This window comes from Paenibacillus sp. 2KB_22, from assembly GCF_052115745.1.
In the GTDB taxonomy this organism is placed as follows: Bacteria; Bacillota; Bacilli; order Paenibacillales; family Paenibacillaceae; genus Paenibacillus.
Window position 1 is genome coordinate 1,614,801 of the sequence record NZ_JBFRHG010000001.1, and the last position, 57,671, is coordinate 1,672,471.

Consider the following 57,671-nt stretch of genomic DNA (forward strand, 5'->3'; position numbering starts at 1 on the left):
AAAATAAGTCGTGACATTATCCACCACATGGTCGTTCCCTGTAACATCCCACGCTGCCCGCCGACCAGCCTGTGTCATCACATTCAACAGAACACCTTCGGAGATCGTACCCAGATCGGTTGCCATCTGAGGAATGATGAATCCGTGAAATAACAGTTCATTCTGATCACCGCGCTCCTCGGCAAACCCGTTCCAGATCAGATGATCAAACGTCTCTCCCAGTTGTGGCTGCTTCTGTGCATCCCGCATGGCCTGCAGCACTTCCTTGCGTGTGACGGACGCAATCAGTTTGCGATTGCGATCCACGATTGGCAGAAAATCGATTCCCTCCCAGGTCATAATTTGCGCAGCGGAAGCAAGAGAGGTTTGCAGCGAAGCCGTGATCGGGCGGCGGACGACACATTTCTCAATACTCTGATCCGCCGTCAGCTCACTGACATCCTTCAGACTGACAATGCCAATGACCCGGTTCCATTCATCCACGACTGGAAAGCGATGTTCACCCGTCTCCGACACCAGCATATGAAAATCTGCGGCTGAACTGGTGACCTTTAATACCTGCAAGCGAGGTTTCTGACCAATGATATCCTCAACAAGCATAATTTTTTTCTTAATCAGCCGGTCGAAGATCGCACGGTTAATCATGGAAGCCACCGTGAATGTATCATGTCTGGATGATATAATCGGTAGCCCAAGCTCGTCAGCCATAATTCTTACTTCACGGCTCGTCCCAAAACCACCCGTAATCAACACGCCCGCTCCCTGTTCGAGGGCAAGCGAGTGAGCATCCTCACGGTTACCCACAATCAATAGACTCCCAGCGTCAATATAACGGGCCATCGCCTGTTCTTTCATCGCACCAATCACATACTTGTGCAGCGGTTTGGCGAGACCTTCGTTACCACCCAGCACATGGCCCTCTACAATGGTCACAACATCAGCAAAGGTCAACTGTTCCGACATGCCCCGAGGTCTCTTCTCAATCCGTACCGTTCCAATTCGTTCCTTGGTCACGACGAGTCCAAAGTTCTCCGCCTCTTTTACGGCACGGTAAGCTGTCCCTTCACTTACACCGAGTTCCCGCGCAAGTCCACGCACCGATATTTTACTGCCAACCTTCAGTTGTTCAATATGTTGAAGTAACTGTTCATGCTTCGTTACGTTCTCTTCCTGTCCGTCCAACTGTACCACCCCCGAAGATGCATCTGTACTATTCTGTACCTATTATAACACGCCTTCAGGAAAATAACCCCACCCCATACCATTCTCATAGGCAAGGTTCGCCATCTGAATTTAATCGCTCAATTATCCTCTAATCCTGTATGTAGCAAAAAAGACCGGACCCCTTGCGTCAAGGGATTCCGGTCTCTCATGTTAGATCTCATACCGTACCTTATACAGACTCGCTCCGCTCCTGCTTGTCCAGCAGTTTCATCTCCCACTGCCGCAGCTTCGCCCGGCGAACGGCTTCCAGTGCACGTTTCTTCTCTTCATCCACACCGAGAATAAAATGTAGATGTGCACCAACGATTAATAAGGAGAATAGCACCCATACGATGCCAAAAATATTAACCCAGTCCATTCCTCCAGCAAAGGAAATCCGCGGCAGTGCAATGACCAGCATCGACAACGCAATAAGCAGATAGATTACATGTTTTGCTTTTTTCAACCTCTTCACCATTCACAGCTCCTTCGTTCTTGATCGACTCTATATTCTAGTCTATGAACGGTAAGGAGCTAATATGAAAGGTTCAGGTAAAAAAACAAGACAACCTTTTGGTACGTGTTCATCCTTCGTAATCAAAAGTGGACTTTTTGAACTACCTTTTTACGCTTCAGCTCCACCGTACAGATGACCCAGGCTGTCTGCAATAATTTTGTTCACGTCTTCAATGATGACACTGAGGCGACGCTCCGCATCAAACAAACGACGGATGTTCAGATTCAAACTCAGTACTTCAAACAGTTTCTCCATTTTCTCCATCTCATCCGGAGCTGGCATATCCCCGCTCATCATACGTTGTTGCAATTCCATTTGTTGATCACGGAAGTTATCCAGCATTGCTTTTGCATCCGGATCCGCTTCAATCAGCTTCATCGCGGAAGTAATCTCTTCCACCTCGCTGCTTTCTCTCAGTGCTTTGGCCAAATCATTGGCTTTGTCATAAATGTTCACTATTATTCCTCCTCAGATTGGTTTGTTCTTCCGTGTTAATACACGCTTTTCTCCGCTGTCAAACAAAGGCGATCTGAAACAGGCCATCAATAATCTGCCTCAAATCAAATGCATTTAATCCATATGGGTCAATCACCAAGGGTTATATGTCCTCATATGATGAAGCACATGCCATGTTCAGATGCCGTTCAACTTCGAGATCAGACATCAAGTTGCCGCCCGGAAGGAGATCCGTGATGTCCACTAAAAAAGTAACGATTCAGGTTACCGGCTCGGGCATCCTGCAGGACGACGTCATCATGCTGGGCGAAGGGGTGCTCAAGGCGCTTAAAATCCCTTCAGGAAGGCCGCTTCAGCTGCAATTTGGCTCTTTCCGCCGAGAAGTCACTGTCATTCCGGTTCCAAGGTATGACGGGCTGCGCATCAATCAGACCGTTGCCAGCAAGACCGGTCTCGTTCCACGTTCGGTCCTGAAGGTATCCTATCGTTCAGCCAGCCGTACGCTTCGCCTTGGACCCTACATCAGTGTACTGGTTAGCCAGGATTATCCCGATCAGCCCGATCGGCCCTTTGGCTCCATCACGATGTTCTGTCAAGAACTGGTGAACGCCTGCCGTAAGCAAGGCGCCTATGTATCCTTTTTCACACCGGAGGATATTGGAGCGGTAACGGGTTATATGAAAGGCTGGGTGTATGATGACGGCTGGAAAAAGACTGTTCTGCCTGTAGCAGACGTCGTCAATAACCGGCTAACGTCCCGCAAGCTTGAGAACAAACCTAGCGTACAGCATTTTATGAAAGAAGTAAAATCGCTCTACGGCACGCTAACCTTCAATGAAAAGTTTCTGGACAAAAACGAAGTATTTGACGCACTCAAGTCCATTTCAACGCTTAAACGAGTTCTTCCCGAGTCCCATTTGCTCAAGACATCCACCATGCTCAAGACGATGTGTAACCGGCACCCGGTTGTATTTCTGAAGCCCGTACGCGGTTCTTTGGGCAAAGGAATCATCCGGGTCTCACGTCAGATGGACGGAAGCTTCTTGACTCTGGCGACTGGCGTCGGGGGTACCCGGAAACAAACGTATGCTTCTCTGGATAAACTGTATGCCAGTATGTCTGGGAAAATGAAAACAACGCGTTATCAGATCCAACAAGGGCTGACTCTCATTGACAACAGTGGCAGACCCGTGGATTTCCGTGCGCTCGTGCAAAAGAACCGTACAGGTAAATGGAGTGTAACCTCCATCGTCGCACGGATTGCGGGTGGGAGTCACTACGTATCCAATCTGGCACGGGGTGGAAGTCTCAGCACCGTCAAGGATGCTGTTGCCAAAACACAGTTGTCTGGATCGGCCAAAGCTTCCGCATATGCAGGATTGCACACCGCAGCACTGGATATTGCAAAAGGGATCGAGAGTGCCATTCCTGCTCATTTTGGTGAACTCGGTATTGATCTGGCCCTGGACACGACTGGGCGCGTATGGCTGCTCGAAGTTAACTCCAAACCATCCAAGAATGATAATACACCACTGAGTGAGAGCAAGATCCGCCCTTCCGTCAAAGCCATGCTCGAATATTCTACGTACCTGGCGGGTTTTTGAAAAGTCATTCCCTATTGGAAACAAATCTGATAGAGGAGAGGTGCAGCGAAATGTTTCCATCATCTCAGATCAAAACAATGGCCATTCTGGTACGTGCAACCGAAGGCTCACCTCCCTTCACGGATGAACTTTTCTGCCGTCGTCTCAGTTTGGGGAGTATGCAATACGCGCTTCAGATTATTGTGATTCCGATATCGATTGATGTAGCCCATCTCCCTCTTCAATGGGGATATGCCTATCACCAAGGGAAGTGGAACTCAGTACCTGTTCCTGCAGTTGACCTCATTATGGATCGTTGTCTTCGCCCTCTCCCAAGGAACGTCAGACAACAGCTTAAGGAACGGATACGAACCAACGGCACAGATCAACACCGTTATTGGTCTGCTTCCCTTCCAGGAAAATGGGAGGTACATCGTGTGTTGTCCCGAAATCCTGAATTGCGGTCACAACTTGCCCCCACAACCCGGATCGGATCGCATATTCCTTGGGAAACCTGGCTGGACCGTTGGCCCAGAGGACTGTTCTTCAAACCGATATCCGGTACTCATGGCAAAAGTACCTTTCGCCTGTCTCGGGGAGCGACTCCATCAACATGGATCGTGGAGGGGCGTAACGAGGACAATGAACCCTTTTACCTTGCATTTAACCATACCCAGGCTGTATCTTCCTGGCTGGCATTACATCAGGCTGAGCGTAAGATGATCGTGCAGCCCTATCTGGAGCTTAGCCATCAGGGAAGAGCGTTCGACATACGGGCTCTTATGCAAAAGAACGGGCAAGGTCGCTGGACACTTACCGGATGTATGGTACGTGAAGGACCCGAAGGTTCACTTACGTCCAATCTTCACGGTGGGGGTAAAGCATATCCTGCCCACGCATATCTGCTCCAGCGATATGGAACGGTCCGTACAGAATCTCTGCTGAAGAACATCCGGCAGACTGCTACTCTTATCCCCACCCTGCTGGAGAGCCGTTTCGGCAGGCTAGCCGAATTGGGGCTTGATTTCGGAGCAGATGCAGAGGGCCAACTCTGGCTAATTGAAGTCAACTCCAAACCAGGCCGCACCTCATTCGCAGAAGCGGGCGACCGACGCATGCATATCCTGACTTATACCCGTCCGCTTGCCTATGCCCGTTATCTGTTGCAACAACATGTTCTCACGGACGTCTTTCGTCCAATGAAATTGCCGAATACATCCAGCAAAGCTGGCCTGAAACCCATCCCGATTCACGGCGGCTGAGGCCCGCAGCGCCCGCTTGCCATGGAGCCCAAGGATCTTTTCAGGATAGGAGGATAAATCATGAGTTTGACCTTTTGCAACCTGCATTTCACCAAGCAACCGGATAAAGTGGTTTATGTATCCAACGCTTTAATGAAGAGCCTCAACCTATCCGGCAAAAAAACGGTGCACCTTCGCTTCGGGCGTGACCGGGTACCTGCAACGATCAAACCAATCAAAAAAGCAGGTAAACATCTGTATCTCGCTTCAGGTATCCGTAATTTAATGAACGTTCCCAAACGTGGCAGTATTTATCTTCGAAACTTGCAAAATGATGAGGTGCAGTTAGGTCCACTGATCGGTGTACTCTCTGATGGGCCTGCGACGAGCACTAATCCATTCGGTTCCCGTACTGGTTTTATCAAACAGTTACTCCGTGAAGGCAGCCGGAAATCCTATATTTATGCCTTTACTCCCCGGGATATCAATTGGCAGAATGAGACGGTATCCGGTTTTTTTCTGAATGAAAACGGAAGCTTTACCCGTAAAACGGTACCTCTGCCCGATGTTGTTTACAACCGGTTACCGAGCCGCCGTTCCGATTTCTCACCAGCCATCAACCAACTGCGGGAACGATTTATTCGTCGGAAAATTCCGTTCTTCAACTGGAGCTTTTTCAACAAATCAGATATCTATACATTGCTGGAGAATGAACCGGTAGCAGGACGGTATATCCCTGAATCCATTACCAATCCATCCGTTGAACAGATGAAGGAAATGTTGGAACGCCATCAGTTCGTCTACTATAAACCTACTGCAGGAAGTCTGGGGAACGGGATCTACCGCCTAACTTATTCGCCCAAACGTGGATATTTCGCACGTTATCGCAAAAAAGGAGGTAATGCACTCCTGCGGTTTGGCTCCTTCAACAGTCTGATGCGCATGCTTCAGGGAAGACATGGCAAACAACTTCGCGGATATGTTGTTCAGCAGGGAATACGTCTAATTGAGATTGATGAATGTCCAATTGATTTCCGTTTTCATATGCACAAAAATGGTAACAATCAATGGGTTGTTGTCGGGATTGGAGCCAAAAAGGCAGGACGTGGCAGCGTCACAACACACATCAAAAATGGCGGCTCCCTAATGACTCCTGAGCAGGCGCTCAGTCGCAACTTCGGCGATCGTTCGGGAGAAGTTCTTCAGCATGCCAAATCCGTCGCTATTACACTGGCCCAGGCGATTGAAACCCAGCACCAGCATCTGATTGGTGAGATTGGCTTTGATCTGGGCATTGATCAGGAGGAACATGTATGGATGTTCGAAGCGAACGCCAAACCCGGGCGCTCCATTTTCCGTCACCCTTCACTCCGGGTGGAGGGAAAATCGTCAGTGGAGCACATCTTGGAACACTGCCTGTATTTGAGCAAGTTCCGGAAGAAGGAAGAAGTTTGATGAGCCTTCATGATGATTTCAAACCTGTCATTGCTGTTTTGACCATGCATGATAATCAGCGCATGTTCAGGGGAAATCATCAAAATTTTCAAGATATCCTACAGACAGGCGAGAGCATGGGATACGTGGTGTACATTGTAACTGTGCGGGATCTGAACGTGAGTGGTCCCACCGTGAAAGGATATACGTACAACAAGGGGAGTGGAAAGTGGGTTTCACAACCCTTCCCTCTTCCCCATGTTCTGTACAATCGTATTCCCAACCGCGAAGACGAAGGAAAACCTTCCGTTCAGCGCAAAATTGACGAATGCATGCAATCAGGAATCGAACTGTATAACCCGTTCTTCTTCAACAAATGGGATCTGTTCGAATGGCTTAAGAAGTCCAAATCAACTCAGCAATTGATCCCTTATACTCGGCGGATGCGAAGTGCTTCTTCTCTGGGTGCCGTTCTACGGAGCTATCCCTATCTGTACCTTAAACCTGAGAGCGGCAAAGCTGGTAAAGGAATCATGATGCTTAAATTTCAGGAAAAAGAACGTCTTCCCTATCGACTCAAAATACAAACCACACGTAAAAGCACGACCTATAAAGCAGCTACACTCGCCAAGTTATGGGCACGGATTCGCAAAGAAACCGGACATACGCCCTATATCATGCAACAAGGCATTGAACTGGCCTCCTCTCGTAAACGCCCCTTCGATTTGCGTGTTCTGGTACAAAAGAACAGCAAGGGTCAATGGAGTGTAACGGGTGTAGGTGCGAGACTTGCTGGCTCTCGCAGCATTACAACACATGTGCCACGCGGCGGGACCGTAGAAGACCCTGAGAAGCTGCTGACCGAGCTTTTTGGGGAAGAAATGGCAACAGCCCTGATGAAACGTGTGAAATCCACTTCATTAATGATCGCAAGACAGGTAGAACGTGGATCGGGTTTCACACTCGGAGAAATGTCCATGGATCTGGGCATTGATGAACTGGGGGAACTCTGGTTCTTTGAAGCCAATGCCAAACCCATGAAGTTCGATGAACCACAGATCAGACGGAGGTCATTGGAACGTATATTTCACTACAGCGCTTATCTTGCCCATCAGTCCAAACGATGATAGACAGGAATACTGCAAAAAGAAGGTGATTGCTTGTGTCCTCACCTGTTCTGGGCATTATGACGTTGTACTTAAATGAACATCGCGCTCTTGAAGAACGAAGCATCTATCGCAGAATGATTCTTGAAGGGCGCAAGCGGGGACTTGATATCTATGTATTCACACCAGCCGACGTACATCCCGGCGGCAAAAAAATTGAAGCCATGGTTTATCACGAGGGAAAAGGCTGGTCCAGGGAATGGAGATCATTCCCGGACCTGATCTTTGATCGCTGCCGGATTCAGCGTAACCGCAGGTTTCAGCAATTGCTTGCTTTTCGCGAGAAATATGGCCATCTGCTCTTTCTGAACAGACCTCTGCGCAATAAATGGACCATCCACCAAACCCTTTTGCAAAAAGCCAACTTTCGTGAGCACCTGCCGGAAACCACTCTGTTTCAGGATATGTCCGATGTAAATCGGATGCTCAAAGTTTCTTCTCTGGTCTATCTCAAACCCATTAATGGAACAGGCGGACGTGGTATTCTGCGCATTGAACGCGGCAGTAGCGAGGCGAATACGGTGCTTGTTCAGGGGCGAGATCAGAAACGTCGTATCATCACTCCACGTAAAGTTCATTTATCACGACTAGGCTCGTTGCTCCAGCACTGGAACATGAAAGACAAGTATCTTGTACAAAAGGGCATTCAACTTCAGCTTCCGAACGGACGTGTGCATGATTACCGCATGCTCGTTCAGAAGAACGGTGAAGGACAATGGGAGCTTACCGGATGTGCCGGACGCATGGGTGCAGAAAAAAGCGTAACCTCCAATCTGCATGGCGGCGGTCAGGCCATAGCGATGAACCGACTCATGAAGCAATGGATTGATGATGACGACCTCCGAGCAGAGATTAACACAACTGCAGAGAAGTTTGGCATTGATGTTGCTTCATTTCTGGAAGATACGTATGGGAACCTATGTGAGCTGGCACTGGATTTGGCGATTGACAGAAGCGGACGTATCTACCTGCTTGAAGTCAACCCCAAACCTGCACGTGAGGTATTCGCTCGCATCGGTGAGCGGGACATCTATTATAAAGCCATCACTCAACCGCTGGAGTACGCCTTATGGGTATATCGCAATCAGGAAAGTCACCCTGTCAAACCAATAAGAACCACCCGGCTTGCAAGCAACAGACCATCTGCATTGAAGAAAGCACGCAAAAAGAGATGATCTGTTGATCACAAATAAAAGAGCGCCCCCCCGTTGATAACATCTCGGGTGGGGCGCTCTCGTATGATGACTGACATTTTCAATTGAGGATTAGCTTATTCCGCTTCATCATACAGGCGCAGCAGCTCTGTAAAATCAGAGATGAGCACATCTGAGCCCGCAAGCTCCTCATCACGGCCAAAACCGGCATAGGCACAGCCGATGACCGCCTGACCATTCATTTTACCAGCTTCCACATCAGAAGAGCGATCCCCTACCATCCATGCGTCCTGAATGCGATGTTTCTCAAGCAGGATCTGCACCAGATTAATCTTGGATGGAGTCTTGTACTGGCCTGCACTGTATACCCCTTCAAAGAAAGGCATAATCTCGTGTGCAAACGCCACACCCTTCACATAGTCCTCCAGCCCATTACTTGCGACAAAAAGACGCACGCCTTGTTGTTTTAAGGCTTGCAGCGTTTCTTTCACACCCGGATACAATTGAGAACTTCCTTGATCAAGCCCCTCAATCTCCAGCTGAAGCAGCAATTCGTCTGCACGACGATGTGCGGCTTCTGATGCCTCAGGCATAACCACTTTCCATATATCTTCGAGCAACATGCCCAAGCTTCCCAGCATCCGTTCCTCGGGTGGAGTTTCTCCTTCAAAATGCCCTTCGGCACGCAATGTATCAAATAGTTGCTGGTAAGCTGGCAGCAACAGGGTCTCTGTCTGGAATAGCGTACCATCCATGTCAAAAATCATCGCTTCCGGTTTGAGCAATACCTTCTCTTTAGTCATGTCCAATTGTTCCTTTCGGATTGGGATATGTATGTGTAATTGGAATCGTTCCCTTCCCATGATAAACATAACGTTTGAACGTGTAAACCAACGATTGTAAAACATCGCTAACCCTAACCTTATACACAATCAACCAAACATTATATTATAGTTAAACAAACTATATACAAAAGAAGTTTCTTTACGTATAATACTAAAAAAATAGTGCTTTAGACACCTAATCTAAAGACCTACAATTATTACATTTCCGGTTTTTTCGACAACTACATATACCCCATAGAGAGGAATAACAAACATGAAAAAGCGCAAGACCTTCAAGATTTTTTATAAGATCGGATTAGGATATTTACTCGTGCTGGCTGTACTGGCTGGTTGCATCCTGCTGATTCAGAACAGCACAAGTCAGCTTCAACGGGAGCTGGATTTTCTGGTCGATCACGATATGAGAGTACACGCGCTAACCTATGAACTTGAAAGAAACATGGTAGATATGGAAACAGGTCAACGTGGTTACATCATCACGGGTCAGGACAATTACCTCGATCCCTACATCCAAGGAAAAGAGCAACTTATTACACTCCGAGATGAACTTGCTGCTTTAATTTCGGACAATCCTGCTCAACTTGCACTTTTGGAAGACATACATACTAGTATTGAGAACTGGGTCCAGGTCGCTGGAGAACCTGTGGTTGCCCTTCGCCAAGCAAATAATACGCAAGCCATTCGAGATTTTTTTGCAGATGATCCAGGTAAAAGAGACATGGACGAGATTCGCACTGCCCTCAATACGTTTCGAACCAACGAGCATACGTTAACCGATAACCGTACAGAAGCGCTGAAGCAAAAAAACGCACTACTGAACTTGGAACTATATGGGGCACTTATCGTTGTGGCCATTATCTCGTTCATCACTGCATTGGTCCTGTCACGTGCCATTGTTAGAAACATCCGTACCGTGAAGCAGGCATTGAATGACATTGGTTCTTCCAATGGTGACCTGACACTGAGAATCGCTACGCCAATGAAAGACGAAACTCGTGAACTCGCGGAGGCCGCCAATACAATGCTCGCTGGTCTGCAGCAAATGATGCTGGACGTTCAGAGCAATGCCATGATTCTGAGCACAGCTTCGAATCGATTGGATAAAGGGGTTGCCGATAGCCATCTTGCAGGAAAAGAGGTTGCCACTGCCATGGAACGCGTCGCGGAAGGGGCTGATGAACAGGTTGCTCTTACGCAAACCATGGTAGCTGCGATGCAGCAATCCCTCACTGGGCTTAATCGTGTCGCCTCCTCGGCAGGTGACGTAGCAGAACGTGCTGTGCGTACCGAATCCATTGCCGTGGATGGGCAACAGCGCATTGATAATGCTGTAGGCAAAATGAGTTCCATTGAGCAATCCTTCCTCTCTGTACAGGAAGCCATTAATGAAATTTCGAAGATGTCTGATCAAGTGATCAACATCGCAGATTCCATGTCGGGTATTGCGAGACAAACGAATCTGCTTGCACTTAACGCCGGAATTGAAGCAGCCCGCGCTGGGGAAAATGGACGTGGCTTCGCTGTCGTTGCCTCGGAAATCCGTAATCTTGCAGATCAAAGTGCAACATCAGCCAAAGAAATTACAAGTATCCTGGAGACCGTGGTAGCAGGTGTTCAAAGTACAGTTCAGGTCGTTGATGTGAGCACTCTACATGTGAATGAAGGGTTGCGAACTATTGAGGATGCAGGTAATGCTTTTTCAACCATTACTCAGCATATTCATAACCTCAGTGGTGAAGTTTTGGAGGTATCTGCGGTTGTCGAAGAGTTAACTTCCGGTAGTGAGGCCGTGATGAGGTCCATTAATGAAGTATCGGCTGTTGTGGAAGATACTGCTTCAGCCACAGAAGAAGTATCTGCGATGACGGAGGAACAACTTGCTTCTCTGCAGGAAATGTCTGACACGTCCAAGCAGTTGAATGAGATGTCCGATGCACTTGATCAGTTGGTTAAACGATTCAAACTGGCTTGATCTCTTCTAGTACGGTTGAGTCGAAAGAAAAGATGATTTCTGTAAATACAGAAATCATCTTTTCCATTCCATTTCAGATGTACATAGAAACACCCTCAGAGTGAACGTTACTCAACTCCAAGGGTGTATTTGTACAAGACTACTGGTTATTTTTTATTTTTGCAGAACAAGAAAATCATTAAGCTTGTTATTCGTGCCTGAATCTGCAGGCTTCGTAATCCACTCCGACAACAACCCCTGTAAAGTTTCTACCTCTGACGCAGTCAACTTATGTTGGTAGCGTGGGTAATCTCTAAAAAATCGTTCAAGATTCATAGAAACATTACTTATTAACGGCTGCTCATGGTAAAAAGTTGTTCCTGTAGCTACTGCATTTAATTTGGAAGCTGCCGCTTGATACTGGTAGATCTCTTCCTCCAAACCCCGTTCAGCATTTTTTCGCAAATGATCCTGAATATTCTCCGCATACGTTGTGAAAGATTGATTCATTTTGTCCTGAAGTCGATCATACTGAGTGTTTGAATTCCAGAGCATATAGGTTACAGCCAAATTTGAGAGAATGAGTAGGATGATGATATAGAAAGGCCATTTTTTTGCCCCCATCTGCTTCACTCCCTTGAAAGTATATTATTTATATTGTAGTTGAGCGAAACTATCCACTTCTGAAAACTTATCTTGTTGATTTAAAGACAAAGAACCTCCTATTGGAATAGAAACACTAGGCGAAATTGAGAAAACTTTCTCTTGGTGCCTATAGTATCCTAAAGTATCATAAAATGAGTTTAAGGTCCATTTACCACTTTCCCTAGGTTTGACAGTAAAACTAAGATACCCTCTCTCATCCCTGTAATTCATTGCTGGTGAAAACAAATTAAACTGAGCAGTAACGCCGCCAGGATGGTAACGTAATGTTGCATTATTCTCTGTATACTCACGCCAATCCATATTCAGTGGATTATAAGTATCGGTTTTATGAACGAAACTAGCTGTATTATTTAGAGGTGCTACATTGTTACTGAGGCCAATGGCCAAAATATCCTCTTTATTATAATAAGCATTTTTAAGCCATTGAAATCTAACCGAAACCTGACCATTAGTATTGTAATAAGTCATATTTGTTTCAAGTCTTAGCCACGATGTTGTTGTAGTTTTACTGTCCCCAACACTCTGTGTTGAAATTTCACTTTGCATTTCCTTAGCTATTTCATTTAAAGCTTCTTCTCTAGTCACTTTGGTAACTACTGTATTAGTGTTGTCCTCGCTAAAAGACCTCAACATTTGATTATCTTCATTTATTAAGTGTACTAGCTTAAAATATTCGTCTTTATTAGATTTCATTCTTGGTTCCTTTGCAAGAAGTTTTTCTAAATCATTGTCAGTTAAGTCACTAGCAAATTCAGTTGAAATCCCGTAACTTTGCACAATAAGTTTTTCCTTTTCACTCCGACTGTCTTGATCTGCAAAAATCTGAGTGGGAGCACATAAAAATAAACATAAAGATATTATTAGTTTTTTGCCCTTTACCATAATATACCTCCTTTGTAGTATATCTTGATTACCACAAACGAAGAAAAATTAAACATTTAATTCGGACTTAATCCCAAATAATATTAAATTAATTTGGTCACTTAATTTCCCGTGTTTCGTAGCTCTTCAAGCACAACTTGCGCCTGATACCCGTCGTTAAAATCATATATCTTGGCTGGTTGGCCTTGTATGCGGGCAATGACATGTTTAAGTACAGGCAATTCACTGGCGGATTCAAGCACTTCCACTGGAGAAAGGGGCTGTCCCACCAGGCCCGTCTTCAATTCTTCCCAATTTTCCAAGGCAATCGTGCCCTTCGTACCGTACACCACCATGGATACACGTTCTTCTCCCGCAAATTGAGACATGCCGTTTAGCTGAATTCGAGTCCCGTCTTCCAGTTGCAATGCAGCCTGTACTTCAAGTTCACATTCTCCATTCTCAGGATATTGAACCTGAGTGCTCACAACCCGAATGGCACCAAACACCTTTTGAATCATATGAATCCAGTGAATCCCCACTTCAAGAATAAATCCACCCTGTTCCCGGCTCGTAATCCATGCATTCTGTTGCCATGATCGTGGCCACTGAGGAAATTGCAGAATGAGATCTATTTTGCGAATCGTCCCCACTGTACCCTGCTCAATCATCTCTTGCAACTTCAGCACGGAAGGTTCATGCGGCATAGAGAAGTGGATGGCATGAACAACGCCCGCCTGCTCCGCTGCATCCAGCATCTCTTTGGCTTCTTCTACACTATTGGCAAGTGGTTTCTCGCAGAACACATGAATTTTTCGCTCCAGCGCTTCCATGACAACCGGATAATGAAATTTCGGTGGAACTGCAATATATAACAGATCAATCTGATGTTCATTCATCAATTGCTTGTAATCCGTATACGTCCTAACCCCCTGATGAGAAGCTGCAAAGGACGCCAAACCTTCCTCATTCGCATCACATACCGCTACAATTTCAATCTTTGTATCCATCTTCGTATTTTCGATTTGATGAACCATATGTAGTCCCATTTTACCCAGACCAATCAGAGCCATCTTGATGACTACCATTCTATCCCCTCCCAATTCCTTTCCAGTATAGCAGAAAGCAAAGATTTGCGAATGCGATGCGTTGATACGAAAAAGAAATAAAACGCTAGCTTTCAAGTCGCTCGTTGAACCTGAAATTCATCATGGTTAGTCATCTTTTTACATTATTTGTAACTAAGTATCGATTGGGTAATTCGTTGCAGGGATATATAACCATTTATTTTTACTTTATCCAGCAACACGTAAAGCGTTACCAACTTAAGAATCAGGAATTTAGACTCATAAAAACAGGTTGACAAAAAACCACAAAAAAAGATACTCTTCCTAATAACAAAGAATATTTCCTCTTACAACCTTAGACATTGACTTGCATTCAACAAATGGAATATGCGTATGGTTCTATTAACCTATTTCATGAAGCGAGGTGTCCCGCGTGAGAACAGTTGCGGACTATTTGGCAGAAACTCTGCGTAATCTAGGCGTTACTCATGTCTTTGGTATTATTGGTAAATCCATCTGTCCTGCTGTCCTGAAGATGGTGGATTACGGATTAGAGTTCATTCCAGGCCGTCATGAATCCAGCTCAGGTTTTGCCGCATCCGGTTATGCATTACAGACGGGTAAACTCGGCGTTGCCTTTGCCACATCCGGTCCAGGCGGAACCAATCTGATTACTGCTGCCGCCCATGCAAAGGCCAACAATCTGCCCGTACTATTTATTACGGGTCATCAATCCATTCAGGAACTGGGGCTACCCCAGTGTCAGGACTCCTCTTCCTATCTGGCTGATCTGGCCGAGATGTTCAAACCTGCTACACTATTCAGCAAACTGGTTGAACGTGGTGATCATTTCAGCACATTGCTGAATCATGCTCTTTCCATTGCACTCGGCCCCAATAAAGGCCCCGTTCACCTCTGTCTTCCTTTTGACGTACAGACCGAGTTGTTACCTCAATGCCGGATTGTCATTCCCGAACCGGAACCTCTGCTTAGCGTATCTAACCTGAATCGCATTCTTCCTCTCATTCAACAATCCAACCGTCCCTTAATTATTGCTGGTAAAGGTGTAAGTCGCGCCAGAGCTCATGATGAATTGCTTCATCTGGCGGAATCGTTCAACATCCCCGTCATTACTACACCTGGTGGAAAAGGAGCGATTGCGTGGGACCATCCCCTGTACCATGGACCTTGTGGTGTTGGAGGTTTCCCGCATGCAGACGACATGCTGAACCAAAGTGACCTTTATATCGTACTTGGCTCACGTCTGAGTGATATGACCATCTGCAATCTGAAGCCTGATAACCACCCGGCACACCTCATTCAATTTGACGCTGATCCTACATTTGTGGGCAAGATTCTGAGCGCTCAAACCTTACATATCACTGGTGATTTAAAGGACAACCTGCAATATTTACTGGGTACTATAGAAGATCTTCCTACTCCTATGAGAACTACGTCACCCTTGGATTACACTGTTCCTTTGCCGGATCTCCCCCAACTGTCTCTGGCTTCTGTTCTGGACGGGATGAGCGATCTGCTGCCGTACGATCATACACTGTTTGTCGATGATGGCAGCCATGGATTTCATGCGGTCCAGCGATATAAAGTCAAGAAACCAGGCAGCTTTGTGTTTGACGCATACTTTGCATGCATGGGTAACGCCATTGGTATGGCGATAGGCGCAAAGGCCGCTTCACCCACAGAGACCGTCGTATGCATCACCGGGGACGGATGTTTCATGATGCTGGGGACGGAGATCAATACCGCGGTATGCAACAATCTGAATGTCATTTTCATTGTCGTTAATAACAAACAACTGGACATGGCACTCAAAGGCATGGAAAAAACAACGGGCAGAATTGATGGCACATTATATGAAGTTCCTATGGATGCAGCCAAATTTGCCGAATCTCTCGGTGCAGTTGCGTTTCGTGCAGAGACCCTTGCTGAGTTCTCATCTGCGCTGAACACAGCCCAGACGTTGAATCAGGTAACTGTTATTGAGCTTCTGACCGATCGAGATGAAATTCCACCCACGGCTCACCGCACCGTAACTTTGAATTAGGAGGAGCATATCATGAGTGAACAAGTAGCTCAGGGACTAGACCGTTTTGCTAAACTCTCAGGGGAGTACGGCGCAAGAGCCCTCGCACCCATCAAAGAACATTTTCCCGAATTATCGGAATTTATTATGGGGACGGCATACGGGGACATTTTTCAGCGCACCACGATTACGGATCAATGGAAGGAAGTTGCTATCATCTCTTCGTTGATCACCCAAGGACAGTATGAACAATTGGGGGTACATTACACTATGGCGCTGAGTGTCGGAGTGACAGTGGATCAACTCAAGGGAATATTGCTGCATCTGGCACCCTGTGTGGGTGCTCCACGCATTATTAGCGCATTTAATATTTTGCTTGCTACCTTGGACGAAATACAGTAATTCACTTTTCTACATTTTTATACATGATTCGACTTTTTTATTGATCTTTTTACATTCCTACCTTTATAATATGGTTAAATTATCCTTCGAATCAGCTCTCATCTTAGAAGCTTTCAGCAGAGGCCCTCTGGAGCTGTGTATCCATTAGCAGGATAGCCTTAACTCATTTAAAGGAGAGAGATCAAGCATGGGAAATTTCATTCTTAAGACTGACGTTCCGAACAAGGTGTTAAACATTGAACTGGAGGGTTCTTTCTCTCAAGAAGACGGTTTGCGTTCCATCTCGGCCTATCAGGATACGATCGCTCCTATTAACACCAAGGAGTTCGACCTGAACATCGATTGCAAAAAGTTGAATGTTACTGCTCCGGAGATTGTTCCTCTTTTGGAAGGCTGCCTTCAAATGTTCAAAAAAGATGAATATAAAAAAGTCGTGTTGACCCTCGAGAACAACGCGATTCTAAAAATGCAATTGTCCCGACTTGGTCGGTCTGTTGGCCTGGACAATCTCGAAATCATTTCTACCGTTACCACTTAATAAACCTGGCGGACAAGCTGTGAATTCACCCTTCCGCTCAAGAGGAGAATGAAGATGGCCGGAATTCGTATTGTAGATATCGATATCTATCATCCAGCAACCAAGGTGCACAATGATTTTTATATTGCACATTTTGATGCAAGAGGTGTAGATATTCGTGGATTGTTAAAGGCACTTGGTCGTGATACACGTTATAAAATTGACAACGATGACGAAAACTCACTAAGCATGGCCTTCGAGGCAACCAGTAATCTACTGGAGAAAACTGGACTCACCGGTGCAGATATTGATCTGATTGCTTACGCAAGCCAAACGCCAGAATACATCTTTCCTACGAATTCCTTGATGATTCATCGCCTGATTAACGGAGCTTCTCACACGATATGTATCGACAGTAACGCCAACTGTGCAGGCATGACTGCAGCTTTCGAACAGGTTAGTCGGCAGATGCTGGGTAATCCTCGGATTCGCCGGGCTTTAATCATTGGCTCGGATTACGTAGCTCCTCACGCTAGTCCCGATGATCCCGTGTACTTCGCCAATTTCGGTGATGCAGCAGCGGCAGTTATTATAGAGCGGGATGAACAAGCTGTCGGTTTCATTGATTCAATCTATCAGACAGATACCTGCGTGTATGGCAATTCTCTTTTTCCTGCAGAAGGCTTGGCGAAGCTGGGCAAGACGGGTGTAGATGCAGGTGCCTTCCATGTGAAATTCATCCCATTTGATGATTCCATCTGTGTCGATGCTGCTTCAGAGTCCATTCGTACCTTGCTGGCACGCAACGAGATTGGACCAGACGAGATCAGAGCTGCCTGCTTCTCCCAGCTATCAATCAGTAACATTCGCGCTGTATCCGAGAACGTGGGCATTGGTGATGATATTGCTGTCTATATCGGAGATGAGTTCGGATATACATCAACCAGCAGTCCGTTCATTGCATTGCATCGAGCGGTTACAACCGGTCAGATTCAGCGTGGCGACAAAGCGTTGTTCTGGACCGTTGGAGCCGGGTGGCAAAATGTTGCCATGGTGGTTGAATACTAGGCCATAATTCGCCAAAATAATAACCAGGACGATCCTTTTTATTTCAAAATGGGTCGTCTTTCTATTAATGAGCAATCCAAATTTCAACACATACACTTCTCCTAGGTCTCCATTTCTTCAAAGCAAAAAGCAGCCCTCACCGGACTGCCAATTTCCTATTTACACCTGTTCAAAATATCTTCTTCGTATCCCGATCGTCTTTCAGAATCTCCACAGCCTCCCGGAAACGTAAGGAATGCACGATCTCCCGTTCCCTCAGAAACTTCAGACTATCCTGCAGATCCACGTCATCGGTCAGATCGATTAACCATTGATATGTAGCCCTGGCTTTCTCTTCTGCTGCAATATCCTCGTACAAATCCGCGATCGGATCTCCCTTCGAAGCAATGTATGCTGCAGTAAAAGGTACACCTGAGGAATTCGTGTAAAATAAGGCCGAATCGCGCTGAGCATAGTTAGGCCCGAGTCCGGCTTCTTCCAGTTGCTCTACCGACGCGTCCTTGGTCAATTTGTAGATCATGGTGGCAATCATTTCCAAGTGGGCGAATTCTTCTGTACCAATATCATTTAATAGCCCAATAATTTTATCCGGAATTGTATACCGCTGGTTCAAATACCGCAGAGCTGCCGCAAGCTCACCATCCGCTCCTCCATATTGTTCAGCCAGCAGTTTTGCCATATGAGGATCACATTTGCTAACCCGTACAGGATACTGCAATTTTTTCTCATACACCCACATGCAGAGCCCTCCTTTTTGAATGAAATCGAAATTGCTGGCATATTCCCCGAGTCCCCGGCGTTACAATTTTGCACGGAAACCCGAGGCGTTAGTTCACACTTGCCATGGCCACGGTGTCTGTGACCACTCCCATGGATATTTGGAGAATGCATGACCAAAGTTCATCAGCGGTCCGTACAATTGTTGAAATTCATGTGCAACTCTCATGCGCTCCTGACTGAATTTGTTGTACTGTTCAATACTCTGAAAATCACCCGGATGGGTGTCCAGGTACAGGTTCAGCTCAACTAATACAAAGTCCAGTGCCTGGAGCTCCTCTAACAGCTCATAATACTTTGCATCACAGGCTTTGGGCATTTCAGGCTCCATCCGATTCCACCTTCCTCCCTTTCGATCTCGCTGGTGTATAAGGGCTGTATAATGCAGGCCACAACGTTCCGATTCTTAAGGCTTCCGCCGGGCTGTACTGCGGCCAGCCCATAGGCTGAAATGGAATAAATAATTGCGGAGGAACCAGATATGTTCGAATCTCTACGGGTGGACAAGGATCAAACGGCCCCACAAACGGGACATAAGCACGAAGCTGCGGATCTTTCACAGAACAACTCTCCTTTCTCAATGTTCACATGTATGCAACATACATTTCAAACGATTGCTTCCCGTCTCTATATCCATATGTTTCAGGTCGGCAAGTTAATCCCCTTTTAGCTGACACAACAAAAAAACCTCTGAAAGTCCACCATAAGGCGGTCCTTCAGAGGTCTGTTTATTGTGTTGACTGATCTTCTTCCGAATTCATGTTTTGAGGGAGAGATTGCTTGTACACTCGAACCCGGGTAATTCGCAGGCGAGTGGCTTCTTCTACTTCAAAAACGTACCCATTCAGCTCCTGCGTTTTTCCTTTGGTTGGATTGCCCCCAAGCTCTTTAAACAACCATCCGCCGATGGTATCCACTTCTTCATCCTCAATGATGGCTCCGGTCCACTTATGAACTTCTTCAATAAGCGAACGACCGTCAATGGAAAACGAATCCCCATTGCGTTCCATATGCGGACGCTCATCTTCGAACTCGTCATACAGGTCTCCAACGATTTCTTCCAGAATTTCTTCCGCAGTCAGCAATCCAGCTGTTCCGCCATATTCATCCACAACCAGTGTCATCTGAGAATGTTTCTTCTGCATCAGACGCAGCACATGGCTGATCTCCATGGATTCAGGAACGTTCAAGATTGGACGGATAAGTGAAGCCAGATCATGTTGTTGCTCCGGCTTAGCCAGCAGCAGATCCGTGATGTGGATAAACCCAATGATCTCATCCTTGTCTTCTACTGCCACAGGATACCGGGAATGTTTGGTTGCATTAATAATCTCCAGATTTTCCTCCAAAGACATGTGGGTATACAAACAATCCATATCGGTACGAGGCAGCATGACTTCACGTGCCAGCATATCGGAGAAGTCAAAGATGTTATCCATCAGTTTGATCTCATCTTTATCAATGACACCACTTTTGGCACTCTGCTTCATCAGAATACGAAGCTCATCTTCTGAGTGAGCTTCTCCTTCACTTGCAGGTTCGATACCCGCCAGACGCAGCAATGCATTGGCCGATACATTCAGTACCCAGATGAACGGGAAGAAGATTTTGTAGAACAACAGCAAAGGTGCAGATAAGAACAATGCCACTCCGTCTGTTTTTTGAATCGCCAGTGATTTAGGTGCGAGCTCACCCAGCACAATATGCAGAAACGTAATGATACAAAAACCGATAATGACCGACACGGTCGAAATAAGCCCTGTATCTCCTACACCAAGTTTAAACATGAGTGGCTCAACGAGCAATTCGGAGATGGCCGGTTCTCCCAACCACCCAAGTCCAAGCGATGTCAGCGTAATCCCGAACTGAGTTGCCGATAGATAGGAATCCAGTTTACTATTCACCTTCAATGCGTAACCAGCCATACGGTTTCCTTCACTCTGCAATTGAGTTAAGCGTGTCTGCCTTACTTTCACAAGGGAAAATTCTGCTGCAACAAATACGCCATTCAAAAATACGAGCAAAAAGACACAGACCAGATTAAATACTAGCTGCCCAAGATGAAACTCGGTATGAATATCCAAGTTGAAACTCCCCTTTTCTATCTATTTCAGGAATACACCTGGAATATCAACGTGTGATTGCTTTTCTAGATTTGAAATCCACACCTTTGTAATACATATCCGCTACGAGCAGGTTTGGCCCGCAACAGGATGCGATATCGCAATGGCAGTTAACCGTCTGATTCAACGGATGTTCCGCTGACCACTCATGGAACACATCATCCAGCTTACGATCACGAATGTTGCCAAATGCCGGGATATCCGCAAAATCCGTCACATACACATTGCCTGTAAACATGTTAACGTTCACGCGGTTGCGTCCGTCCGGATCGTTACGTACCGTCACATTTGGCTCGCTGTACAGTCGGTTAATCAATTCCCGATCCTGCTCTGCTGCACTGCACGCGAAGAATGGCAATGTCCCGAAGAGCATCCACATATCCTTGTCACGCACATCAAGCAAACGATGAATCGCCGCTCTCATATGGTCCAGTGATAACACGGGCAACGACGAAGCAAAGTTCGAGTTATACATCGGATGCACTTCATGACGAACACAGCCCATCTCACGAATCAATTGATGAATACCATCCAGCTTGTCGTGCGTACGGAAGTTAATCATCGACTCCGCAGAAATAAACATGCCTGCTTCACTCAGTTTGCGGGAATTTTCAATCATTTTCTCATACATCTTCACCGCTACTTCACGTTTCACAGGCCTGCCACTATTTGCAAATCCAACTTGATGGAAATCGTCCGCATTCAGATAGTTGAATGAGATATGCATAACGTCCAGATACGGTAAAAGTTGCTCATACCGGCTGATATCCAATGTCAAATTGGAATTAATCTGGGATCGAATTCCACGTTCCTTGGCATATTTGAGCAGTGGGATGATCATCTCATCCACTGTTTTCTGGCTAAAGCTTGGCTCGCCGCCTGTCAGACTAATCGTCTGCAGATGCTCCACTTCATCCAATCGTTTCAGCATCAGAGGCAGTGGTAGAGCCGGCGCTTCACGCATCGTAAGCATATCTCCTACAGCACAATGCTCACATCTCATATTGCACAGATGTGTCACAGTCATTTCTACACTGGTCAGCACATGGCGTCCATATGTACGCAGAGAGCCGATCGGATCCCACGGATCATTGGTCGGCGATAAAGGCATCGGTTGTACCGATCCTGAGTTTAGCATGGTCATTGTTCTTCACCTTATTCCTTTTATTAACCTAAAAAGTTTTATTTAGATCATACCTTGTGTTTCTCTTTTTGGAGTTATCTTTTATCATAGCACAATTTTGAATGCTCCGGCATACGCAGACCCTGTCCATTACATGACAAAAAACGCTCAAGCAACTCTGGACGGCATCACGAAATGGCCCCGAAGTTACGATATGAGCGCTAATCATCTTTCAAGTTGTTCAGCTTTCCACCTGTGCACTTTGGACCGCTGAAGGTGTATCCTCCACACCCTCAACACCTGTGATCATCACAGACAGAGCTGTCAGCAGGTTAATTTCATAAGGCGAAGATAAAGTCTGGCCGTCTGCATCTTTTAGAACACGGATAAGTGGACGTTGAGGAACACGTGAATGAATGGATGCAACTACCCCAACCTCTCCTGTACTGAGTGTTACTGAAATACCAACTGGGTATATCGCGACACAATCCCTGAACTTCTCCAGCATCCTTTGTTCATACAGGGTCCCTGAACCAGTATACAGCACCTCGACGGCCTGATGTGGCAACAAAGCTTGCTTGTACACCCGATTCGTCGTCATGGCATCATAGGAATCAGCAAGCGCAATCCATTTGGCATATTCATGAATTTCCTTGTCTTTCAAACCAAAGGGGTACCCGCTTCCATCAATTCGTTCATGGTGCTGTAATGCACAATGCGCAGATAGAAGCGGTATGCCTGGTTCATCTTTGAGAATACGGTGTCCATATGTAGTGTGCTGCTGAATGATTTTGAACTCCTCGTCACTCAATCTGGAGGGTTTGTGCAGAATTTCCGGTGCAATCTGTGTCTTGCCAATATCATGCAACAAAGCGCCCAGACCAATCTCCATTAATTGCTGGCGTGTGTAACCCGAAGCGACACCAAGAACCAACGTGTACACACATACATTCAGAGAATGGTTATACAGGTCAAAATCACTGGAGTTCATGTCCATCAGCATAATCATGGCTTCCTTTTGACTACCGATGTCTTCCAGAATGGCATTCATCACACCACTAAGCGCTTTACCGAAATGAGGAATCTGATTTTTGGTTTTCAGTCCTGACATACTCTGAAATTGCTGTTTGATCTCTACCAGTGCTTTCCTTTTGGTCTCTTCCTGTAGCATTTCAGGAACGATGATGTCCTCTGTCGCCGCATCTTTAATATACACATAACCAACCCCGAGATCCTTGAGGCGTCCAATCAATCGACTGGTTAACTCTACATCCTCACTAAGTAATACCAGGCCTTCTTCACTATAAATACGTTTCCCCAGCTTCATGCCAGGCTGCAATAAGTTTATATGTACTAAACGCACAGCCTATCCTCTCCCGCTCCGTAGATGTAATTACCACTAGCCGCCGCTTCAGCAGAAGGCAAGTACTTTAATTTAGCTTTGAATGCCAGCGGGCTCGCAGGCTGTCGTCCAGAGCCCCTGGTCGTTTTATTTCCGTTTCCAGCAGATCGCGTATGAATTCCGGAAGATGATAGAGTGTACGGGTCCCATGAGCCAGAGGAGGATACCCCACATTGAACGTAAACATGTCCAGTGTTCCAACGATATACTCACAATGTTCGTCCATAGGCTCCCCATTAATGGATATGGTCTGGATTTTCTCATAGGCAGGCGCATGTGGATTGTATTGAACTTCCATTCCGTCCATACATAACGTACCTAGAATTTGACCACGAAAACCAAATCCCACAATGGGCTTACCTGAAAAATCGTCCAACAAGGACTGCTCAAGTGCCTCACGAATATGACTTCCACTCAAGCATATTGTACAAGCATTTATAGGAGATGGACATAGGGAATGCAACATTCCTTTTGTAATATTACCTTGTGGAAGATCTCCGAGAAGCTGACCTGCATTCACCAGCGACAGCTGTGCCCCCGTGAAATGACGAACAGCTTGTGCAAGCAATGTTGCTAACGGGGATTCCCGGTCATACGCGATGGGCAGCACCCGGTCTGTTATCACTGCCGTCTGATTGAGTGTCCTTTCGGCTTCCGTACGATTCGTAGCGATTGCCAGCGCAACCTGATCATCCAGTAATAGACTCTTGGCAGCCCTACAACCGCTACTTACCAGTTGAAGAGGTTCCCCCACGTTTGTTCGTTCCAGAACCACTTTCCCAAGCCATTGCCCAAATTTTCCAGCTGCGCCCAGCACGGTCTGACCAATGACTAATGGTTCTTCGAGAACATGATGGGTATGTCCACCGAGAATAACATCAATTCCAGTAATCTGATCCGCCAGTCTCCGATCTGTCGAAAGTCCCAGATGTGAAAGAATAACCACCACATCCACTTCATCACGTAACACTTCCACTTGAGCTCTTAGTGACTCCACAGGGTCCAGTACATCCCACCCAAGCAGTTCGTAAAACGTGGTGAAAGGGGCGGTGGCCCCCAGCAGACCAATGCGAAATGGACCTTTCTCCACAATCAGAGAAGGTTTCATCCACACTGGCGGAAGGCCAGTATCTTGCTCCACAACATTGCCGCATACCACAGGACACAGAAGTCCAGCGTAGGACTGCGCGAGCTGATCTGGCGTAAAGGTTAGTCCTTCGTTGTTACCGATTGTAATGGCATCGTATCCCGTCAGGTTAATAACATCAACATTAGCCGTACCCAGTGTTCCCTCTGTTTCAACGGCCATCCGGTCCATATGATCGCCGATATCCAATACAAGGAGGTTGCCACCTAGGTCACGTTCCTCATTGATCATAGCGGCGATGGTGCTCATGGAGCCGAAGTGGCTATGAATGTCATTGGTGTGTAGAATCGTTAACGTTTGCTTCTCCCTGGTGCTCATCACACCGCCTCCCCTGCTCTTCAATAAACGTTCATTCTTCTAATGGATAAGCATAACATTTTCCGCGTCGTTATGATATATTTAAAGGGTTTAGAGATCAAAAAGAGGTGAGTCATATCTATGAAATTGACAATTCAACTATTTGCAGGCATTGCAGAACGTTTAAATACATCCCTTCTGGAGTTTGAGTATATTGGAGGCATTCCAACCGCTGCCGATTTAAAAGAAAAACTGAGTCTGGCTTACCCAGAGGCAGCTTCCCAGATAAGGACATCCTTTTTGGCAGTTAACCAGCAGTACGCTCCTGCCGATACTATAATTAGATCAGAAGACGAACTTGCCTTGATTCCACCAGTCTCTGGAGGCGATGGTACGGCTATGCCTGATAAAAAGCCTGAGCCTGCCTCTTCTGATCATCGAACGGAAGATGGGTTATTCCTGATTACTGAGTCCACCTTGTCTGTGGAAGCAACAACGGCGCTAGTGATTACCCCGAATCACGGGGCAGCTCTCACTTTTGTAGGTACGACTCGTGAAATGACTGGTGAACAGCGCACCGTCCATCTTGAATATGAGGCCTATGTACCGATGGCTCTTTCTCAGATGGCGGCCATTGGTGTGGAAATCTCCAATCGCTGGCCTGGTGTGTTATGTGCAATCAGTCACCGAATCGGCAAAGTGGATGTGGCAGAAATTAGTGTAGTCATTGCCGTTTCCTCACCTCATCGTAACGACTGCTATGATGCAAGCCGCTACGCCATAGAGAGACTCAAACAGACCGTTCCAATCTGGAAAAAGGAAATCTGGGAAGATGGATCTGAATGGAAAGGCCATCAATTAGGACCATGGAACCCCATGGATAACTAAACAATGAGCCTTTACACCTTTTTAGACAGAGTGGGTTAATAGTAAATAAGTCGTTGTCAACCCATTTTTTTCTTGTTATTATAATGTTATGTGTCGATATTAGTCGAGGAAAAGGTGGTTTATACGTGAGAGTGCATGTTACTGATCTTAAACCTGGCGACCTGTTAAAAAATGATGTATACAACAGTTCGGGTCTCCACATCCTGATGAAAGGTTCCGCCCTCAGTGAAGATGACCTGTCCAAGCTGCTGCAACATGGAATCGATTACGCAGATGTAGAACATACAACATCCGACCTACACTCTGATGCACAAACCTTACCTTCCGATCAAACCCGTCTGTTAACTAATCTGTTTAACGATACGATCAAAGGTACTGAATCTCTATTTCAACAAGCGATGGAGAAGGGTTTTATTGATGAGACACAAGTCGATGAGATTTTGATTACCCTAACGGGACAGCTGGAAAAACAGAAAGATGTTGTCTCCTTATTGCTTATGCTGGACGGGGATAGCGATTATACCTATAACCATTCATTGCAAGTCGGAATGCTCGCTTTTTATATCGCCGGCTGGATGGGTTATAACCCCGAGGAATGTCTAACGGTAGCCAAAGCAGGATATCTTCATGATATTGGTAAGTCCAAGATTCCTTCTGAAATGTTACATAAACCTGGTAAATTGACCACGGAAGAATTTGACGAAATGAAGAAACACACATTCTATGGGTACGATATCATTAAAGAATCCACGCAGGATGAAATTCTGGCAACGGTTGCACTTCAGCATCATGAGCGCGAGGATGGAAGTGGTTATCCTCATGGACTGCGAAGAGACGAGATCCACCCATATGCCCGTATAACTGCTGTAGCGGACGTTTACAGCGCCATGACGACCAATCGTGTGTATCAGACCAAACAGGAGCTTATCTCTGTTCTGTGTGAACTCTACAGCCTCAGTTTCGGTCAGCTAAATGGTGAAGCAACGCAGGAACTAATCAAGCATATGCTGCCTAATTTTATCGGTAAAAGGGTTCTGCTCACCACGGGTCAGACGGGACTAATTGTGATGAATAATCCTGCGGATTACTTCCGACCACTCGTTCAGACCTCTACGGCCTTTATCGATTTAGCGAAAGAAAGAGATATTGCTATCGTTGAGATCTATGTACAGTAACTGTTCATTGTACAGAGCATGCATACGAAGAACCAAAAGAAGTAGCTTATATAACTAACTCATTGTTGGCATATGACAAAAGGGAAGCCGTATTCGGCTTCCCTTTGTTTATTCCGATTCGATCATGTTGGATTACACGCAGAATGCTTTTGTGATGATAACCAACAGAATGAACAGTACCAAGATTGCACCAGTGTTAGTGAACATATTGTATCCACCAACGCCACCTACTCCGCCTACGTTGCCTCCACAGCCATATCCTACTTCGCTCATGTGATTGCCTCCTCTTCATCAGGTATACCCTAACATATGACGTTCACCGACCTAATGAACCGGGCGAAGCGGCAACATTCCACAATTGGTTGCCTGCCTGGTTCTGCCCTGAAGATTCGACCTATTCATAAATCCCGTACTTCTGAATGATCTATATATTCTTATCCGAATGAACCTGGATGCCTTTTTCCTTGCGGTGCATGATAACAAGTAATCTCCAAAAATCATAACTGCCTTTGTCGTTCATAATAAACGGTCGATAATAATCAAACGCTTGCTGCGCCCATGTGGGACAATCCATATTGGAAAGTTGCTCCTGTTGCTGAATCCATTCCCCTTGAATCTCCAGCGTTTTCTGCATGGCTTCAAATATTCTCTTCTGCTCAGTGGTCATCGGCAGAGCCTCCTGTTCCTGAGTTGCAGTTCCGTATTCGGCTTCTAGATATGCACCCGGTTCCGTCACACCCTCTTCATTGGCTGTATATCCGTAAGATGGTGCACTTGTTTTACGAATCTCATAATGTACATGCGGGCCAGTACTCTGACCCGTGCTTCCCTGATTACCGATCAGCTGACCTCGCTTCACCTGCTGTCCAACAGTTACGGCAATATGCGAAAGGTGAGCATAACAATGCAAATAGCCTCGATGATCTTGAAGGGCAACTGTAAGCCCGTAACCACCGAATCCGGAGCCTGTAACTCCTTCGGAAGCAAAACGTACCTTGCCTTCCATAAAGGCATAGACGGGGCCATTCCAGGGCTCTGTCACGAGATCAATTCCGCGGTGAAATGTCTGTCCACCATGAATGGGATGAATGCGATAGCCGAATGAACTTGTAATCCGATATCCCTCGAAAGGGTTCACGCTCATACACTCACATCCTTTTCTATCATTAGATGCTTAAATCTATGAAATGGCTTGTGCTATTGGTCTTATTTTATTACAAAAAAGCACCGCTCAGAATATCATTAGGGAAACCTTCTGGTCTCGCCAAGGTATATTCCAAGCGGCGCGCGATGCTACTATGATTTACGCTATCAGTTACATCCTATGTTTTTAGTTCAACCACTACACACTCCTAATCCAGAGGTCTGTATATGACACCTAACTGATCCAATTCCTGTCCTGCTCTTCCATAAAATCCGGCGATATACCAACCTGCTGGTGCCTCAAGTTTAATTTGATCCGATGTCTTTTGTCCGCCTTCAATTTTATTTCCAAGGTTGGTCGACAACTCCACGTAAAAGATCCGTTTACCTCCATTTCGTGTCCCCTGACCAATTGTTGCCTGGTTAAAGTACTCTCCGTCTGCCAAGTTAAGTGTGGCAATGTTCGATTGACCACCATGTGCCAGGTTTGTTCCATCACTGTACAACGTTGAAATGCCGTCTACACGGTTGCCTGAGTTGAGCACAACTGAGCTAGGTCTGGTATCCGGAATATGATCTAGATCATTAAACCCGCTCCCCCCGGCTCCACCAATCGTTGAACTTAGTTGGTACTGAGAAGATGTACTGTACACGAATTCCGCTGTAATCGGATAATGATCAGAGAGTTGCTTTCCATTCGGATCAACAAACGTTTGATTTTCTAAACGATAGCTCTGTGCATTAAGGGACAACGCTTTACTTCCTCGATACAAAATTTTGTCGACAATTTCATAGTTCGGACCATGTATATCGCTTGCATCCATAAGAGCATCCCCATCAGCGGGAATGTTTCCACCTCGAATCAAATCGATCCACGGATCTCTTAATCCATTCTCAGACATGAGCAGCTCTATATTGTCAGCCGCACGGGTGTAGCGTGTATTGGTATCCCCGAATACGATAACCGCATTTCCGTCCGAGTGCTCCTTTATGTAATTGGAGAGTTGTTTAATATTATCTTGTCTGGCCTCAAGCGATTTATCATCGCTCCCTGCGTCTGCATGCAAGTTGTACACGTCCACTTTCACCTGAGGTGCGATCTCATATGTGGCTGCTGTAAACCCTTTTGGAGTCAATTCATCACTTCCATTGTCAAAAAGACCGGACCGCTTATCCCAGGTAATACGCTTCAAGTCACGGAATGGATATTTGGACAGACTGTTCAACCCACTACCAAAACCAGCAATTCCGCTTGTTGTCGTTATATACGGCAGAGTCACCTGGGATATCAACTCATTATGATAATTAAAATCCTCTTGCACATTAATGATGTCATAGTTATTTAATTTGGGAGATATCTGAACAGTGTACTCCTTAGGATTGGAACTGGATACCAGATCCGGAAGACCACCTACATTGTAACTAAGTACGTTGAATGAACCGGATACTGTTCCACCATCTGCTGCACTTGCCGTTGATGAAAATAACGGAGAACTCGTAAAGGCAACAACAGCAGACAATACCAAGGTTGCTCCCTTTTTAACTATACTTCTTCGCATCATATACCTCCTCATATTAGAATCTATTCAAATATATGTAACTTTCGTTAATGGAAGAATAAATCTGTTCTATTCATTTGTATAATCTATAATCTAATATTTCAGTCAGAAATATCTAAGCAATTGATCTCACATACCACTTTCTCATCGTCTTGTTTGGGCAACAAAAAAAGATCAAGGGAATATCTCCCTTGATCTTTTTTATATTCATAAGCGATCACCTGAGTCTTACTGCCGCTTAACATCAACAGTAAGGTTCAACTTCACGGTTTCAAAAGGCGCTGTATTGGATTAACCAATAGAGCCTTCCATTTCGAATTTGATCAATCTATTCATCTCAACGGCGTATTCCATTGGCAATTCCTTCGTGAATGGCTCAATGAAGCCCATGATGATCATCTGTGTAGCTTCAGCATCCGTCAGACCGCGGCTCATCAGGTAGAAGAGTTGATCCTCGGACACTTTGGATACCGTAGCTTCATGCTCCAGCATGATGTTATCATTCATGATTTCATTGTACGGAATTGTATCTGATGTGGACTCATTATCGAGAATGAGTGTATCACACTTGATATTAGATTTCGCGCCCTCAGCCTGACGTCCAAAGGAAGCCAAACCACGGTACGTTACTTTACCCCCATGTTTACTGATGGACTTGGATACGATTGTAGATGTTGTATCCGGAGCCAAGTGGATCATTTTCGCACCTGCATCTTGGTGCTGGTTTTTACCAGCAACAGCGATGGAGAGTACGGAACCTTTAGCTCCACGGCCTTTCAGTACAACCGCTGGATATTTCATCGTCAGTTTGGAACCGATGTTACCATCGACCCATTCCATCGTTGCATTTTCTTCTGCAACCGCACGTTTCGTAACGAGGTTGTAGATGTTTGGTGCCCAGTTTTGAATCGTTGTGTAACGAACACGGGCATTTTTCTTACAAATGATCTCAACGACCGCACTGTGCAGTGAGTTCGTGCTGTAGATCGGAGCTGTACAACCCTCTACATAGTGAACAAAGCTGTCTTCGTCCGCAATGATGAGTGTACGCTCGAATTGTCCCATATTCTCGGAGTTAATCCGGAAGTAGGCTTGCAGAGGCACTTCACATTTAACGCCCTTAGGCACGTAGATGAAGCTTCCTCCGGACCATACCGCACTATTCAATGCAGCAAATTTGTTATCTGCTGGCGGAATAACTGTTGCAAAATATTCACGCAGGATTTCCGGATGCTCTCTGAGAGCCGTATCCGTATCCATGAAGATTACACCTTGATCTTCCAATTCCTTTTGCATGTTGTGGTATACAACCTCAGACTCATACTGAGCCGATACCCCTGCAAGGAACTTTTGCTCTGCTTCAGGAATACCCAATTTGTCAAAGGTTTCCTTGATTTCAGAAGGAACCTCTTCCCATGTTTTCCCTTGTTTTTCAGAAGCCCGAACGTAGTACTGAATTTCATTGAAATCCAATCCGTCGAGATCTCCGCCCCATTTCGGCATTGGCATCTTTTCGAATTGTTTCAAGGATTTCAGTCGGAATTCCAACATCCATTCAGGTTCGTTCTTGATCCGGGAAATCTCGGTAACTACCTCTGCAGTCAGACCTTTACCGGTTTGAAAGATGGATTTGTGCTCGTCGCGAAAACCATATTTATACTCTTCCATTTCTGGTGCTTTTTTAGCCATCTTGCTCTACCTCCCTATCGTTATTGTACTTTGTTCTCTTCGTCAATCCCTTTGCGTAATGCATTCCAGGCCAGAGTGGCACATTTGATGCGTGCAGGGAACTTGTTCACACCGGATAGGGCTTCGAGATCTTCATAATCGTCGAAATCGACTTCTTCACCTTTCATCAGTGAGGAAAAACGGTTAGCGATATCGAGTGCCTGTTCCATCGTTTTGCCTTTGACGGCCTCCGTCATCATTGATGCAGAGGACATGCTGATGGAGCAGCCTTCACCCGTATATTTGGCTTCCTGAACGATTCCGTCTTTCAGCAAAATTTGCAGTGAAATCCGGTCGCCGCACGTTGGATTGTTCAAATTCACCGTGACAGCGTCATTATCAAATGTTCCGCGGTTACGCGGGTTTTTGTAGTGGTCCATTATAACACGTCTGTACAGATCATCAAGTTGCATCGCCAAAGTACTCCTTTGTCTGGATTAAGGCGCTGACAAGCCGATCTACATCTTGTTCGTTATTGTATAGATAGAAGCTGGCGCGAGCTGTTGAGCTAACTTCAAGCCAGCGCATTAGCGGTTGACAGCAATGGTGTCCGGCACGAATGGCTACGCCACTCGCATCCAGTACGGTTGCCACATCATGCGGATGAACATCCCCCAGATTAAAGGTAACAACACCCACATGCCGCTTCGCTGGGCCATAGATGGTTAACCCATCGATCTCGGCCAGACGTTCCGTTGCATAAGCTGCCAGCACACTCTCATGATGTGCAATCTCATCCATACCAATCTGTTCCAGGAAATCAATGGCAGCTCCCAAACCTACCGCACCTGCGATAATCGGGGTTCCGCCTTCGAACTTCCAAGGAAGCTCTTTCCAGTTAGATTCGTATAGACCTACATCATCGATCATTTCACCGCCGAACTCAATGGGTTCCATGGACTCCAGCAGCGCCTTTTTGCCGTAGAGTGCACCGATTCCGGTTGGTCCGCACATTTTATGACCGGATAATGCATAGAAATCACAGTCCAGATCCTGCACGTCCACCTTCATATGAGGTGTGCTTTGTGCGCCATCAACAACGATGACAGCACCATTGCGGTGTGCAATTTCAGCAATTTGTTTCACGGGATGGATTAGACCCATAACATTGGATACATATGCGATTGCTACAATTTTAGTATTGTTCGTAATCGTCTTCTCGACATCAGCCAGTTCAATATGACCGTCAGGCTGAAGCGGGATGTATTTCAATGTTGCACCTGTCTCCTTGGCAACCTGCTGCCAAGGAATCAGATTACTATGGTGCTCCATTTGTGTAATAACAATTTCATCGCCTTCTTTGCAATTGGCGCGGGCGTATGATGAAGCCACCAGATTCAGGGCTGTCGTTGTCCCGCGGGTAAAGATAATCTCCTGGGTACTACGGGCATTGATAAACTTGGCTACCTTCTCACGTGCGCCTTCGTAAGCGTCGGTTGCACGGCTTCCAAGGGTATGAACACCACGATGTACGTTGGAGTTCTCATACTCATAATAATGTTTGACTGCTTCGATCACAGCACGAGGCTTCTGTGAAGTTGCAGCACTATCTAAATATACGAGCGGGTGTCCGTTAATTTCCTGGTGGAGGATCGGGAACTGCTCGCGAATGGACGGGTTCATTGTCCCAGCTTCTTCTCAATCAGGGACTGCAATTGGGTGCGCAGTGCTTCCAGAGGAATATCCGCCACCACCGGAGCCAGGAAGCCATAGATGATCAGGCGTTCGGCATCCGTACGGTTAATTCCGCGCGACATCAAGTAATGAATCTGCTCGGCATTGACTTGACCAACAGAAGCAGCGTGACCTGCTGTTACATCATCCTCATCAATCAGAAGAATTGGGTTGGCGTCTCCACGTGCTTTAGGGCTCAGCATCAATACTTTCTCTGTCTGCTGTCCATCAGCTTTGGTAGCGCCTTTCTCAATCTTCGTGATCCCGTTGATGATTGCAGAAGCTTCTTCACGCATAACTGCACGTGTAATCATCTGACTTGGCGTATTCTTGCCGAAGTGACGTGCTTCTGTGGTGTAGTTAATTTTCTGAGAACCGGAACCTACAGCGATGACTTTGGAGTCGGAACTTGATCCATTGCCTTTAAGCACAGTCATCGTGTTACTCGCTGTATCGCCATTGTTCATTTCACCAACGATCCACTCGATCGAAGCATCATTCTCCAAGACTGCACGACGGAATGAAACATCAGTTACATTCACACTCAGTTGATGAACCGATGCAAAACGTACTTTAGCACCGGATTTTGCGAACACTTCAACAACACCATTATGGAAAACAGGTGCGGACAGTTCGCCGGATACATAGTTATCCACATAAGTTACTGAGCTGTTTGCTTCTGCAACCACAAGCACGTGAGGTGCAAACGTTGCAGATGCATCATCGGTAAGCAACACTGCTTGCAGTGGTACTTCGATTTCAACATTCTTCGGAACATACAGGAACACCCCGCCGTTCCAAAGTGCCGCATGCAGTGCAGCAAGGGAATGCTCATCTGCTTTCACTGCTGTGTTCAGATATGATTTTACCAAATCACCGTGTTCGCGAACCGCAGTAGCCAGATCCGTGAAGATAACTCCTTTTGCCGCCAGATCAGCAGACACTTTAGAATATACCGCACCGGAATTGCGCTGGATAACCAGACTGCCTTCAGCTTGATCCTGAACCAGATCTTTGATAGAAGCAGGTACTTCTGTCAAAGAAGAAATAGCTTCACTTGCTTTATATGTTCCGTACTCGCTGACATTCCAGCGTTCGATTTTTTGTTTTTCCAGTTTAGGAAGCGCAAGCCCACTCGCAAGCTTCAAAGCTTCGAGTCGCTGTTCGGTCAACCAGCCGGGTTCATTGTTGCTTTCCGACAAGGCGCGAAGCGCTTCAGATTCAACCGGAAGAATTGTTTGTGTAGTCATTAATTAATCCTCCTCCGTTTTGTCTTTACGCTTCTTGACCTACAGTTTCGTCTGTAATTCCCAGCTCTTCCTTAACCCAGTCATATCCTTCAGCTTCCAGACGGTGTGCCAGTTCAGGTCCGCCGGATTTCACGATACGACCTTGCATCATAACGTGTACATAGTCAGGAGTAATGTAGTTAAGCAGGCGTTGATAGTGAGTGATGATCAAGAAACCACGATCCTCACTCTTCATTGCATTTACACCGTTTGCCACAATTTTCAGAGCATCGATATCCAGACCGGAGTCAATTTCATCGAGTACTACGATTTTCGGATCAAGCAGCATCATTTGCAGAATCTCGTTACGTTTTTTCTCACCACCGGAGAAACCTTCATTCAGGTAACGGTGAGCGAACTCAGGGTTCATGTCGAGTTCTTTCATTTTACCTTCCATTTGACGAATGAACTTGATCAGGGAGATCTCGTTACCTTCGCCGCGACGTGCGTTAATTGCACTACGCAAGAAGTCGGAGTTAGTAACACCAGCGATTTCACTTGGATATTGCATAGCCAGGAAGAGACCTGCACGTGCACGCTCATCTACTGCCATATCCAATACATCTTCACCATCAAGTGTAATTGTACCGTCAGTTACTTCATATTTCGGATGGCCCATCAATGCAGAAGCCAGAGTTGATTTACCTGTTCCGTTCGGACCCATGATTGCGTGGATTTCTCCACCTTTCATTTCCAGGTTGATGCCTTTCAGGATTTCCTTACCTTCGATCGTCGCTTTCAGACCTTCAATGACGAAATTCGTAGCCATGTGTATTGTTTCCCTCCATTGATTAAATTGATGTTTACTGTCGAAAACGAAAAAGCGCCTATTATATCTGAACAGGGCTTCCCCTGAATTTCTCTTGTACTCGAATCTTCAAAGCAAGAACACTTTAGAATAATTCTAAACTGATTCTCAATGATAATCAAGCTATTTCCTAACAGTGTATATTCCTAGCAGGAAACATTATTCTTTCTGATTCTATAATAAATACCAGATTGAATCAAATGAGAAAACATCTCCTGCCGAGATGGACAGTGAGAAAAATCACAGAAAATCAAGCTTTCATCATATCTGCTGCACACTAATCTAAAAAAAGGACTTATCCATATTATGGACAAGCCCCTTCATTACTAATATTACAATTTGAGCATCTCGTTAATCTTCTGTACCTGTTCGTCAAAATCCGCAACGTCCACCACCGGCGTCATTTCGCGCGGCACCGGACCATTCGGAATAGAAATCCAGGAACGACAGCCATTATATTCAGGCAATACGGGGATTTCCATCGGTTCTTTCAAAAGGTACACACGTAAAATCAATACATGGAGCGGATCTTTCCGTTTCCATTTCAAACGGTCTTCGGCAAAATCCGCTGTCCACATATGAAAGTCAAGAAGTCGATCCAGCATCTCCTGATCTCGTATCTCCAGATCCTGCGTTACTTCGGCATATGCAGTAATACGGATTGTCGAAGCTTCGGGCACCCATTCGGCCAATGATTCTTCAACATAGGATTGATCCGAGGACTTAATGAGTTCTTTACGCTGATGTTCATAAGTCGGATACAGGTAAAACGCCGGACTTTTCAGCTCAAAATGTCGGGTTTCCTCTACAATCCCACCTTTGCGCATCACCATAATTTGGCGACCCGATTCCAGTGCTTTGATTGCTGAAGCCCATTCTTTTAAAGCCGGTATCGTTGATTCTAACATAAGCGGTTCCTCCCCTATCGTTCTTGTCAGCAGTATAGACGCTTAGGGCGTTTCTGACAACATGATCGGAGATCAGAAAGCTTACGAAAGAAACATCTTGTATTAGATTAAATCTTGGCTGTATTAACCGAGGAAAGAGCGAAGCATCCACATGTGTTTCTCAAGGTCAGCCTTGAAGCCTGTCAGCATATCGGATGTCGGTTGATCTTCAGCTGCATCTGCAACCTCGATACCTTCCTGATATTCATTCGAAAGTGTAGCGAAGTCCTCGATCAGGTTTTGAACCATTGTCTTCGCATCTTCGCCACCTGCTGCTTCTTGGATAGAGGAAAGCTCCAAGTATTCTTTCATTGTAGCCGCTGGACTACCTTTTAGCGTAAGAATACGCTCTGCGATTTCATCCATTTGCACGGTAACTTCGTTGTAGAACTCTTCGAATTTCACATGCAACGTGAAGAAGTTCGGTCCTTTAACGTACCAGTGATAGTTATGAATTTTGACATACAATACGTTCAGGTTAGCTACTTGACGATTAAGTACTTGTTCCACCGATTTCGCTTGATCTGTTTTGTTTTTTGTAGCCATATTAATCCCATCCTTTTATTTAAAATTAGTCTGTCATGCCATGATAAGCAGGTTGTCCCGCAATGCATAACAGAGAGTTAACAATGTATCACCGCTTGGTAGCGGAGAGGCTTATGAACAGCGTTTCTCTCAACTGTCCGGCCTATTTGTTTTTACCCTTGAACAGGAAGTTCGAATCAGGATCAACTTGGCTTGTCTCAAAAAAAAGTTCAAAAACCTCGCTATTTCCGATATACTGACATATACCAAGCAAAGAAGTGGGTTTTCCTGTTTCTTCATATATATGGAGGTGGCACCTTTGTCCGAATATCGCCCTTTAACCCCCCAGGATGCAATTGAACTGGCCAAAACATTACCGGGTCCATTTGCGGCAGATGCAAATCTGGATTGTCACGAGATCGGCGACGGCAATCTGAATTTGGTATTCCACATCACGGATCAGAACTCCGATAAAAGTATCATTATCAAACAGGCGCTTCCTTATGCGAAAGTGGTTGGAGAATCATGGCCACTCTCTCTCGTACGTGCCCGAATTGAACGTGAAATTCTTCAAGAAGAGTACCGTCTGTGTCCAGGGATGGTACCCGAAGTGTATCATTACGATGATGACCTCGCGTTAACCGTTATGGAAGATCTGAGTGATCACGTGATCATGCGCAAAGGCCTGATCGAAGGTGTTTCCTATCCTCTTTTTGCACAGCATATTGGGGAATTTATGGCGAGAACGCTGTTCTTCACATCCGACTTGGGCATGGATCAGCAATTGAAGAAGGAACAACAGGGCAGATTCACTAATCCGGACCAATGCAAAATAACGGAAGATCTGATCTTTGATGAACCCTACCGGATCGCTGAAAAAAATAATTATAATGCTTCCATTGAAGATGAAGCTGAAGCCCTTCGCACGGATGGAGAGCTTCACCTTGAAGTAGCCTTGCTGCGGGAAAAATTCCTGACACATGGGCAGGCACTGCTTCATGGAGATCTGCATACAGGCAGTATTTTTGTTACACCCGAATCGACCAAAGTCATCGATCCCGAATTTGCATTTTATGGACCCATGGGATTCGATGTTGGTGCAGTCCTCGCGAACCTGCTCTTGAATTACGCATCCCTGCCAGGATGGATTCAGGATGAGACTGCTTTGCGTGAGCGTGAAACGCTTTTGCTGAATATGGTTCGTGATGTATGGACTGAATTTGAATCCCGTTTCCGTGCCCTCTGGGCTAATGACCTGGTGGATCCGATGGCAAAAACGCCTGGGTACCAGGAGCTGTATGTGCAACAATTGTTCAGAGATTCGATCGGCTTCGCAGGTGCCAAAATGGTTCGTCGTATCGTGGGACTCGCTCACGTAGCGGATATAGATACCATTTCGGATGCGACCGAACGTGAACGTGCTCAGCGTAAATCATTGGCCATTGGTAAAGCGTTAATCAAAAACAATCGTCGCTTGAATACCATCGGTGACGTACTGGATATTGTATCTACAGCTGTAATTACTACTAAGGCTTAACATAAGGAACGGAGGAACCACCCATGACAACCCCTGAATATCAGCCTCTGTCCTCTCTGATCTGGAAAAAGGACAAACTTGAAATGCTTGACCAGCGTCTGTTGCCCGAAACTATTCTTATGCTTAAGCTCTATACACCTGAGGAAGTATGGGAATCCATTCATTCCATGAAAGTACGCGGTGCTCCAGCGATTGGTATTGCTGCTGCATTTGGTGTTGTATTAGGTGCCAAATCATACGACGGAACAACCATTCAAGGCTGGCTGGATCATGTAAAATCCATATGTGCTCATCTGGCGACTTCCCGTCCAACAGCAGTGAACCTGTTCTGGGCACTGGATCGCATGATGCAAAGAGCAAATGTAGTCGTTGAATCCGGCTTAAGCCTGGAAGAGGGCAATGACGCTCTTGAAGTTGAAGCTCTGTTGATCCAGAAGGAAGACGAGGAAGTATGCCGCATGATCGGCGAGAATGCACTGCCTTTGTTCGAGGATGGTATGGGTGTACTCACCCACTGTAATGCAGGCGGACTGGCTACAGCGAAATACGGTACGGCAACCGCTCCAATGTATCTCGCGCAGGAACGCGGTATCCATCTGAAAGTATTTGCAGACGAGACTCGTCCTGTACTTCAGGGTGCACGCCTGACTGCATTTGAGCTTCAGCAAGCAGGCATTGACGTTACGCTACTCTGTGATAATATGGCAGGCATGGTGATGTCCAAAGGTTGGATTCAAGCCGTTATCGTGGGAACAGACCGGGTTGCAGCGAACGGTGACGTAGCTAACAAAATCGGAACCTACAGTGTGGCCGTGCTTGCCAAGGCTCACAATATTCCGTTCTATGTAGCCAGCCCATTGTCGACTATCGACTTGTCTACTCCATCCGGAGATCTTATTCCGATTGAGGAACGAGCTGCCGAGGAAGTAACCGAAGGATTTGGTAAACGTACAGCACCGCAAGGTGTTAAAGTATTTAATCCAGCATTTGACGTAACACCTAACGAATATGTAACAGCTATTATCACGGAAAAAGGCGTGGTTCGCGCTCCTTTCAAAGAAAATTTGGCTGCTTTGTTCGCAAAGGAAGAAGCTTAACTTAATAAGAGTATTTAAGAAGAGAGTGTCGTGTATAGCGTTGGTGCCTACGATGTGCCAGGCCAGTATTACGATGCTAAAGAAGGGCTTCCCATATGGGGAGCCCTTTGTTAGTGATTAGATCATTTTCAGCAAAGCCTCTACACCCGTCATGCCAACCGTAATGCCCATGGCCTCGGCCTCTGTTGTCACCGACTCCATAGGTGCATGCAGCAATTGCTCCAGTGTACGCACACCAACCGCCCGCGCCGCAATAATTTTGCGATCCCCGAGCTTTTCATTAAGTAATCCCACATCGAGTGCTCCGCACATGATATATCCTTTGGATGTGTTAATGGTCAACAACGTTGTTTTGGGCAGTTTGACTTCTACCCCAACCAATACATGCTCTCCAACTACAATGGGCTCCATCGTCACCATAATTTCCCGATCCACCTCCTCTTCCACAGGTCACGATAATTGTATGCCTCATTCGGGAATGTCGTGTGGACACCTGCCGTGTTTGAGAAAATGTAGGTAAGTACAGTTCAAATATATTATTCGTAATTCTTTTCTCAAACTTAGATGTAAAAATATTCTTTTTCTTTGAAATATTAAAAAAAGCCACCTCGGAAATGAGGTAGCTCTCATAATAATCATTAATATTTTTGAGCGTCTATAAGTTCATCAAGGTCATACTTTAAATTATAATCGGTGTATATCACTCTAAGCCTTACAGCATCATTAACCCTGGCCAACATTAAACTAGTGCTGGTTTTTTTCTTGTCAATTACCCAATTAGATTCAAGAGCAATAGCACCCGAGGTGAGTCAAATTTGGCCTACCTTAAAACGTATGCTCATCATTCTTTAATCGCCTTATCTCCGTTAACTCTCTTCTAATTCCCAGTACACGTCTATGAAGTACACTTCGATCTATTGATTCAGCAACCGACTTTTTGAACTGGACGTCCGATTCACTTAATTGTTCATGAGTTAATTTCTTTTTATGTATTGGTTTAACTTGAAGATTATCAGTTTCAGACTTGATCGGTCTCAATCTCTTCTGCTTCATAATTTGTTCAAATATGCTGTCCTCTTGACGCATGGTCTTCATTCCTTAATATATGTGATGAACACATTGTATCATAACGTGAAGAGGACTGTTACATAATAAAGTACAGATGCTTACAGTTGAGCAAGAGCCTAAACGCAAAAAAAAGAGGGCCATCGCCCTCTTAGATAGTTAACTTATTTTATAAAATGTAAAAATACGCTTGATTCCCTGGACTCTTCACAATCACTGTAGTCACTAAATCACTGGCATCCCGTTTACGGATACTTGCGATCGAACCTAACTCTTCATTCGCAATAACTCTTGGAAGGACATAAGCGGTCAGATCAGGCTTGGAAATTGTCATTTCAGTGGCCATATCCTCAATCTGTCTCACATCTACCGTAGACTGCATATCCTTCCACTCTCGCACCTGAAGATAGCCATCCAAGTATTCTCTTTCCTTGATACTAATGTGGCCATCCAAAACATCCATATACTTGACCTCAATGCTGGAAAGTACATCAGGTCTGGAGATATATACTTGCCCAGGCTGTTCTTCCAAATAAGGAATCTCAAGACTGCCTGCCCTCTCATCATGATCTAATCCTCTGACTTGAAGAACACTATTCAGATCAGGCTTATTAACCTTAATCTCCGAAATGACAGTCGAATCACCGTCGTACATGACCGTTAGCAAAGCCCCCAACGTTGAAGTTGCTTTTGTATAATTGGAGACTTCCAATGAAGCATGAAGATCAGGTATGGATACAACTAAACTCGTATCGCGTCCATCATCGAACAACTGTGATATCGTTAACGTACTGACCAGAGACATTTGTCTATCTACCGTAATAACTGAAGGTAGGTCAGGATGAGAAACTACGATTTCTACAATTTTTTCGTCGTCCAGACCTGTTCTAACGGCAAGATTACCGTCTGTATCCTTAGTTGTTCGTATAGCAGTAATGAACTGCGAATGAAGCTCGGGTTTAGAAACAGCAATCCATGTTTCTTTCTCTTCTGTTCTACTTTCAACAATAGAAATGTTCGAATCCAGTTCTGCATCTATACGTTTAGCTATAGTCAGGTCTGCATCCAGTTCCGGACGGCTGACCGCGATAACTTGAGGTATATCATGATGCATGTGCTCCTCATAGCGGTGGATGTACAACTGAGATTTGAGCCAATCCAGCCCAATATCACTGTGTACAACTAACGATGAAGCTATCTCTTTGCGACCTGCACCATAAATAAAAACTTCACTTCCGATTTCGGTTCGACCGATGGAATAGATCTGAGAAGTGATATATTTGATCTGCAAAACAGGTGGTTTGGAAGACTCGCGAGTGTTGAAATATATCGGCGTGTTACCGCTAGACTGAATAATCATTCCAACATTCGAAAGCATGCCGTCTCTCCACATGTGAAGTAATGCCATCATATCAAACTCAACATAACGTTCAGTCGTATTAATGACATAACTGGACGATAAGAGCTGAATGGAATGAGGTCTGTTTGCATACGTAATTCCGTACTCCCGCCACAATGTATCCGGCTGATGCAGCTCAATATGTGCTCCTGGTGCCAGGGTTCCTGTGTAATATAACCTCAATTTGGCTTCTTCCAAATGTAACAGATCAGGTATTCTGGTATCCAGATCACCGAAATGTATAAATGATTCGAATTGCTCCATCTCATCTCTGCCGATCATCATGCGCTGTGTATCACCAAAGTTGATCGTCTGCAGGTGAGTTTGACTTCGTGTGGTTGCATCAGCAACAGGCTTTAGGTCAACAGTCTCACGAGGTGCTTCCAATAATTCGTATTTTCCGTATGCACGGTTATGTGGCCGAACGTATAGCATGCCTTCAAGATCAACTTTGGACGCTGCTTGAATGGTTGCGCTCAGATCTCCTTGCGACTTGTACATCACATATAGTGAATTGGTTAATTCCTGTGAACGTCTGACACGTACGGATACAGTAGAGACGATCTTGCTTACTTTTCTTGTAGCAGCTATTAGGGTCGAAGACAGTTCTTCATGCACCTGATTGTACAGGATATACTTTGCTGCAAAACGATTTTCCGGACTTTTAATATGTATAACACTATCTAATAGAGTCTCCCCGTTATTAATTCTACTCACTTCCTGTCTCATTGTATTGAGAGCTATACACGGTCTGCTGTGACCTTCATTTCAAAAATACCATTCGGGTTCGGCTTGGCATGAATATCCGTTGCGATGCGAATATAAAAATCGATGCTATCCTCCGGTTGGATCAGACCATAGGTCAGATAATCGATCGGAAGGAACGGATCGGCCTGTCTGGATAATTGGACTTCAACACCGTCCGTTTCGAATTTCTTATCCATCTCCAGGTAAACATGATCCACAGCATATCCAAGCAAGTTTTTGATTCTAACTTTCTTCGTTAACGTCGTCTGTCCGGCAATGATTACCCCGTAATCGAGTTGTTTCAAAATTCCGCCAAAGGTATCTGAAAGAAAATCTCCAGACTCATCCATAAACATTAATCCTGAATACGATCCGATAAACTTGCTTTCCCAGGAATCTACGGCACCCCAATAGTCCTGAAATTCAACCTTCAAGGTATTCTCTACGCCAAAATGTACATTTCTCTCGTCAATATTGAGTTCAATATTGAATGGTGAAGCTGCTAGTCGCGTAAAATTGCCATCCGCCGGATAATACGTTTTACCGTTCAACAACACGCGGTACTTCACCTTGCCCTGATCTGCATCATCCAGCACACCTGTAAGCTTGTTACCAGAGAAGGTCAGGTCGATTGTGGCTGTGGTGTTTAACAGTTGCAGTGACATATCTCTGAACTCCACTGTGTTACGCGGTGCATCAACGACCATCTTCACTTCGTCAAGCAAATAGCTGTTTTCATAATGCTTGCTGCCATCGAAATAATAGGCGATTCGTGTTAATCCGATTAGATCCTTTTCAGGGATCGCGTTGAGCGTGTCCAAATTCATTCCTTTTCTTTTAAAGAAGGTTGTATCCTTGATATCCATATTGACCCACTTGTTGAAACGGTACGTTTTCCAGGTCATCCCCGAGTCGAACGAAGCAGCCATTCTTAATATACCTTCCGGGCTGTTCTCCGTTACTCTCGTAGCAATAACCTTTTTCACGTCTCCATAGAGTGCTATGTCTGTTGGTTGCACAATTAATTGTTCAAACGGTAGCGCGTCATACGTTAGCATCAGGTCCCGATTACCGGCAATAACCTCTTCATCATTCGTCCATGTAACCACGTCAAAATCTCCCTCAAGTTCATCCAATGGGGAGTAGTTAGCCGTGATATTCAGTTCAGCTGACGTTTTGGAGGGATCGTCTGTGTAGTATAGAACATCTACACTTTCACCCAACTCATCGTAGAGGGTAAACGGTTCGGTTTCGATTGTAATCGTTGATTCGGTTTGATTTGGGTCATCGGTATATTCGATGATTTTGATCTCTTTGTCTTCCCATTCTTCGGCTAGGGTGAAAGGATCAGTTTCAATTGTAACTACTGATTCAGTTTGATTTGGATCATCAGTATAGTAAAGTACTTCAATATCCTTGTCTGCCCATTCCTCTTCAAGAGTAAAAGGTTCAACTTCAGTGTTAAAGGAGGCTTCTGTTTTTGTTAGGTCATCCGTGTAGTAACACAGTTCAACTTCGCCAGTGAGTTGTAACCATACTGATTCAGGTATGGTGGAGATGTCGTCCATCCCATAGTCAATGTAATCTTGCTCCGTTGGTGTACTGTTAGATATCTTGTTCCATGCACTTGAATAATAGTAATAAGACCCACTAAAATGAAAAAGTGTATTATAGTATTTCTTTTCATAAATATCTATTGCATCAAAAAGAACGTAAGAAGCGTCATTTGTTGTTATTTTAACTGTGTGAATCCCTCTGCTTAATGTTTTTTCGTATAACAATACTTGCTGAAGGACCGATTTTTGGTTATATTGGCTGTAAATTTCAGTAACTCCATCAATCATAATAGAGATATTAGATGATCCCATATTATGACTGTTACCAATTACTCTAATCTTAGTACCTTCAAATTGAAACTCTACGGTTGAATTTATTGACGATGAAAGCCTAGAAGTTCCGTTGTAATATACAGCGTTTGGAGAGGAAACGAAGCCACTAGAATACTTGAAAATATCGCTCGTATCATCGTACCTTTTCCAACCCTCTTCTGGAAGCGGTAGTGCTTGACCTAAAGTTGCCATTAATTAACCCACTCCTTTCTGAATTCTAAATAGATAGTTCATTTTATTTGTTCATGTGATCGATGCTCTCTTGATTGGTGTTTTACTTGTGTCGATTTTTTGCTTGAAGACTTTGCCTAAACCGATTTTTTCACTATCTTTAATCAATGATCTTCTTTTGATGAATTCATCACCTAGATCAATAATCATTCCTTTATCCATCCCATGTTCTAGAAAGCTTGTTTCTGAATTGTCTACGGAAGATAAGTATGTATTGAGTTCATACATACCTAAATCACCAATCGCCAAGAAGTCTCCAGCGCCTTGATTTGCAGTGACATTAATTCTGTATTTCTTATAAGCAACTTTATTCTTAAACCCGTAGAGACGATATTCCTCTAGAGTAAAGTTAGGTTCATTTATTCTGGCATCAAGAACAATCCATTCTGATCCATTCCAACCCTCAAATGTCCAAGTTTTTGGAGGTCTGTTTACAGGAGTGGTTCCAGATTTAATAGAATATGCAGATATCACTTTAGCCTGTGGAAACTCATAGCTTAACCATCCCACCAAAACTCCACTAGCAGAAACCCATCCATTCTGATCAACAATTCTATCAAATGCTCTCCATGGATAAAATGTTGTGTAAGTCGAACTTGCATCAACAACACCCGAGGGAGAAGTATTACTTGTCATTGCAGGAATAGCATTATCTTTGTACATATTTTCGATACTATAGTATTCACCTTCTGATGAAATCAAGAATTTACTGAGAGGGTTTAAACCAAACATTTTCAATTCATTTATTATAACTTGTGCCCCACCATTGTTAGCAGTCCAATTTAATCTGTACATTTTGTAAAGTTTAGCTTTACTAACATCAATAACGTATTCCTTATTTGTATTAGCAGTTGTCCATGTTTGATTAATTTGTGTGTCCAACACAGTCCAATTAATGTCATCATTAGAACCTTCAAATGTCCAATTTTTGGGCATATGAGGTAAGTAAGTTGCAGACAAACTTCGAACTATATACTTGCCAACTCTAACAGGATTAACAAACTCATATCCAATATATCCAACACTACCATTCTTACTTACATAACCATAGACATCAGAGTTATCGAATGCCATAAATGCACCATTTAGATTAAAACTACTTGTGAAAGCCCTACCTCTTGGAGCGGTATCTGATGTCATTGTAGGTATTAAATTATCTGTATAGGTGTACATTCACTCATCTCCTTTCAAAACAAATAGAACACACCACATAGATGTGTTCCTCATAATATAAGATTTAACCCAATAAAAACTTGTGTACTTTATGCTTAGTTGTATCTATTTTATGCTTGAATAATTTTCCTGAACCTAGTTGCACACTATGAATGTATATATTACTGATTGAGGTAATATCATTATTTAAGTGAATTTCGCTATTCTCACTCATTCCGTATTTAACGAACATTTTTTCAGATAATATTGGAAGTTGTATATATTTCTCTTTGATTATTTCAAACATCTTCAATTCGTTGATGTCTGTATAATTCGCGAAGCCGTTATTAGCAGTCCAATTTATACGGTACATCTTAAACTTTATATAATGAAAACGCCTATCTAGAGAGTACTCCTTGTCGGTATATTGGGTTGTCCAAGTTTGATTTGCTTGTGTATCTAAGACAACCCAATTAACTCCATCATTAGAACCTTCAAATGTCCAATCTTTCGGCAATTTATTTAGATGACTTGTTCCATTTGATCGGACGACATATTTGTATAGAGAGATAGCATTTGGAAATTCATATCCTAAATATCCCACTCCACCACTACCACTGAGCGAAGCATATCCTTCGACATCATCAATGCCATTGAATGCTTTCCACGGAGGATAAGTTGTGTTATACATGTTTTTAGCAAAAGCCCTGCCAGATAGTGCTGTATCGGAAGTCATAATAGGTATTATATTATTTGTGCTTATACTTCCGGGTACGATAGAAAGTGTTTCGCCTTCTGATGAAATCAAGAATTTATCATAATAAACCAACTCAAACATATCAATCTCACTTAATTGAATCCTTTCGGTGTCATCTTTCGTGGTCACTATATTGAGTCTATAAAACTTATATTTAATGGCGTTCGAAAATACATACTGCTGAATCAAGCCTGATGTCCAATTTGTTATGTTTGTTCGACTATCTAAAACAATCCAATTCTGGTCGTCATTACTCCCTTCAAAAGTCCATTGCTTTGGAGCACCATTAATCGTCCCCGTTGCTCTTAAAGAATATTTAGAAATAATAATCGGTAAATCAAACTCATATTTAGCCCAACCACTCTTAGATTGTGCTTGCCAATATGTTCCGGTATTTTTATCAAACGCTCTAAAGGCAAGGTGTAAGTAGTTATCAGCAAATGTGCTTACACTTGCTTTTCCATTTGACCCTGTGTTGGATGTCATTGAGGAAGGAAGCGCACTACTATCTTTTATATACCCCATTGTCTTATCTCCTTTCGAAATAAAATAGAACACACCATTTAGGTGCGTTCTGTGTTAAATTTAGCCAAGCCTAATTTCATCTACTCGGCTTTTTGACATATCAACTGTGTGTTCAAAGGTTTTGCCTGAGCCTAAAGCACCTTTTATTTTTTCCGTAGACACCTTTTTTACGTAGGGACTATTCAACTTAATTTGATCTGCTCCATATTTAATGAAAGTTTCTTCATCGCTACTAGGCAAGAAGTGGATGAATCCTATGATATACTCATACATTTCAAGCTTACCAATAGCTAAATACGTACCTGAATGTATAACTGTAACTGACAGACGATAGCACAGATATGCTGTTTCGTTTTTAACGTTAAAACTTCTTGACTCAACACTTTTCCACGCTGGATTATTATCTATTCGATCTAGCACTCTCCAATTCAGCCCATCAGTTGATCCTTCAAATGTCCAACTTTTAGGAGTATTGTCGTAGACAGTTCCATTGTTTCGGTTGGTTATAGCGTATTTAGAAATAACCTTTGGAACATTAAACTTGTATTGCAACCATCCTGTCGTTTGACCATTCGCTGTTACCCAACAATCCCCCGTTCCTGTATTGGTTTGATTAAATGCAAAATAAGGATAGTAAGTGGTTGTAGTATATTGTGAACTTGCACTAACTTCCCCCGAAGGAGAAGTGTTAGAAGTCATTGGAGGAATGGCGTTTTCAGTTGAGATAATGTCTTGTGAAGCTGAATAGACTCTACCGCCAGATGAAAGTAAGATTTTATGTTTAATGTCATACTGTAAATATCCTTGTGGCACTTGATAAGAGAATGCTTTTCTTTCAAATCTAGTAGTTGCGGTTGAAGGTACACTAGTCCCTGTTGGGTTTCCGTAAAAAGGATATACAGTTCCAAGAGATTTAACGTCAGTGAATGCTACTTCTTGTGTTACACCGTTCTTCCAAAACTCAATTGTTCCAGCATCCATATCCAATAGTACGCTTATAACATCTCCTAAACCAAAAGTGGCTCCATAAGAAGTACCCGAAGTTCCTCCCCACTTTGCCGCGCCACTAAAGTAACCTCTATGATTCACAGTATTCCATATCTGTCCACCTGTTGTGGTGCTAGTCACACCTACTATTGCACCCGCACTTTGAACTATTACTTCCCAGTACCATTTGCCCGAAGACACTCCATTACCTGTTGCTATGGTAGATTGTAAATGCGTGGGAAGTGTAGCGGTTAAATCATTGTTACTCATGGATACGCCAGTAAATGATCTCCATGATATACTCATATCCTTACTCATCTCCCTTCTAATTGGAATCATTATTTTAAAAAAAAAAGAAGTAAAGCATTCAAACCCTACTTCACACTTACACTTGTTATTTCGAAATACTTTTTCAGATCAACACTTCCTTTAAATAACTTGCCTGATCCTAACGATCCATTGGCAGTCATGGTCTGAACGAAAACTTCGTTTTTTCTATCTAATACAGATAGATCATCCATTCCGTCATTAATAAAAGTGTCTTCTGAGGCTAAAGTTGCTGAAATTGTATTCCAAGTTAAAGCTTCAGTTTGGTATTTCTTATAAGCTCCATCATGATGGATGAACGATCTGATCATTGGAAGAATTTCAATCGCCATCAATGGTCTAAATCCAGTAGCAGTTGCTGCCGCAACATAAGAAGTTGGATTATATCCACTTGCTCCTGCATTGCCATTTGCACCTCGCCCTGTTCTGTTTGCCGAACCAGCGGTATTAGTTGTGGAAGTCCATGAAGACCCACCACTATAATTCCACACGTTGTCGTCACCAGCAATGATCGTTCCATTCAGTGTTGAGTTAACAATATATTTATCCCATTCATTGTCCTTATCTGTTGTGTTAATACCGCCTGTGAGAAGTCGAAGAATTGGTGAATCTAAACTTGGTATTGAGTCCTCTTCGATCAATTGGAACATATCAACTGCCATCGTTCGAACGTATGCTCCACCATTATTTGCAGTGAATACTAGGCGACATGTTTTATAAGTATCTTTATTCGTGAACACATACTCCCGATATTCCCCTGTTGACCATGCTGGTTGATTTGTTTTGATGTCAAGCACAGTCCAATTAGTTCCATCATTAGTTCCTTCAAATCTCCAACTCTTAGCACTATCCGTACTTACATTAGAATTCGGTCCTTTTATGCCATATTTATTAACAACTGTTGGTTGTGGGAATGTATAGCTAATCCAAGCTCCGTTCCACTTATTACTCTCCATGAGCCATCCTGCATCTGCGGTGTTTTTATCAAATGCCTTCCATGGTTCAAGGGATGAACTGTAAGTTGTGCTTGCCGCGGCTACACCTTGGGGAGTTGTATTGGATGTCATAGCTGGAATCATGCTCACATAGTATCCTTTCTTCGGAAGCGGGACTCCACTACCAGAAGCAACACCGCTTGCATTTATCGTATCCCAACTAATACTATGCTGAATGTTTCGATCTGCAATAAGTTTCAATCGACCAGCATGATCTTTCTCTACACAAATAAAATACAAGTCTCCACCTGCACCAGCAGAAGTTGTAATAAATGGCGCTGTCTCTTGACCAAAGAACGCAAAATTCCCCACCACTCCATTATTTGTAGAGTAGTAACAGCGAATCCGTTTGCCAATAGTGAGATCTATCGGATCAGTTACTTCATCAGGATGAAACATTCTTCCATCAAGGTCAATGTCTACAGCATCTATTCTGATATTTTTGGCTTCAGGAGAATATATTTCAATTGTATGAAGAGAATCTTCAAGCCCAGTTTTCTCGAAAACAAGAACTTGATTTATAGCCGAACTACTATAAAAAGAAACATCGTAAGGAGTACCATCAATAGATATTTTTCCAATAGTGGTTGAGTCTGAATGAGTCATAGTTATCAGCCTGAGTTTAGTGCCTTTAAATGTAAAGGTAGCTTTCTTGTTAACTGTATTATTGGAAGCACTGAATGAATTGTTGTAGGAGCCAGTTTGTCCCGAAGGGTATCTTAACCATCCATTATATATTATCTCTGAACTTGAATCATCATACCTCTTCCATCTATCTTCAGGGGCAGTCAACGCATAGCCATAAAGATATCCTGACTCATCAATATCTATAGCGTCCATGATGAAGTTGGTACGATTATGTCCTACCGTAATTGTAACTGTGTGAAATCCAAGAGGTAAGTTCGTTTTTTCATAAACGATTGCATTTAATACAGCAGTGCCCGATTTGTTGGTATTAAAGGATTCAGTTACACCATCTACAGTAATCGTATTATCAGTATGTCTATCTTGTGCAAGGTCAGATATGATCCTAACTTTCGTTCCATAAAAAGAAAATGCAACATAATTGTTGTCTGCAGCTCTGGTTGTTACGTTCACACTGCCATTATAGTAATTTGTGCTGGTTACCCTGTACCAACTTCCTATATACTTTAAACCAACATGTGTGTCATCATAACGTCTCCATCCTACATCTGGTTCTTTTAATTGATCTCCTACTACTGCCATCATTTCACCTCCTTATATTCAAATACTGGACGAAACCCAATATAATTCTGAGATGCTGCGGTTCCTGTAAAAGCAACACCTCTATTGTCATCTCGTTTCTCAAACCCTCGCACTATTCTGCTTGTTGAATTCGCTGTTAAGACTGTCCCTTTGTTCGTAGTCCATGAACCAAGAACAGGTGTCTCCTTTGCCCAACAAAACACGTTATGGTGATGCCAAACATTATCATCATTAGGTGTAGCCTTGCCACCCAAATTGGACTTCATAATATATTTGTCATATTCATTATTATTGGGGAATGCTCCCAATCCTCGATCCGTCATCACTAAATTTCCATTTGCGTCTGCATATCCTACCCCACCACTTATACTGCGTACAACACCTGAGACACCACCAAAGGTTTTAGGCAATCCTTCAATAATCTTATTTGCATTCATTGAATCCCAAGTGACAGTATGATGTCTAATGCGATCAGAGATTAAAAGACCTTTATCTACTTTAATAGCGAACCAGTAGTAGTTGTTCAAACTTGTAGTACCAACCAACCCATTTACAGGTATTTCGTTTATTCCTAGACTGCCATCTATAAATTGCTCTCCAGAAGAATCATATCTCCATGCAATATAGTCGCCAATCTCCATATCACTTATATTCGATCTCAATACTCCTATAGTCGCTGGAACAGCCATAAAATCACCCCCTACTCACTCTGATTCTATCTAACTTTTTATATTTCGCTTTTTCAACCTTCTGACTTAGCACCATCCCTGTTGGAGTATCCAAGGCTCGTTCCATGTTCAATTGATATAGTTTCTTTAAGCCTAGTGAACCCGAATCACTTTCAATAAAAGGATTACTGTATTTATCCTTCTGATTAAAATCGTCTATGTAAAAGTTCGAATATTTCTTTTCAGCAAAAATCTCAATTTTCACCTTTGCATACTTTGCAGGCGATTTGGACACAGCGCTATTAGCTGAGACTTCCTCATACTCCAGCCACTCAAAGCCGTCTTCAGATGTACTCCAGTAAATCTTGTATGCTGCGCCCCCCGTAACATCTACCTTTGCAGCCACACCTTTAAATGATGCGATCTTATCCTGAATTCGAATCGCGGTGGACTCCCAAGATCCAATAGCAGGATAGATTGAATTCCCGTCCGCATCATGACCCAGTTCTCTTAATTTCAACCTCTGATCCTCAACTATCGTATCTTGAAAAACACCTACAGATAGATCTATATCCAGTGTAATTTCTTGAATTGCCATATTTTCACCACCTATCTCATATCAAAATCCAAATCAACGAATATCCCAGTTTATGATCCCTGCATGATTTGCCTTCAGCGGGGCTATGATTCGATCTACGACAAACCCATTTTTACGAATAACGAGTTGCCCAGGCAAGTCCAGGTTAGAAGAAATTTTTATTTGAAAGAATACGGATTCTTTTAAAGGCAGGGAACATACACATTGAAAATTAATTTGTGCATCATTCAGGTTCATTGTTTTTTTGTAACCAAAGTTAAAACATTCAATCGTATTTCTGAAAGCCCCTGCTTGCCCTGAAAATCCAGCCATATTCGCTTCTGAGGACCCATTCTTGAATTGAATGATGTCATTGTATACAAACGTTCTCCCGGTTAAAGGGTACTCCTGCTCCTCACATTCATAAGATATGGAGTAACGATCCGCATTAATGTGAAAGACCCCATTCGCAACATTGTAATAAACTTGGGATCCTTGACCCATCAATCCGAATAACACCAACTTCTCTTTGTTGATGTCGTAAAAGCGGTGTGGATGTTGTGTCTGAAGATCATACTCACTCAGATACGTTCCATCATAATAATCGGCAATCCATATATAAGCTTGAGATACAGGTGAACGAGAGTACTGTTTCTGACCTAAAATCACAGTTTTTCCTCCTCATAGATAAATAAAAAGACAGGCTATAATAGCCTGTCCTCTTCACTAACTTTCCTTAAACGTAACGATATGAGATCCGTTTCTTGAACTCTTGTTTACCACTACGAGCATTCAAGGGTACTTCGCATTGAATAGACAGCGTTACATAGTTACCTGCCGCATCTTGTTGATTTCCATTATTATTAACTCCCAAAATCTCTTTTGCCCCCGGTACTAGTGGCGTTGCATAAGGTGTTCCTGAATGATCCACCGTTGTTTTCCCCGTAGTCCCAATAGGCTTCGAAAAGTCTTTACCTACACGAGAGCTCTCTTCATCCAAATCATTCTCACCAAGCGAGTCCACTTGCACATGAAACCAGTTGTTTTTAACAGCTTCAATATCATGTTTAACCGTATCACCAGTGCCCCCGTCATTATCTCGTGTTGTAAAGGTACAATCCTCCATTTTGGACACATCCGTCGCACCACCTCTGTTATTCCATACATTAAAAATACGAATTTCACTTTTGGTATCTGCATCAATAACACCATAATCAAACGGTCCTACAATCTCCTTGCTGTGTGTTGCGTCCATCCATGTAATAATTGGTTGTGTCATTATAATCAATCTCCTTTTTTTATGTTCTTATCGTTAATTGAATTGTAAGATGTTGAATATCAAGTCCTGCTTTGATAATTTGAATCCGAAATAAATCCCCTGCCGAAACTTGTTTGTTACTAAACTTTGCCTTTTTGTTGTCAACATGAGCTAGTGCATTAAACTCCAATGGAGAGTCCATGATATCCACCCAGTGGATCAGATCTCTGGATTTCTCAATTCTGATCTCCGTCTCTGTTTCTCCATAGACACCACAAAAACCCTTCACATCCAGGATCTCTCCATGGAATGGGAAAGGAGCTACTACCCCTATGACTTCCTGGAAGACATAAGACTCTTTGCAAAATACAATTACTCGGTCTTGGACTTCCACTGGAATATCGTTTAACTTCAAATGCTCGGCTATACTCATTAAGCCATCCCTATAAGGATTAACTACCTGCAAATTCTGGCCAAACACATCAATTTCAATCCAGTTGTTTCCATCATAACGATATCTTTTGCCGTCCTTGTAGGTTTGGACCGTCCAGCCTGTCTCAGGAAAAGGGTAGGTGTCCCGCAGTTCACGAAGATCCGAAACCGGACTTTTATACACGAGTCGAGTCGTTTGATAGGCATCTTTCGCTCGATTAGCAGCTTCTAGCGCTTCATCAGCTGCCTGGTTGGCATGATCTGTAGCACGCCGGGCTTGGCCTGTCTGGTCTATGGATTGCTGAATGACTTCTTCTACTCGTTCCATCGCCAGTTGCGTCTCATCCAGCTTACGCTGTGATTCTTCTATAAAATCTTGCAATGTTTTGATAACATCTGGATTTCGTGTAATCATTGCATAGATTCGTGAAGCAGGATACATAATGAGTCCTCTACCTTTATAGCGACATAGATGAACCCTCCCTTCTTGAGAAGGGTGAAATTGAATGGTACCCATGCCATAATGAACGAGAAACTCATTCTCTGCCAACTTCTGCTTTTTCTCATATACATGTTGGTCAATTTCAACAAATCCACTAATAACCACCTTATCGGTCGATGAAGGGATTTCAAGTAAAGTGATCAGGCTGTTTATGACAGGTAACGAATCTGTCCGATCCACAAACGGATCTACTGCATCCCCTTTACGGGCAATAATTGTGAGGGGATCATTATACTGCAGATGTGTATGTAAATTTGACAATAGTTCACCTCCTTTCGTTTAATACTCAGTTTGTATATACATTGCTGCTTCCAGTCGTGATCCGGGCCGAAGTCCCCAATGATGTGGTAACTGTTGAATTGACACTGCCAATGGCTTTAGCACCTGCAAATACGGTCGTACTCCCTGATGCAACTCTTCCCTGTCCACTGCCCGATGTGGAGGGTCGTATGTTCATATATCTTGTTGAACCATTACTCGTCGGTACAGCAGGACTTGCCGTCCATGTATCTGGAGAAGGGTCGTTCACACAGGTAACTGCCCGTCCGTTCACATACACAGTGGAGTTGGATACCGTCCCCGACGATGATATGACTGCATTGGTGCTTCCACTACCTCCTGATGTCCAAATTCCACCTCCCCAGGCCAAGCACGAACCTGTTTCTTCGTCCCTAACTCTACAAAAAGGTTCTATCCAATTTTCGATGTCATATGTTACATGCCCACTTTTAGTTGTCTGACTTACACTTGAACCGTTATAAGCTACTTCAGTCATATAACCTCCTACTGTAACAACTTAAATTGATATCTGAACTGGATTCGTGCATCTCCACGAACACGCAAAATATTTTTCCCCACAGACAAACTTAGGAATTGATCGTTGAAATCCTTATATCTATACGTTACGGGAAGAGAGGATTCTATATGTTGTCTGTCGTTATCCACATACACTTCCTCATCATGCACCAGATTCTTGAAACGAAATACTTCAGCATGCTGTGACTGATTGTCAATCTGAAAGTCACCATTCCCTTGCTTATGAATCCAGATTTCGGGATTACAGATCTGATCTCCTTTATTGAAAATCACAAGAACCGGCTCAAACGAAAAAGTGATTTCTTTCAATTTCGGTGATTTGCTCAAGTCACTTGTATCAAATAAGACACGATACATAAAATGGTGCTGATCGACCGCTGTGTCTTCATTCAGTCCAGGTACAGTTCCATCATTGATGCACGTTTCCCAAGAACTCCATTCCATTCCATCCATCGAATGTCTCGTCTGTACGGTAATTCTGGAACTCTCCGTACTAACTTCACTAACCCAATTTACCCGACTTAATACGCCTCCCGATTCAATAGGAATCTGAATTGAAGAAGATACATAATGACCTTTTTGATGTGTTACTGACAGCCAATTAGCCATATAAACACCTACTCAATCTTCCCAAAAGGTCGAAACCAGGCAGCTGAACCGATTTCTTTCCATTTTGCGATTCGATGGGTGGACCAGACTGCATTCTTGTCATACGTTGTTGTTCCATCAATCGTAGTCCATATCGGCTCTTGATCACCGGACTCTCCTGCCTGGATACATATGTAGTATCTGCCGTTATCTATTGAAGGCAGCACCATATCATTTTTCTGATACAGGGTGGTTGAAGCCCATTGACTTGTTGCCCGAATATCCTGAAATTCAGCCCCTTCTGATATTGGGAAAACAGGTTCCCGATAACCGGAGTATCCGGACTGGATGCATTGATACACATGACCATTATCCACCGTTGGCACGATGTAATCTCCATTTTTGTAAGAATGTACACTCTCCCACTCGGGAGCAGCTTTACCAGTACGTGTGTTTACCCAGCCATAATAACTGCCGTACACGCAGTTGGCATTACGTAGTGTCGCATTTTGCAGATAGTCCCCACTAACAGGGATGTCTGTTACAAAATCATCGGATATCTGGTCCAACTTTTGAAAGTTTTCACCCAAATCTCGAATGGTGTTCTCAATTTCATCTGTAAATGCTGGTATTTTTAATTGAAGCTTAGATGTGTTTGTTGACATAATTCTCTCCTTTCCGAATTCAGTTCAGTTCAATCCATGTAGTATATTGGGGGTAATCGCTCCATTTAGGTCGGTTCGTATTTAGCGTGAGATGACCTTCTGAATTCACAATCACCGACTTGGAATCTATACCTGTTTGAAAAGTCGGTTTCCACTCATAGATCCGGTCTTTCCATTCATACGTTCGTGTTGTCATTACCGGGGAGTAGGCATACGGTGAATCACACCTGAACGTCAATGTAATGTAACCTTGCCTCAGTCCATTGTGTATAAGTGTTGCTTCATCTACCACGAGTGCATAAAAAATCCTTTCAGGATTCACCCCTTCCTCGGTAGTAAATGTTAATTCCTGATAATAGTCATGCTGCGTTAACCATCTCGCCACTTCCCTGATCTTGTCTGAGTCCCAACTCTCTTCAAATGCAAAAGAGACCGAGAATTGCAACGGTTCAACCTCAGTCCTCATAAAATAAGGTTGATCCCTTCCCTTGATTTTCTCTTCTACAATAGTCCGGGAAGGAGCAAAATTTTCTTCCAACATACCGCTGTTAAGATTAACGTTAATGATGCCAAAATCCACAGATTTTTGGCCTGCATACGAAAAATATAGTGCATCCCGAATGGTTATCGTAATCACCTCCTTTCCAGATCTACTATTAGTTCAGGTCTATACGTTGGCCGTTAATTTTAATATTGCGATTAGCTTTAATTACAATATCACCATCGTTTTTCATATGAATGGTTGAACCGGCTTCTGTTTTGAAAATAATTTCTTTACCAGTTACTTCAACTGGTCCGGATTCAGACTCCATAATCACTTTGTCATCCATGAATTTCAGACTTCTTCCTCTTCCATTGGATTGTGCCGAATATAACAGTTCGAGGGACCCATTGGGTTTGGTTATTAGACCTTTGCCGTATTGCCTTGCGTCTCCCTCACCCATACTGATAATCGGATAGGCTGTCTGTCCATCTCCTTCAAAATACAGCTTCATTTTGGTCTTGTCTGTCATTCCATAGACCATCACTGGCCAGCTGGTTACATCCGTTGTCATTTCACCAGATTGACTGGCATTACGCCAATATAACTTACGCCCATCCGATAATGCTTTATGTGTACCCGTTCCCGCCTCAACCATACTCGTCAGAAAGGTTAACTCTTTCCCTTCAATCTTGATGTAGTTGGACCATCCCTGTACTGCCGCGCGCGTCAAAGTCGAAACTTTGCCAGACACGATTGAACTTATGAAACCATCCTCTGCCGTAACCATCGTTGCGGCGATCAGTTCTGCATCGATCGCTCCCGCACCTACAATGTCCCATTGATTCATGAATATCTTACGTTGCTCCGAATCAATCAACAGCGTGTTTTGATTATCCGTTATCTTCAGCTTTTTGAATTTGGCAGTACCGTCCATGGCAATGGATGCAATAGCATCTTCAAACTCTT

55 protein-coding genes (2 of these 55 cut by a window edge) are annotated in these 57,671 nt (G+C 44.1%); 14 read left to right on the plus strand and 41 right to left on the minus strand.

Features of this window, described 5'->3' with window-relative positions; genetic code table 11:
• The 3 genes from AB4111_RS06925 to AB4111_RS06935 all read right to left on the minus strand — a co-directional run.
• Positions 1–1,182: the 5' portion of a DRTGG domain-containing protein gene (locus AB4111_RS06925; RefSeq protein ID WP_253433039.1), read on the minus strand. 153 nt of this gene lie to the left of the window's left edge; only the first 1,182 of its 1,335 coding nucleotides appear in the window; the start codon lies at positions 1,180–1,182; the stop codon falls past the left edge of the window.
• Positions 1,183–1,393: 211 nt separating this feature from the next.
• Positions 1,394–1,678, minus strand: a complete 285-nt coding sequence (locus AB4111_RS06930; RefSeq protein WP_085981456.1) for a hypothetical protein — start codon at positions 1,676–1,678, stop codon at positions 1,394–1,396.
• A 150-nt stretch (positions 1,679–1,828) separates the two neighbouring features.
• On the minus strand, positions 1,829–2,176 hold the full coding sequence (locus tag AB4111_RS06935; RefSeq protein ID WP_036609862.1) for a YlbF family regulator: 348 nt from the start codon (positions 2,174–2,176) through the stop codon (positions 1,829–1,831).
• A gap of 236 nt (positions 2,177–2,412) precedes the next feature.
• Between AB4111_RS06935 and AB4111_RS06940 the strand changes: the two genes are divergently transcribed.
• The 5 genes from AB4111_RS06940 to AB4111_RS06960 are packed head-to-tail and all read left to right on the plus strand — an operon-like array spanning position 2,413 to position 8,775.
• On the plus strand, positions 2,413–3,780 hold the full coding sequence (locus AB4111_RS06940; RefSeq protein ID WP_442030942.1) for a YheC/YheD family endospore coat-associated protein: 1,368 nt from the start codon (positions 2,413–2,415) through the stop codon (positions 3,778–3,780).
• Between the two features lie 50 nt (positions 3,781–3,830).
• Complete coding sequence (locus tag AB4111_RS06945; protein ID WP_442030943.1) at positions 3,831–5,021, plus strand: YheC/YheD family endospore coat-associated protein; 1,191 nt, start codon at positions 3,831–3,833, stop codon at positions 5,019–5,021.
• Positions 5,022–5,081: 60 nt separating this feature from the next.
• Positions 5,082–6,455 (plus strand): YheC/YheD family endospore coat-associated protein, encoded by a 1,374-nt coding sequence (locus tag AB4111_RS06950; RefSeq protein ID WP_442030944.1) that lies wholly within the window; start codon positions 5,082–5,084, stop codon positions 6,453–6,455.
• Positions 6,455–7,561: a YheC/YheD family endospore coat-associated protein gene (locus tag AB4111_RS06955; protein WP_442030945.1), complete on the plus strand. Its 1,107-nt coding sequence runs from the start codon at positions 6,455–6,457 to the stop codon at positions 7,559–7,561. The genes AB4111_RS06950 and AB4111_RS06955 overlap by 1 nt, the downstream gene beginning before the upstream one ends.
• A 35-nt stretch (positions 7,562–7,596) precedes the next feature.
• Positions 7,597–8,775 carry a YheC/YheD family endospore coat-associated protein gene (locus tag AB4111_RS06960; RefSeq protein ID WP_442030946.1) on the plus strand — a complete coding sequence of 393 codons (1,179 nt, stop codon included), beginning with the start codon at positions 7,597–7,599 and terminating at the stop codon, positions 8,773–8,775.
• 95 nt (positions 8,776–8,870) lie between these two features.
• Here the strand turns inward: AB4111_RS06960 and AB4111_RS06965 are convergent, their stop codons facing one another.
• A complete protein-coding gene (locus AB4111_RS06965) occupies positions 8,871–9,557 on the minus strand; it encodes an HAD family hydrolase (protein ID WP_278295967.1) in 687 nt (228 codons plus the stop codon).
• A gap of 295 nt (positions 9,558–9,852) precedes the next feature.
• Between AB4111_RS06965 and AB4111_RS06970 the strand changes: the two genes are divergently transcribed.
• Positions 9,853–11,571 carry a methyl-accepting chemotaxis protein gene (locus tag AB4111_RS06970; protein WP_442030947.1) on the plus strand — a complete coding sequence of 573 codons (1,719 nt, stop codon included), beginning with the start codon at positions 9,853–9,855 and terminating at the stop codon, positions 11,569–11,571.
• A gap of 153 nt (positions 11,572–11,724) precedes the next feature.
• Here the strand turns inward: AB4111_RS06970 and AB4111_RS06975 are convergent, their stop codons facing one another.
• The 3 genes from AB4111_RS06975 to AB4111_RS06985 all read right to left on the minus strand — a co-directional run bounded on the left by AB4111_RS06975 (position 11,725) and on the right by AB4111_RS06985 (position 14,165).
• Entirely contained in the window at positions 11,725–12,174 is a 450-nt protein-coding gene (locus tag AB4111_RS06975) for a hypothetical protein (RefSeq protein WP_253433014.1), read from the minus strand.
• A 24-nt stretch (positions 12,175–12,198) separates the two neighbouring features.
• Positions 12,199–13,098: a hypothetical protein gene (locus AB4111_RS06980; protein WP_442030948.1), complete on the minus strand. Its 900-nt coding sequence runs from the start codon at positions 13,096–13,098 to the stop codon at positions 12,199–12,201.
• A gap of 101 nt (positions 13,099–13,199) precedes the next feature.
• The gene (locus AB4111_RS06985; RefSeq protein ID WP_442030949.1) at positions 13,200–14,165 is read right to left on the minus strand and encodes a Gfo/Idh/MocA family protein; all 966 of its coding nucleotides are present in this window, start codon (positions 14,163–14,165) and stop codon (positions 13,200–13,202) included.
• Between the two features lie 412 nt (positions 14,166–14,577).
• Between AB4111_RS06985 and AB4111_RS06990 the strand changes: the two genes are divergently transcribed.
• The 4 genes from AB4111_RS06990 (at position 14,578) to AB4111_RS07005 (ending at position 18,175) form a co-directional block, all read left to right on the plus strand.
• Positions 14,578–16,209, plus strand: coding sequence for a thiamine pyrophosphate-binding protein (locus tag AB4111_RS06990; protein WP_442030950.1), 1,632 nt, complete (start codon positions 14,578–14,580; stop codon positions 16,207–16,209).
• A 12-nt stretch (positions 16,210–16,221) separates the two neighbouring features.
• A complete protein-coding gene (locus AB4111_RS06995; RefSeq protein WP_442030951.1) occupies positions 16,222–16,590 on the plus strand; it encodes a carboxymuconolactone decarboxylase family protein in 369 nt (122 codons plus the stop codon).
• A gap of 187 nt (positions 16,591–16,777) precedes the next feature.
• Positions 16,778–17,128, plus strand: coding sequence for a hypothetical protein (locus tag AB4111_RS07000; RefSeq protein WP_339260110.1), 351 nt, complete (start codon positions 16,778–16,780; stop codon positions 17,126–17,128).
• 54 nt (positions 17,129–17,182) lie between these two features.
• Entirely contained in the window at positions 17,183–18,175 is a 993-nt protein-coding gene (locus AB4111_RS07005) for a 3-oxoacyl-[acyl-carrier-protein] synthase III C-terminal domain-containing protein (RefSeq protein WP_442030952.1), read from the plus strand.
• Positions 18,176–18,344: 169 nt separating this feature from the next.
• Here the strand turns inward: AB4111_RS07005 and AB4111_RS07010 are convergent, their stop codons facing one another.
• The 7 genes from AB4111_RS07010 to AB4111_RS07040 form a co-directional block, all read right to left on the minus strand.
• Positions 18,345–18,914 (minus strand): manganese catalase family protein, encoded by a 570-nt coding sequence (locus AB4111_RS07010; protein ID WP_091014606.1) that lies wholly within the window; start codon positions 18,912–18,914, stop codon positions 18,345–18,347.
• 93 nt (positions 18,915–19,007) lie between these two features.
• Positions 19,008–19,283, minus strand: coding sequence for a spore coat protein CotJB (locus tag AB4111_RS07015; RefSeq protein ID WP_442030953.1), 276 nt, complete (start codon positions 19,281–19,283; stop codon positions 19,008–19,010).
• Positions 19,273–19,512 carry a spore coat associated protein CotJA gene (locus AB4111_RS07020; protein ID WP_253432997.1) on the minus strand — a complete coding sequence of 80 codons (240 nt, stop codon included), beginning with the start codon at positions 19,510–19,512 and terminating at the stop codon, positions 19,273–19,275. Before AB4111_RS07020 ends, AB4111_RS07015 begins: the two co-directional genes overlap by 11 nt.
• A 168-nt stretch (positions 19,513–19,680) precedes the next feature.
• Positions 19,681–21,036: a hemolysin family protein gene (locus AB4111_RS07025; RefSeq protein WP_442030954.1), complete on the minus strand. Its 1,356-nt coding sequence runs from the start codon at positions 21,034–21,036 to the stop codon at positions 19,681–19,683.
• 46 nt (positions 21,037–21,082) lie between these two features.
• The gene (gene yfkAB, locus AB4111_RS07030; protein WP_091032604.1) at positions 21,083–22,219 is read right to left on the minus strand and encodes a radical SAM/CxCxxxxC motif protein YfkAB; all 1,137 of its coding nucleotides are present in this window, start codon (positions 22,217–22,219) and stop codon (positions 21,083–21,085) included.
• Positions 22,220–22,439: 220 nt separating this feature from the next.
• Positions 22,440–23,561, minus strand: coding sequence for an HD-GYP domain-containing protein (locus AB4111_RS07035; RefSeq protein ID WP_442030955.1), 1,122 nt, complete (start codon positions 23,559–23,561; stop codon positions 22,440–22,442).
• 67 nt (positions 23,562–23,628) lie between these two features.
• Positions 23,629–25,065 carry a bifunctional metallophosphatase/5'-nucleotidase gene (locus AB4111_RS07040; RefSeq protein WP_442030956.1) on the minus strand — a complete coding sequence of 479 codons (1,437 nt, stop codon included), beginning with the start codon at positions 25,063–25,065 and terminating at the stop codon, positions 23,629–23,631.
• Positions 25,066–25,185: 120 nt separating this feature from the next.
• Between AB4111_RS07040 and AB4111_RS07045 the strand changes: the two genes are divergently transcribed.
• Both AB4111_RS07045 and AB4111_RS07050 read left to right on the plus strand, forming a co-directional pair.
• Positions 25,186–25,932 (plus strand): molybdenum cofactor biosynthesis protein, encoded by a 747-nt coding sequence (locus tag AB4111_RS07045; protein WP_442030957.1) that lies wholly within the window; start codon positions 25,186–25,188, stop codon positions 25,930–25,932.
• A 125-nt stretch (positions 25,933–26,057) separates the two neighbouring features.
• Positions 26,058–27,107: an HD-GYP domain-containing protein gene (locus AB4111_RS07050; RefSeq protein ID WP_442030958.1), complete on the plus strand. Its 1,050-nt coding sequence runs from the start codon at positions 26,058–26,060 to the stop codon at positions 27,105–27,107.
• Between the two features lie 132 nt (positions 27,108–27,239).
• On the opposite strand, the gene AB4111_RS07055 is transcribed toward AB4111_RS07050, so the two are convergent.
• From AB4111_RS07055 to AB4111_RS07100, 10 genes are all read right to left on the minus strand, one after another.
• On the minus strand, positions 27,240–27,380 hold the full coding sequence (locus tag AB4111_RS07055; RefSeq protein ID WP_017689533.1) for a hypothetical protein: 141 nt from the start codon (positions 27,378–27,380) through the stop codon (positions 27,240–27,242).
• Positions 27,381–27,531: 151 nt separating this feature from the next.
• Positions 27,532–28,251: a M23 family metallopeptidase gene (locus tag AB4111_RS07060; RefSeq protein ID WP_442030959.1), complete on the minus strand. Its 720-nt coding sequence runs from the start codon at positions 28,249–28,251 to the stop codon at positions 27,532–27,534.
• Between the two features lie 208 nt (positions 28,252–28,459).
• Positions 28,460–29,809, minus strand: coding sequence for a jacalin-like lectin (locus tag AB4111_RS07065; RefSeq protein WP_442030960.1), 1,350 nt, complete (start codon positions 29,807–29,809; stop codon positions 28,460–28,462).
• A 291-nt stretch (positions 29,810–30,100) separates the two neighbouring features.
• A complete protein-coding gene (gene sufB, locus AB4111_RS07070; RefSeq protein ID WP_053780522.1) occupies positions 30,101–31,498 on the minus strand; it encodes a Fe-S cluster assembly protein SufB in 1,398 nt (465 codons plus the stop codon).
• Between the two features lie 20 nt (positions 31,499–31,518).
• Positions 31,519–31,950 carry a Fe-S cluster assembly sulfur transfer protein SufU gene (sufU, locus tag AB4111_RS07075; RefSeq protein ID WP_017689537.1) on the minus strand — a complete coding sequence of 144 codons (432 nt, stop codon included), beginning with the start codon at positions 31,948–31,950 and terminating at the stop codon, positions 31,519–31,521.
• Entirely contained in the window at positions 31,940–33,160 is a 1,221-nt protein-coding gene (locus AB4111_RS07080; RefSeq protein WP_091032625.1) for a cysteine desulfurase, read from the minus strand. The genes sufU and AB4111_RS07080 overlap by 11 nt, the downstream gene beginning before the upstream one ends.
• Positions 33,157–34,461 carry a Fe-S cluster assembly protein SufD gene (sufD, locus tag AB4111_RS07085; RefSeq protein WP_442030961.1) on the minus strand — a complete coding sequence of 435 codons (1,305 nt, stop codon included), beginning with the start codon at positions 34,459–34,461 and terminating at the stop codon, positions 33,157–33,159. Before sufD ends, AB4111_RS07080 begins: the two co-directional genes overlap by 4 nt.
• 25 nt (positions 34,462–34,486) lie before the next feature.
• Positions 34,487–35,269, minus strand: coding sequence for a Fe-S cluster assembly ATPase SufC (gene sufC, locus AB4111_RS07090; protein WP_062833524.1), 783 nt, complete (start codon positions 35,267–35,269; stop codon positions 34,487–34,489).
• A gap of 371 nt (positions 35,270–35,640) precedes the next feature.
• Positions 35,641–36,216 carry a DUF1802 family protein gene (locus AB4111_RS07095; protein ID WP_442030962.1) on the minus strand — a complete coding sequence of 192 codons (576 nt, stop codon included), beginning with the start codon at positions 36,214–36,216 and terminating at the stop codon, positions 35,641–35,643.
• 123 nt (positions 36,217–36,339) lie between these two features.
• Positions 36,340–36,801, minus strand: a complete 462-nt coding sequence (locus AB4111_RS07100) for a Dps family protein (protein ID WP_017689542.1) — start codon at positions 36,799–36,801, stop codon at positions 36,340–36,342.
• A 298-nt stretch (positions 36,802–37,099) separates the two neighbouring features.
• Here AB4111_RS07100 and mtnK point away from each other — a divergent pair, with 298 nt between their 5' ends.
• Both mtnK and mtnA read left to right on the plus strand, forming a co-directional pair.
• A complete protein-coding gene (gene mtnK, locus AB4111_RS07105; protein WP_442030963.1) occupies positions 37,100–38,317 on the plus strand; it encodes an S-methyl-5-thioribose kinase in 1,218 nt (405 codons plus the stop codon).
• Positions 38,318–38,340: 23 nt separating this feature from the next.
• Positions 38,341–39,414 carry an S-methyl-5-thioribose-1-phosphate isomerase gene (gene mtnA / locus AB4111_RS07110; RefSeq protein ID WP_339240946.1) on the plus strand — a complete coding sequence of 358 codons (1,074 nt, stop codon included), beginning with the start codon at positions 38,341–38,343 and terminating at the stop codon, positions 39,412–39,414.
• Between the two features lie 117 nt (positions 39,415–39,531).
• On the opposite strand, the gene AB4111_RS07115 is transcribed toward mtnA, so the two are convergent.
• From AB4111_RS07115 to AB4111_RS07195, 17 genes are all read right to left on the minus strand, one after another.
• Positions 39,532–39,834: a YunC family protein gene (locus tag AB4111_RS07115; protein WP_017689545.1), complete on the minus strand. Its 303-nt coding sequence runs from the start codon at positions 39,832–39,834 to the stop codon at positions 39,532–39,534.
• An 814-nt stretch (positions 39,835–40,648) separates the two neighbouring features.
• A complete protein-coding gene (locus AB4111_RS07120) occupies positions 40,649–42,595 on the minus strand; it encodes a DNRLRE domain-containing protein (RefSeq protein WP_442030964.1) in 1,947 nt (648 codons plus the stop codon).
• A 23-nt stretch (positions 42,596–42,618) separates the two neighbouring features.
• Entirely contained in the window at positions 42,619–44,706 is a 2,088-nt protein-coding gene (locus AB4111_RS07125; protein WP_442030965.1) for a hypothetical protein, read from the minus strand.
• A 51-nt stretch (positions 44,707–44,757) separates the two neighbouring features.
• The gene (locus AB4111_RS07130) at positions 44,758–45,918 is read right to left on the minus strand and encodes a hypothetical protein (RefSeq protein ID WP_442030966.1); all 1,161 of its coding nucleotides are present in this window, start codon (positions 45,916–45,918) and stop codon (positions 44,758–44,760) included.
• Positions 45,919–45,982: 64 nt separating this feature from the next.
• Positions 45,983–47,179, minus strand: coding sequence for a discoidin domain-containing protein (locus tag AB4111_RS07135; RefSeq protein ID WP_442030967.1), 1,197 nt, complete (start codon positions 47,177–47,179; stop codon positions 45,983–45,985).
• A gap of 60 nt (positions 47,180–47,239) precedes the next feature.
• A complete protein-coding gene (locus AB4111_RS07140; RefSeq protein ID WP_442030968.1) occupies positions 47,240–48,472 on the minus strand; it encodes an SPRY domain-containing protein in 1,233 nt (410 codons plus the stop codon).
• A gap of 68 nt (positions 48,473–48,540) precedes the next feature.
• Complete coding sequence (locus AB4111_RS07145; protein ID WP_442030969.1) at positions 48,541–50,718, minus strand: hypothetical protein; 2,178 nt, start codon at positions 50,716–50,718, stop codon at positions 48,541–48,543.
• The gene (locus tag AB4111_RS07150; RefSeq protein WP_442030970.1) at positions 50,715–51,404 is read right to left on the minus strand and encodes a hypothetical protein; all 690 of its coding nucleotides are present in this window, start codon (positions 51,402–51,404) and stop codon (positions 50,715–50,717) included. Before AB4111_RS07150 ends, AB4111_RS07145 begins: the two co-directional genes overlap by 4 nt.
• A gap of 4 nt (positions 51,405–51,408) precedes the next feature.
• Positions 51,409–51,981 carry a hypothetical protein gene (locus AB4111_RS07155; RefSeq protein WP_442030971.1) on the minus strand — a complete coding sequence of 191 codons (573 nt, stop codon included), beginning with the start codon at positions 51,979–51,981 and terminating at the stop codon, positions 51,409–51,411.
• A gap of 33 nt (positions 51,982–52,014) precedes the next feature.
• A complete protein-coding gene (locus AB4111_RS07160; protein WP_442030972.1) occupies positions 52,015–52,629 on the minus strand; it encodes a hypothetical protein in 615 nt (204 codons plus the stop codon).
• Between the two features lie 67 nt (positions 52,630–52,696).
• The gene (locus AB4111_RS07165; protein ID WP_442030973.1) at positions 52,697–53,239 is read right to left on the minus strand and encodes a hypothetical protein; all 543 of its coding nucleotides are present in this window, start codon (positions 53,237–53,239) and stop codon (positions 52,697–52,699) included.
• A gap of 19 nt (positions 53,240–53,258) precedes the next feature.
• On the minus strand, positions 53,259–54,413 hold the full coding sequence (locus AB4111_RS07170) for a hypothetical protein (RefSeq protein ID WP_442030974.1): 1,155 nt from the start codon (positions 54,411–54,413) through the stop codon (positions 53,259–53,261).
• Positions 54,414–54,438: 25 nt separating this feature from the next.
• The gene (locus AB4111_RS07175) at positions 54,439–54,927 is read right to left on the minus strand and encodes a hypothetical protein (protein ID WP_442030975.1); all 489 of its coding nucleotides are present in this window, start codon (positions 54,925–54,927) and stop codon (positions 54,439–54,441) included.
• Positions 54,928–54,935: 8 nt separating this feature from the next.
• Positions 54,936–55,577, minus strand: a complete 642-nt coding sequence (locus AB4111_RS07180) for a hypothetical protein (protein ID WP_442030976.1) — start codon at positions 55,575–55,577, stop codon at positions 54,936–54,938.
• Between the two features lie 8 nt (positions 55,578–55,585).
• Positions 55,586–56,221 (minus strand): hypothetical protein, encoded by a 636-nt coding sequence (locus tag AB4111_RS07185; protein WP_442030977.1) that lies wholly within the window; start codon positions 56,219–56,221, stop codon positions 55,586–55,588.
• A gap of 19 nt (positions 56,222–56,240) precedes the next feature.
• Complete coding sequence (locus tag AB4111_RS07190) at positions 56,241–56,858, minus strand: distal tail protein Dit (protein ID WP_442030978.1); 618 nt, start codon at positions 56,856–56,858, stop codon at positions 56,241–56,243.
• A 19-nt stretch (positions 56,859–56,877) separates the two neighbouring features.
• Positions 56,878–57,671 carry the 3' portion of a phage tail spike protein gene (locus tag AB4111_RS07195; protein WP_442030979.1) on the minus strand. The gene runs 2,668 nt beyond the window's last position, so only the last 794 of its 3,462 coding nucleotides appear in the window; its start codon lies off the right edge, out of view; it ends in the stop codon at positions 56,878–56,880.

Coding starts and splice junctions, on each gene's coding strand:
- AB4111_RS06940 (WP_442030942.1), top strand. CDS start 2,413: ATGTCCACTAAAAAAGTAACGATTCAGGTTACCGGCTCGGGCATCCTG.
- AB4111_RS06945 (WP_442030943.1), top strand. CDS start 3,831: ATGTTTCCATCATCTCAGATCAAAACAATGGCCATTCTGGTACGTGCA.
- AB4111_RS06950 (WP_442030944.1), top strand. CDS start 5,082: ATGAGTTTGACCTTTTGCAACCTGCATTTCACCAAGCAACCGGATAAA.
- AB4111_RS06955 (WP_442030945.1), top strand. CDS start 6,455: ATGAGCCTTCATGATGATTTCAAACCTGTCATTGCTGTTTTGACCATG.
- AB4111_RS06965 (WP_278295967.1), bottom strand. CDS start 9,557: ATGACTAAAGAGAAGGTATTGCTCAAACCGGAAGCGATGATTTTTGAC.
- AB4111_RS06970 (WP_442030947.1), top strand. CDS start 9,853: ATGAAAAAGCGCAAGACCTTCAAGATTTTTTATAAGATCGGATTAGGA.
- AB4111_RS06975 (WP_253433014.1), bottom strand. CDS start 12,174: ATGGGGGCAAAAAAATGGCCTTTCTATATCATCATCCTACTCATTCTC.
- AB4111_RS06980 (WP_442030948.1), bottom strand. CDS start 13,098: ATGGTAAAGGGCAAAAAACTAATAATATCTTTATGTTTATTTTTATGT.
- AB4111_RS06985 (WP_442030949.1), bottom strand. CDS start 14,165: ATGGTAGTCATCAAGATGGCTCTGATTGGTCTGGGTAAAATGGGACTA.
- AB4111_RS06995 (WP_442030951.1), top strand. CDS start 16,222: ATGAGTGAACAAGTAGCTCAGGGACTAGACCGTTTTGCTAAACTCTCA.
- AB4111_RS07000 (WP_339260110.1), top strand. CDS start 16,778: ATGGGAAATTTCATTCTTAAGACTGACGTTCCGAACAAGGTGTTAAAC.
- AB4111_RS07005 (WP_442030952.1), top strand. CDS start 17,183: ATGGCCGGAATTCGTATTGTAGATATCGATATCTATCATCCAGCAACC.
- AB4111_RS07010 (WP_091014606.1), bottom strand. CDS start 18,914: ATGTGGGTGTATGAGAAAAAATTGCAGTATCCTGTACGGGTTAGCAAA.
- AB4111_RS07015 (WP_442030953.1), bottom strand. CDS start 19,283: ATGGAGCCTGAAATGCCCAAAGCCTGTGATGCAAAGTATTATGAGCTG.
- yfkAB (WP_091032604.1), bottom strand. CDS start 22,219: ATGACCATGCTAAACTCAGGATCGGTACAACCGATGCCTTTATCGCCG.
- AB4111_RS07040 (WP_442030956.1), bottom strand. CDS start 25,065: ATGAGCACCAGGGAGAAGCAAACGTTAACGATTCTACACACCAATGAC.
- AB4111_RS07045 (WP_442030957.1), top strand. CDS start 25,186: ATGAAATTGACAATTCAACTATTTGCAGGCATTGCAGAACGTTTAAAT.
- AB4111_RS07055 (WP_017689533.1), bottom strand. CDS start 27,380: ATGAGCGAAGTAGGATATGGCTGTGGAGGCAACGTAGGCGGAGTAGGT.
- AB4111_RS07060 (WP_442030959.1), bottom strand. CDS start 28,251: ATGAGCGTGAACCCTTTCGAGGGATATCGGATTACAAGTTCATTCGGC.
- AB4111_RS07065 (WP_442030960.1), bottom strand. CDS start 29,809: ATGCGAAGAAGTATAGTTAAAAAGGGAGCAACCTTGGTATTGTCTGCT.
- sufB (WP_053780522.1), bottom strand. CDS start 31,498: ATGGCTAAAAAAGCACCAGAAATGGAAGAGTATAAATATGGTTTTCGC.
- sufU (WP_017689537.1), bottom strand. CDS start 31,950: ATGCAACTTGATGATCTGTACAGACGTGTTATAATGGACCACTACAAA.
- AB4111_RS07080 (WP_091032625.1), bottom strand. CDS start 33,160: ATGAACCCGTCCATTCGCGAGCAGTTCCCGATCCTCCACCAGGAAATT.
- sufD (WP_442030961.1), bottom strand. CDS start 34,461: ATGACTACACAAACAATTCTTCCGGTTGAATCTGAAGCGCTTCGCGCC.
- sufC (WP_062833524.1), bottom strand. CDS start 35,269: ATGGCTACGAATTTCGTCATTGAAGGTCTGAAAGCGACGATCGAAGGT.
- AB4111_RS07095 (WP_442030962.1), bottom strand. CDS start 36,216: ATGTTAGAATCAACGATACCGGCTTTAAAAGAATGGGCTTCAGCAATC.
- AB4111_RS07100 (WP_017689542.1), bottom strand. CDS start 36,801: ATGGCTACAAAAAACAAAACAGATCAAGCGAAATCGGTGGAACAAGTA.
- mtnA (WP_339240946.1), top strand. CDS start 38,341: ATGACAACCCCTGAATATCAGCCTCTGTCCTCTCTGATCTGGAAAAAG.
- AB4111_RS07115 (WP_017689545.1), bottom strand. CDS start 39,834: ATGGTGACGATGGAGCCCATTGTAGTTGGAGAGCATGTATTGGTTGGG.
- AB4111_RS07125 (WP_442030965.1), bottom strand. CDS start 44,706: ATGGCAACTTTAGGTCAAGCACTACCGCTTCCAGAAGAGGGTTGGAAA.
- AB4111_RS07130 (WP_442030966.1), bottom strand. CDS start 45,918: ATGTACACCTATACAGATAATTTAATACCTACAATGACATCAGATACC.
- AB4111_RS07135 (WP_442030967.1), bottom strand. CDS start 47,179: ATGGGGTATATAAAAGATAGTAGTGCGCTTCCTTCCTCAATGACATCC.
- AB4111_RS07140 (WP_442030968.1), bottom strand. CDS start 48,472: ATGAGTATATCATGGAGATCATTTACTGGCGTATCCATGAGTAACAAT.
- AB4111_RS07145 (WP_442030969.1), bottom strand. CDS start 50,718: ATGATGGCAGTAGTAGGAGATCAATTAAAAGAACCAGATGTAGGATGG.
- AB4111_RS07150 (WP_442030970.1), bottom strand. CDS start 51,404: ATGGCTGTTCCAGCGACTATAGGAGTATTGAGATCGAATATAAGTGAT.
- AB4111_RS07155 (WP_442030971.1), bottom strand. CDS start 51,981: ATGGCAATTCAAGAAATTACACTGGATATAGATCTATCTGTAGGTGTT.
- AB4111_RS07165 (WP_442030973.1), bottom strand. CDS start 53,239: ATGACACAACCAATTATTACATGGATGGACGCAACACACAGCAAGGAG.
- AB4111_RS07175 (WP_442030975.1), bottom strand. CDS start 54,927: ATGACTGAAGTAGCTTATAACGGTTCAAGTGTAAGTCAGACAACTAAA.
- AB4111_RS07180 (WP_442030976.1), bottom strand. CDS start 55,577: ATGGCTAATTGGCTGTCAGTAACACATCAAAAAGGTCATTATGTATCT.
- AB4111_RS07185 (WP_442030977.1), bottom strand. CDS start 56,221: ATGTCAACAAACACATCTAAGCTTCAATTAAAAATACCAGCATTTACA.